48 protein-coding genes and 1 pseudogene (1 of these 49 running past the window's edge) are annotated in these 57,671 nt (G+C 69.0%); 21 read left to right on the top strand and 28 right to left on the bottom strand.

From position 1 onward, the window contains the following. Positions 1 to 240, bottom strand: the 5' end (the start) of a protein-coding gene (locus tag ACWDR4_RS39220) for an AAA family ATPase (RefSeq protein WP_450415631.1). Its footprint begins 3,057 nt before the window's first position; only the first 240 of its 3,297 coding nucleotides appear in the window; the start codon lies at positions 238 to 240; the stop codon falls past the left edge of the window. Between the two features lie 496 nt (positions 241 to 736). Here ACWDR4_RS39220 and ACWDR4_RS39215 point away from each other — a divergent pair, with 496 nt between their 5' ends. From ACWDR4_RS39215 to ACWDR4_RS39195, 5 genes are all read left to right on the top strand, one after another. Continuing rightward, entirely contained in the window at positions 737 to 2,056 is a 1,320-nt protein-coding gene (locus ACWDR4_RS39215; protein ID WP_450415629.1) for a helix-turn-helix domain-containing protein, read from the top strand. A 516-nt stretch (positions 2,057 to 2,572) separates the two neighbouring features. After that, on the top strand, positions 2,573 to 3,088 hold the full coding sequence (locus ACWDR4_RS39210; protein ID WP_450415628.1) for a hypothetical protein: 516 nt from the start codon (positions 2,573 to 2,575) through the stop codon (positions 3,086 to 3,088). A 112-nt stretch (positions 3,089 to 3,200) separates the two neighbouring features. Then, a complete protein-coding gene (locus ACWDR4_RS39205) occupies positions 3,201 to 4,634 on the top strand; it encodes a flotillin family protein (protein WP_450415626.1) in 1,434 nt (477 codons plus the stop codon). A gap of 138 nt (positions 4,635 to 4,772) precedes the next feature. Next, complete coding sequence (locus ACWDR4_RS39200; protein ID WP_450415624.1) at positions 4,773 to 5,126, top strand: hypothetical protein; 354 nt, start codon at positions 4,773 to 4,775, stop codon at positions 5,124 to 5,126. A 152-nt stretch (positions 5,127 to 5,278) separates the two neighbouring features. Next, entirely contained in the window at positions 5,279 to 5,755 is a 477-nt protein-coding gene (locus tag ACWDR4_RS39195) for a CBS domain-containing protein (RefSeq protein ID WP_450415622.1), read from the top strand. Between the two features lie 22 nt (positions 5,756 to 5,777). On the opposite strand, the gene ACWDR4_RS39190 is transcribed toward ACWDR4_RS39195, so the two are convergent. The 4 genes from ACWDR4_RS39190 to ACWDR4_RS39175 form a co-directional block, all read right to left on the bottom strand. Then, a complete protein-coding gene (locus ACWDR4_RS39190; RefSeq protein WP_450415621.1) occupies positions 5,778 to 6,383 on the bottom strand; it encodes a hypothetical protein in 606 nt (201 codons plus the stop codon). Between the two features lies 1 nt (position 6,384). Next, positions 6,385 to 11,283, bottom strand: coding sequence for a DNA repair ATPase (locus tag ACWDR4_RS39185; RefSeq protein ID WP_450415619.1), 4,899 nt, complete (start codon positions 11,281 to 11,283; stop codon positions 6,385 to 6,387). A gap of 76 nt (positions 11,284 to 11,359) precedes the next feature. Beyond that, entirely contained in the window at positions 11,360 to 13,405 is a 2,046-nt protein-coding gene (locus ACWDR4_RS39180) for a flotillin family protein (RefSeq protein WP_450415617.1), read from the bottom strand. Between the two features lie 155 nt (positions 13,406 to 13,560). Next, positions 13,561 to 13,995, bottom strand: coding sequence for a hypothetical protein (locus ACWDR4_RS39175; protein ID WP_450415616.1), 435 nt, complete (start codon positions 13,993 to 13,995; stop codon positions 13,561 to 13,563). Between the two features lie 732 nt (positions 13,996 to 14,727). Between ACWDR4_RS39175 and ACWDR4_RS39170 the strand changes: the two genes are divergently transcribed. Then, a complete protein-coding gene (locus ACWDR4_RS39170) occupies positions 14,728 to 15,789 on the top strand; it encodes a PucR family transcriptional regulator (RefSeq protein WP_450415614.1) in 1,062 nt (353 codons plus the stop codon). A gap of 630 nt (positions 15,790 to 16,419) precedes the next feature. On the opposite strand, the gene ACWDR4_RS39165 is transcribed toward ACWDR4_RS39170, so the two are convergent. The 3 genes from ACWDR4_RS39165 to ACWDR4_RS39155 are packed head-to-tail and all read right to left on the bottom strand — an operon-like array spanning position 16,420 to position 19,398. Next, entirely contained in the window at positions 16,420 to 17,721 is a 1,302-nt protein-coding gene (locus ACWDR4_RS39165) for an SLC13 family permease (RefSeq protein WP_450415613.1), read from the bottom strand. Then, positions 17,718 to 18,173 carry a CBS domain-containing protein gene (locus ACWDR4_RS39160; RefSeq protein ID WP_450415611.1) on the bottom strand — a complete coding sequence of 152 codons (456 nt, stop codon included), beginning with the start codon at positions 18,171 to 18,173 and terminating at the stop codon, positions 17,718 to 17,720. The genes ACWDR4_RS39165 and ACWDR4_RS39160 overlap by 4 nt, the downstream gene beginning before the upstream one ends. Further along, positions 18,157 to 19,398, bottom strand: coding sequence for a cation:proton antiporter (locus ACWDR4_RS39155; protein WP_450415609.1), 1,242 nt, complete (start codon positions 19,396 to 19,398; stop codon positions 18,157 to 18,159). The genes ACWDR4_RS39160 and ACWDR4_RS39155 overlap by 17 nt, the downstream gene beginning before the upstream one ends. Positions 19,399 to 20,178: 780 nt before the next feature. Between ACWDR4_RS39155 and ACWDR4_RS39150 the strand changes: the two genes are divergently transcribed. Next, complete coding sequence (locus ACWDR4_RS39150; protein ID WP_450415607.1) at positions 20,179 to 20,568, top strand: hypothetical protein; 390 nt, start codon at positions 20,179 to 20,181, stop codon at positions 20,566 to 20,568. A 632-nt stretch (positions 20,569 to 21,200) separates the two neighbouring features. On the opposite strand, the gene ACWDR4_RS39145 is transcribed toward ACWDR4_RS39150, so the two are convergent. The 3 genes from ACWDR4_RS39145 to ACWDR4_RS39135 all read right to left on the bottom strand — a co-directional run bounded on the left by ACWDR4_RS39145 (position 21,201) and on the right by ACWDR4_RS39135 (position 25,766). Beyond that, positions 21,201 to 23,096, bottom strand: coding sequence for a phospholipase C (locus ACWDR4_RS39145; protein ID WP_450415605.1), 1,896 nt, complete (start codon positions 23,094 to 23,096; stop codon positions 21,201 to 21,203). A gap of 196 nt (positions 23,097 to 23,292) precedes the next feature. Next, the gene (gene efeB / locus ACWDR4_RS39140) at positions 23,293 to 24,507 is read right to left on the bottom strand and encodes an iron uptake transporter deferrochelatase/peroxidase subunit (protein ID WP_450415604.1); all 1,215 of its coding nucleotides are present in this window, start codon (positions 24,505 to 24,507) and stop codon (positions 23,293 to 23,295) included. Further along, positions 24,504 to 25,766: an EfeM/EfeO family lipoprotein gene (locus ACWDR4_RS39135; protein ID WP_450415602.1), complete on the bottom strand. Its 1,263-nt coding sequence runs from the start codon at positions 25,764 to 25,766 to the stop codon at positions 24,504 to 24,506. The genes efeB and ACWDR4_RS39135 overlap by 4 nt, the downstream gene beginning before the upstream one ends. A gap of 332 nt (positions 25,767 to 26,098) precedes the next feature. On the opposite strand from ACWDR4_RS39135, the gene ACWDR4_RS39130 reads away from it, so the two are divergent. Next, positions 26,099 to 26,845 carry a hypothetical protein gene (locus ACWDR4_RS39130; protein WP_450415601.1) on the top strand — a complete coding sequence of 249 codons (747 nt, stop codon included), beginning with the start codon at positions 26,099 to 26,101 and terminating at the stop codon, positions 26,843 to 26,845. A gap of 107 nt (positions 26,846 to 26,952) precedes the next feature. Here ACWDR4_RS39130 and ACWDR4_RS39125 read toward each other — a convergent pair whose 3' ends face one another. Further along, positions 26,953 to 27,348 (bottom strand): ATP-binding protein, encoded by a 396-nt coding sequence (locus ACWDR4_RS39125; protein WP_450415637.1) that lies wholly within the window; start codon positions 27,346 to 27,348, stop codon positions 26,953 to 26,955. A gap of 157 nt (positions 27,349 to 27,505) precedes the next feature. On the opposite strand from ACWDR4_RS39125, the gene istA reads away from it, so the two are divergent. Further along, positions 27,506 to 28,981: an IS21 family transposase gene (istA, locus tag ACWDR4_RS39120; RefSeq protein ID WP_450415635.1), complete on the top strand. Its 1,476-nt coding sequence runs from the start codon at positions 27,506 to 27,508 to the stop codon at positions 28,979 to 28,981. 37 nt (positions 28,982 to 29,018) lie between these two features. On the opposite strand, the gene ACWDR4_RS39115 is transcribed toward istA, so the two are convergent. Next, positions 29,019 to 29,300, bottom strand: a complete 282-nt coding sequence (locus tag ACWDR4_RS39115) for a hypothetical protein (protein ID WP_450415634.1) — start codon at positions 29,298 to 29,300, stop codon at positions 29,019 to 29,021. A 58-nt stretch (positions 29,301 to 29,358) separates the two neighbouring features. Here ACWDR4_RS39115 and istB point away from each other — a divergent pair, with 58 nt between their 5' ends. Then, on the top strand, positions 29,359 to 30,132 hold the full coding sequence (gene istB, locus ACWDR4_RS39110; protein ID WP_450415599.1) for an IS21-like element helper ATPase IstB: 774 nt from the start codon (positions 29,359 to 29,361) through the stop codon (positions 30,130 to 30,132). 753 nt (positions 30,133 to 30,885) lie between these two features. Here the strand turns inward: istB and ACWDR4_RS39105 are convergent. After that, complete coding sequence (locus ACWDR4_RS39105; protein ID WP_450415597.1) at positions 30,886 to 31,464, bottom strand: GIY-YIG nuclease family protein; 579 nt, start codon at positions 31,462 to 31,464, stop codon at positions 30,886 to 30,888. Between the two features lie 56 nt (positions 31,465 to 31,520). Continuing rightward, on the bottom strand, positions 31,521 to 31,727 hold the full coding sequence (locus ACWDR4_RS39100; RefSeq protein WP_328690142.1) for a three-helix bundle dimerization domain-containing protein: 207 nt from the start codon (positions 31,725 to 31,727) through the stop codon (positions 31,521 to 31,523). Between the two features lie 435 nt (positions 31,728 to 32,162). Here ACWDR4_RS39100 and ACWDR4_RS39095 point away from each other — a divergent pair, with 435 nt between their 5' ends. Beyond that, positions 32,163 to 32,606, top strand: coding sequence for a hypothetical protein (locus ACWDR4_RS39095; RefSeq protein WP_450415595.1), 444 nt, complete (start codon positions 32,163 to 32,165; stop codon positions 32,604 to 32,606). 109 nt (positions 32,607 to 32,715) lie between these two features. Here the strand turns inward: ACWDR4_RS39095 and lgt are convergent, their stop codons facing one another. Next, positions 32,716 to 33,597: a prolipoprotein diacylglyceryl transferase gene (lgt, locus tag ACWDR4_RS39090; RefSeq protein WP_450415594.1), complete on the bottom strand. Its 882-nt coding sequence runs from the start codon at positions 33,595 to 33,597 to the stop codon at positions 32,716 to 32,718. Between the two features lie 143 nt (positions 33,598 to 33,740). Here lgt and ACWDR4_RS39085 point away from each other — a divergent pair, with 143 nt between their 5' ends. Continuing rightward, positions 33,741 to 34,250: a MarR family winged helix-turn-helix transcriptional regulator gene (locus ACWDR4_RS39085; RefSeq protein WP_450415592.1), complete on the top strand. Its 510-nt coding sequence runs from the start codon at positions 33,741 to 33,743 to the stop codon at positions 34,248 to 34,250. Between the two features lie 434 nt (positions 34,251 to 34,684). After that, a complete protein-coding gene (locus ACWDR4_RS39080) occupies positions 34,685 to 35,254 on the top strand; it encodes an SMI1/KNR4 family protein (RefSeq protein WP_450415590.1) in 570 nt (189 codons plus the stop codon). Between the two features lie 66 nt (positions 35,255 to 35,320). On the opposite strand, the gene ACWDR4_RS39075 is transcribed toward ACWDR4_RS39080, so the two are convergent. Both ACWDR4_RS39075 and ACWDR4_RS39070 read right to left on the bottom strand, forming a co-directional pair. Then, positions 35,321 to 36,013, bottom strand: coding sequence for a transposase family protein (locus ACWDR4_RS39075; protein WP_450415589.1), 693 nt, complete (start codon positions 36,011 to 36,013; stop codon positions 35,321 to 35,323). 253 nt (positions 36,014 to 36,266) lie between these two features. After that, positions 36,267 to 36,911, bottom strand: a complete 645-nt coding sequence (locus ACWDR4_RS39070) for a uracil-DNA glycosylase (protein ID WP_450415588.1) — start codon at positions 36,909 to 36,911, stop codon at positions 36,267 to 36,269. Positions 36,912 to 37,751: 840 nt separating this feature from the next. Here ACWDR4_RS39070 and ACWDR4_RS39065 point away from each other — a divergent pair. After that, on the top strand, positions 37,752 to 38,018 hold the full coding sequence (locus tag ACWDR4_RS39065) for an alpha/beta fold hydrolase (RefSeq protein WP_371658288.1): 267 nt from the start codon (positions 37,752 to 37,754) through the stop codon (positions 38,016 to 38,018). A 366-nt stretch (positions 38,019 to 38,384) separates the two neighbouring features. On the opposite strand, the gene ACWDR4_RS39060 is transcribed toward ACWDR4_RS39065, so the two are convergent. The 5 genes and pseudogenes from ACWDR4_RS39060 to ACWDR4_RS39040 all read right to left on the bottom strand — a co-directional run bounded on the left by ACWDR4_RS39060 (position 38,385) and on the right by ACWDR4_RS39040 (position 45,629). Next, positions 38,385 to 39,896: a DUF1996 domain-containing protein gene (locus tag ACWDR4_RS39060; RefSeq protein WP_450415587.1), complete on the bottom strand. Its 1,512-nt coding sequence runs from the start codon at positions 39,894 to 39,896 to the stop codon at positions 38,385 to 38,387. A 532-nt stretch (positions 39,897 to 40,428) separates the two neighbouring features. Next, a pseudogene (locus tag ACWDR4_RS39055) lies at positions 40,429 to 41,612 on the bottom strand (IS110 family transposase). Positions 41,613 to 42,125: 513 nt separating this feature from the next. Continuing rightward, the gene (locus ACWDR4_RS39050; RefSeq protein WP_450415585.1) at positions 42,126 to 43,238 is read right to left on the bottom strand and encodes a sensor histidine kinase; all 1,113 of its coding nucleotides are present in this window, start codon (positions 43,236 to 43,238) and stop codon (positions 42,126 to 42,128) included. Positions 43,239 to 43,240: 2 nt separating this feature from the next. Then, positions 43,241 to 43,990, bottom strand: a complete 750-nt coding sequence (locus ACWDR4_RS39045; protein ID WP_371658294.1) for a response regulator transcription factor — start codon at positions 43,988 to 43,990, stop codon at positions 43,241 to 43,243. 292 nt (positions 43,991 to 44,282) lie between these two features. After that, the gene (locus ACWDR4_RS39040) at positions 44,283 to 45,629 is read right to left on the bottom strand and encodes a hypothetical protein (RefSeq protein ID WP_450415582.1); all 1,347 of its coding nucleotides are present in this window, start codon (positions 45,627 to 45,629) and stop codon (positions 44,283 to 44,285) included. 113 nt (positions 45,630 to 45,742) lie between these two features. On the opposite strand from ACWDR4_RS39040, the gene ACWDR4_RS39035 reads away from it, so the two are divergent. Continuing rightward, entirely contained in the window at positions 45,743 to 46,975 is a 1,233-nt protein-coding gene (locus ACWDR4_RS39035) for a molybdopterin-dependent oxidoreductase (RefSeq protein ID WP_450415581.1), read from the top strand. Between the two features lie 337 nt (positions 46,976 to 47,312). Here the strand turns inward: ACWDR4_RS39035 and ACWDR4_RS39030 are convergent, their stop codons facing one another. The 4 genes from ACWDR4_RS39030 to ACWDR4_RS39015 all read right to left on the bottom strand — a co-directional run bounded on the left by ACWDR4_RS39030 (position 47,313) and on the right by ACWDR4_RS39015 (position 50,840). After that, on the bottom strand, positions 47,313 to 48,146 hold the full coding sequence (locus ACWDR4_RS39030; protein WP_450415579.1) for a class I SAM-dependent methyltransferase: 834 nt from the start codon (positions 48,144 to 48,146) through the stop codon (positions 47,313 to 47,315). Then, entirely contained in the window at positions 48,143 to 48,760 is a 618-nt protein-coding gene (locus tag ACWDR4_RS39025) for a TIGR04282 family arsenosugar biosynthesis glycosyltransferase (protein ID WP_450415577.1), read from the bottom strand. Before ACWDR4_RS39025 ends, ACWDR4_RS39030 begins: the two co-directional genes overlap by 4 nt. After that, a complete protein-coding gene (locus ACWDR4_RS39020) occupies positions 48,757 to 49,527 on the bottom strand; it encodes a glycosyltransferase family 2 protein (RefSeq protein ID WP_450415575.1) in 771 nt (256 codons plus the stop codon). Before ACWDR4_RS39020 ends, ACWDR4_RS39025 begins: the two co-directional genes overlap by 4 nt. Positions 49,528 to 49,844: 317 nt before the next feature. Continuing rightward, on the bottom strand, positions 49,845 to 50,840 hold the full coding sequence (locus ACWDR4_RS39015; protein ID WP_450415573.1) for an NAD-dependent epimerase/dehydratase family protein: 996 nt from the start codon (positions 50,838 to 50,840) through the stop codon (positions 49,845 to 49,847). 417 nt (positions 50,841 to 51,257) lie between these two features. On the opposite strand from ACWDR4_RS39015, the gene ACWDR4_RS39010 reads away from it, so the two are divergent. The 3 genes from ACWDR4_RS39010 to ACWDR4_RS39000 all read left to right on the top strand — a co-directional run bounded on the left by ACWDR4_RS39010 (position 51,258) and on the right by ACWDR4_RS39000 (position 55,095). Next, positions 51,258 to 52,484: a lactonase family protein gene (locus ACWDR4_RS39010; RefSeq protein WP_450415572.1), complete on the top strand. Its 1,227-nt coding sequence runs from the start codon at positions 51,258 to 51,260 to the stop codon at positions 52,482 to 52,484. Between the two features lie 378 nt (positions 52,485 to 52,862). Next, the gene (locus ACWDR4_RS39005; RefSeq protein ID WP_450415570.1) at positions 52,863 to 54,308 is read left to right on the top strand and encodes a DUF1996 domain-containing protein; all 1,446 of its coding nucleotides are present in this window, start codon (positions 52,863 to 52,865) and stop codon (positions 54,306 to 54,308) included. A gap of 178 nt (positions 54,309 to 54,486) precedes the next feature. Then, the gene (locus tag ACWDR4_RS39000) at positions 54,487 to 55,095 is read left to right on the top strand and encodes a hypothetical protein (RefSeq protein WP_450415568.1); all 609 of its coding nucleotides are present in this window, start codon (positions 54,487 to 54,489) and stop codon (positions 55,093 to 55,095) included. Between the two features lie 378 nt (positions 55,096 to 55,473). On the opposite strand, the gene ACWDR4_RS38995 is transcribed toward ACWDR4_RS39000, so the two are convergent. Beyond that, on the bottom strand, positions 55,474 to 55,662 hold the full coding sequence (locus ACWDR4_RS38995) for an integrase (RefSeq protein WP_450415567.1): 189 nt from the start codon (positions 55,660 to 55,662) through the stop codon (positions 55,474 to 55,476). A 28-nt stretch (positions 55,663 to 55,690) separates the two neighbouring features. Between ACWDR4_RS38995 and ACWDR4_RS38990 the strand changes: the two genes are divergently transcribed. From ACWDR4_RS38990 to ACWDR4_RS38980, 3 genes are all read left to right on the top strand, one after another. Next, complete coding sequence (locus tag ACWDR4_RS38990) at positions 55,691 to 56,065, top strand: hypothetical protein (RefSeq protein WP_450415566.1); 375 nt, start codon at positions 55,691 to 55,693, stop codon at positions 56,063 to 56,065. Positions 56,066 to 56,204: 139 nt separating this feature from the next. After that, a complete protein-coding gene (locus ACWDR4_RS38985) occupies positions 56,205 to 57,473 on the top strand; it encodes a hypothetical protein (protein ID WP_450415564.1) in 1,269 nt (422 codons plus the stop codon). A 14-nt stretch (positions 57,474 to 57,487) separates the two neighbouring features. Further along, positions 57,488 to 57,671 (top strand): hypothetical protein (locus tag ACWDR4_RS38980; protein ID WP_450415563.1); only part of this gene is annotated, 184 nt, incomplete at its 3' end.

Raw genomic sequence — 57,671 nt, 5'->3', positions numbered from 1 at the left:
CGCCCCGTCCTGGAGGGTCGTGTTGAGCCGCCACAGGGTCTGGCGCAGGTACTTGCGGGCGGTACCGGGGTCGGTGTCCGGCCACAGCAGCTCGGAGATCACTTCACGTGTGTGTACGCGGCCACGGTGGATCAGTAGGTAGCAGAGCAGTTCGAGGGCCTTGCCCGGCGGGGCGGTCAGGGGTCGGCCACTCCGCCGGAGCGCGACCTCACCGAACAGCCTCACCTGTATGCCGTGCACCACGTATCTCCCTCGAGCCACACGCCCTGGCCGGCACTTGGACGACACCCGCGCAGCGACGCCGAAACGAGCCGATTGCCGACAACTCCCTTTGTAATCAAGGGAGTTGAGAGTGTCCCATGAAACGTGCAAGTCCTTCACGCCTTCCACACGGCGCGCCGCTCACCGGAAGCCAGCGGCCGTCGTTCGCCGCTGCCAAGTCGTCGTCCGCGTGGCAGGGCCGGAGACGTCGCCCGTCGGCTGACGACCATCGGACAGGTCGTGGGCTTGTCCCTCGGCTGTGTCCAGAACGACAACCTCCTGCCACACAGGCGCTTGCAGCCGCGTGATGACTTCAGTCACAATTCGCGGGTCACCACCATGACTGTAAGACAGAGCAAGAGTCAACCCTCCGAATCCTGGAGGCCGGGCGGGGAACGCGCGTGCCGGAGCTGTCATGGAAGGCTGTGAGGTAACCGCGCCCGTGCGGAGCCGCATGTCTCAGTGAGGAGCCCTCTTGCCCACGCAGCCCGAGTTCGGAAGAAGAATGCGAGAACTCAGGCGCCGCGCGGGCATGTCCCAGGCCGAGCTCGCCGGGCCGGAGCTGTCCGCCAGCTACGTCTCGCTGCTGGAGAGCGGCAGACGCGTGCCGAGCCCGGAGGTCGTCACCGCACTCGCGGAGCGGCTGGGGGTGACTCCACGGTCCCTTCTGGGAGAGGGCACCGGGCTCCCGGAGGGAACCGAAGGCGAGGACGAGGTCGCCGGCGGCAGGATCACGGACGATCCCGGGCGGTTCGACCTCGTGGGGCTGCTACTCAAGGCCCGCAAGGCGGAGGAGGAAGGTGCCTCGGTCACGGCCGCCGAGCAACTCACCGCGATCCTGGACACGTACGGGGACGACCCCCATCGGGACGTGCTCTGGGAGGTCCGCTGGTCACTGGCCCGTCTCCACGGCACGAACGGCCGCGTCGACGAGAGCCGAACCCTGCTGCTGCACCTCTTCGACGACGAGTACACCCGCTCCTCGGCGGAGAGGCTGGAACGGGTCGCCCGGCATCTCGCCGAGCTCGGTCTGGGCAACGGCAGCCTTCCCGACGGCCTGCGGTTCGCCCATGTCGCGTGGACGCTCGCCGAGCCCCTCCAGGAAGCCTCCGCCGCCGTACGGGCGGGCACCGTGCTGGTGAACGCCTGCGCCTGGGGCGGCCACCAACAGTGGGGGCGCGAGGTGGCTGACGCGCTCGTCGCGAGGATCTCGGACGAGATCCCCTGGCCGCAGCGCAGTGCGGCGTACCGGGAGTCGGCCCGGCTGTGCCTGCTGAACGACGACTACGCACAGGCTCGGACCTGGTTCGAGCGCGCCCTGGAACAGACCGACCCGCAGCAGGACGTCAACGCCTGGGCGGAGGCCCAGTATTACCTGGCGATCGCCGAGTTCCTCCTCGACGAGGGCCTCGACGAACAGGCGGTCGAACGGGTGGACAGGGCCCGGCCGGTGATCGAGGTGCTCGGCCACACCAGCATGCTGGTCCACCTGGCCGTGTTCGAAGGGCACCTGGCCCTGAGACGGGGCGAGCCCGACCGGGCCCGACTGATGGCCGACGCCTCGGTGGAGGCCGGGTCCTGGCCCGCCGTGCACGAGGTCGGAGTGAACCTGCTGTGGACGGCGAGGATCTACCGCGCGCTGGGCGACACGTCCACCGCCGCCGCGGTGTACCGGCGAGCGGCCGAACTGTGCGAACAGGGCGGAGCGATGCACTTCTGCGCGTACGCATGGCGGGAACTCGCCGAACTGCCCACCCCGCAGTCCCTCATGGACGGAGCGGAAGGGGCACAGTGATCTGCCCGGATTCCGGCATCCCGACTCTCTGACGCCCTGCCTGTGGCTGCGGGCAGGGCGTCAGAGAGTCACCCTTCATGACAAGCGTGACTCATGTAGTCACATACATTGACTCGACTACTCTTGTCACAGTCGCCGCCCGCATCTCGAGTGACGGACCAGGACGCCCTGTCAGCGCCAAGCCGTTCCCGGTTGCACCCGGGCCGACAAGCCGAGGACCTCCGACTCCATCTCGGCCCCGACGTCCGCCGACGCCCCACCTTCGTGAAACGCCAGTCGGCCGCACCGACTGGCAGCCCTGCGCCAGCCACCCCACAACACAGGCGCCGCCCGCGAGGCGCACCCGGGGCCAACACCATGACATCTATCCTCCCGGCTCGATCCAGAGCCGTCCACGCAGAGTCCGGCATCAAAAACACGTAAAGATTGCCGGTAGCAGGCAATGCCAGGACCTGCTCGCGCATGTGAGCATTCGGCAACAGCGCGGTGGGACGGGGAAAGAGGCGGTGAGGGCGGATGGGCTGGTTTCTGGGTCTCGGCATCGCGGGCGTCGTGCTCCTGCTGCTGGCGCTCGCCTTCGACGGCGTCCTCGAAGGACTCTTTGAGAGCGTCGGCGTGCTGGACGGTCTCTTCGACGGGCTGCTGTCGCTGCCGGTCATCGCCGGATTCGTGTCCATGCTCGGTTTCTCCGGTGCGATCGCCATGGGCACCACGGGCGTGGGCGCGATCGGTGCGACCGCGATCGGCACGCCGGCCGGACTCGCCACGGGCTGGCTCGCGTACCGCCTCAGCCAGGTGCTGCTACTCGACCGCTCCGGTGCGGCTCCGCGCCACGACGATCTGATCGGCACCTCCGCATCCGTGGTCACGGCGATTCCGGCCGATGGCTTCGGTGAGGTGCTGGTCCATCGGGCCGGGCAACCCGTGAAACTCTCCGCGAAGAGTGCGGCGCCCGTGGCCCGGGGGGTCGAGGTCTGGGTGGAGGGAACGCTGTCTCGGACAGCGGTGTCCGTACGTCCCGTGGAGCGCTGACCGAACCCCACCCCGGCCGCCGCTGTCACACCGGCCCACGCGCCGGTGCCTGTTTCTTCACACGAACCCGTATCGATCCGCCGTCCCCTGGGAGGGCTGAGGGGGAATCATCATGAGTCCAGTCGTCTTCGCCGTAGTAGGGGTCGTCGTACTCCTCGTCCTACTCGCTCTGGTCGTCGTCACCCGTTACAAGGTGGCGGGTCCGAGTCAGGCGTTCATCGTCACCGGGCGGCGCGGCAAGCAGGCCACCGATCCGGAGACCGGTCGGGTCTTCACCGACAACAGCGGGCAGAAGGTCGTGGTCGGCGGTGGCGTGTTCGTCGTGCCGTTCGTGCAGCAGAAGTTCACCCTCGACCTGTCCTCGCGGCACATCCCGGTCGCGGTGCGCGGCGCGGTCACCCTCCGGGGCGTGAAGGCGCACCTGGAGGGCGTGGCCATCGTCAAGGTGGGTGGCACCGAGGACTCGATACGGGCCGCCGCGCAGCGGTTTTTGATGCAGCAGGACGGCATCGTCGGCTTCACCCAGGAGGTGCTCTCCGGCGCGCTGCGTGCCATCGTCGGCCGGATGTCGGTGGAGGACATCATCCGCGACCGGGCCGTGTTCGCCGGGCAGGTCGCCGAGGAGGCCGAGGCGAGCCTGTCCGGGCAGGGCCTGGTGCTGGACGCCTTCCAGATCCAGGACATCACCACCGAGGGCTCCTACCTGGAGGACCTCGGCCGACCCGAGGCCGCCCGCGCCAGGCAGGAGGCCGACATCGCCGAGGCCGTCGCCCGTCGTGCCGCCGAGCAGGCCCGGCTGAAGGCCGAGGAGGAGATCGCCGTCGCACAGCGGACGTTCGCGCTGAAGCAGGCCGAGATCAAGGCCGAGACCGACGAGGCCGCGGCCCGTGCGGCGGCAGCCGGTCCGCTCGCCGAGGCGGACCGGCAACAGCAGGTGCTGGCCGAGCAGGAGAAGGTCGCCGAGCGCCAGGCGGCACTGACCGACCGAGAGTTGGACACCAAGGTCCGCAAGCCCGCCGACGCCGCCCGCTACCAGGCCGAACAGGAGGCCGAGGCCCGCCGCATCGCCCAGGTCAAGGAGGCGGAGGCGGACGCTCAGCGCGCCAGGCTCACCGGTGAGGGCGAGAAGGCACACCGCGCCGCGCTCGCCGACGCCGTACGCATCGAGGGGGAGGCGGAGGCCGCCGCGATCGGCGCCAAGGGTGCGGCCGAGGCCGAGGCCATGCGGAAGAAGGCCGACGCCTTCGCGCAGTACGGCGACGCGGCCGTGCTGCAGATGCTCGTCGAGGTGCTGCCGCAGGTCGTCGCCAAGGCGTCCGAACCGCTCAGCGCCATCGACAAGATGACGGTCATCTCCACCGACGGCGCCAGTCAGCTCTCCCGCACGGTCGCCGACAACGTCGCCCAGGGCGTCGAGCTGCTGAGCTCCACCACCGGAGTCGACTTCGCCGAGCTGCTGAAGAACATCACCCAGCGCAACGGCGGTGCCAAGCCCGAGACCGCGGCGTCCGCCGAAGCCAACGGCAAGATCGAGATCGCCGGCTGACGTCGGGACAGACAGTGGTGGGAGCCCGGACGGTTGCAAACCGTCCGGGCTCCTCGGGGTCGGACGCCGGTGTGTGCCGGTCCCGGGCCAACGGCTGCGGGACGGCCCTCCGTTGCTGCGCCGACGCGAAGAGGGAGTGTGGACGTGTTCCTGTGGCTGTGGCTGGCCGGCTGGTCTGCCTTCGTACTGCCCTTGTCGGTTGCCTCGTTGCGGGGCTGGGCGCCCAAGCGGGTCCGCAGTCGTACGACCCCCTGGGGCATCCGGGTCCGGGGCGTCGCCCTGCTCGTGATGTGGGTGGGCGGATTGGTCGTCCCCCTGGGACGATGGGGCGGGCTGGTCGAGGAGGACGCGATGTTCCTCCTGCCCGTCGCGGAGGCGGGCCTGTTGCTGTTCGCGGCGGGGCTCATCGCCGGGTCACACCTCAGCGACCGGTTCCGGCGGGGTGCCGCGCGTTCCCAAGCAGCGGACCAAGGCATCGGCGAGCGGTCCTGAGGACGTCACCCCGGCGGGGCCGTGGTCTGTTCTCCCCCGCACCGTGGTTCTACCGGTGCCGCCGCGTATGTTTCGCGTCAATGGCCTGGCCCGCTCGCCGATGACGTAGGACGGTGGGTACAGGAATCTTTCCAGCAGATGAGGAGCCCGCCGTGCGCGCTCGTGACCTGGCGGTCGACTACGAAACCGTGAGCGTCGACAGCGATGCCATGGACGCGGCCCGGCTGATGGCCGACCACAAGCTGCCGGGCCTGCTGGTACTCGACGAGCACGGTGAACCGATGGCGATCCTGCCCGCCTCCCAGATGATCAAGATCCTGGTGCCCGCCTACGTCATCGAGGACCCGACGCTCGCCGCCGTCGTCGACGAGAAGCACGCCGACCGGCTCTGCCAGGCGCTGGCGGGCCGCCGGGTCGGCGACTGCCTCTCCGGCAAGGCCGACCCGCCGCCGATCGCCGATCCCGACGACACGGCGCTGGAGGTGGCCGCGCTGATGGCGCGGGTGCGCAGCCCGCTGGTGGCGGTGGCGACGAAGGACAAGGCCGGGACGCACCTGCTCGGCGTGATCACGGCCTCGCACCTGCTGCACGAGCTGCTCGGCGCCGAGGGGATGTCGAGCCCCATGTGACCGGGGTGTCGTGCGGACGCGGTCAGCCGGGCCCGCCGCCCATCTCCACCAGCGCGATGGCATACAGACAGGTGCCGACCGACAAGGCAAGGAACACGAGCACGGTGTGGGCGGCGAGCTGTCCGGCCCGGTCTCCGTGGAGGTGGGCGCGTGCGGCCCGGCTCACCCGCGGTCGCGGCAGCGTCGTGTCCTTCGGCTGCCTTCCCAGCGCCCTGCGCACCGCCCTCAGCCCGGCGGTGGTGGTGATGCCGAGCCACACCCCGTCGGCGTCGCGGACGAGGAGGGTGTGATGGACGGAACCGTACGAGAAGAACGTCAGCAGGCGGACGTCGGTAAGACGGGTCAGGTCGACGGCGCGCATACCCGTCAGCGTCCGCGCGGTGATCCTCGTAGTCGAGTGACGGGCCGGCGTGGATTCCTCGCACAGCCCGAACCACACCAAGGTGGCGAGCACGACGGTCACCATTCCCAGCACCGCGCCCACCCCGCGGGCCCCGGGCAGGGCGCCGACGGCGAAGGGCAGCACCAGCAGCGCCATGAGAAGACACGTGCCCGTACGCGCCCGACGGCGGGCCGTACCCGCGTCGGGCGGCTCCGGGCGCAACGGTGCGGGACGGGGCCGCTCCACGTCACGCCTTCCCGTCACCCGGGGCCGGCCGGGCGGCGTGCCGGGCCGTGGGGCTGGCCGGCGGACGGCGTGGGTCCACGACTCGGTTGATCGCCGTCTCGACGGCCGCCATCCGGTCGGCGAGCAGCCCAAGGGCGGCGATCGCCCTGGTGAGCGGGTCGCTGTCCGGCCCGCCCAGGGTCTGCACGCGGACGTACGCCGCCTTCAGCCCGGCCCAGCGCGCGGCCTGTCCGTCGGTGAGCGTGCCGCGCAGTTCGGCCAGTTTCAGCAGGTTGGCCTCAGCGCCGGTGGTGAGGGTCTGGGCCTCTGTCGTGTAGTGGTCGTCGATCAACGCGGATAGTTCGGCGTCGTTCATGACCGGCTGGATGCGTTGGGCGATCTTGTTCATGTTGCGGTAGGAGCCCTGGAGTTGGAAGGGCGGCTCGGTGCGGGTGGCGTCGGTCTGGGCGGCCGAGGCGATGTACGCGGCGTTCACCGCCATGACCGTCGCGCGGACCGTGAGCAGATGGCGCAGCACGGCCAGGATCCGCTTCAGCTCGGCGGGCGCGCATGCGTGGGTGAGCCGGTCTGCGCGGGCCGTGGTGTCGCCGTGCGCGAGGCGGATGAGCAGGGCGAGGTCTCCGCGGTCGCAGCCGGCGAGCGGGGCGAGGACCGGGTTGGCGGTGAGGGCGTTCTCGATGAAGCTGAGCGCGAAGGCGTCCTGCTTGCCGGTCAGGACGTCGCCGAGGTTCCAGACGTCGGCGCGGTTGGCCAGCATGTCGGGCACCCTGAAGCGCGCGCCGGACTCCGTGTAGGGGTTGCCGGCCATGCAGACGGCGAAGCGTTTGCCTCGCAGGTCTTGGGTGCGCGGCTCCCCGTCCAGTACGCCCTCCATGCGGCGGGTGGAGTCGCACAGCGGGATGAACTTCTGCAGGAGCTCGGGCGAGGTGTGCTGGATGTCGTCCAGGTAGAGGAGGGTGTTGTTGCCCGTCTCCAACGCGAAGTTGATCTTCTCGACCTCTCGGCGGGCCGTCGCGTTCGGGGCCTCGGCCGGATCGAGGGAGGTGACCGTGTGCCCGAGGGCGGGGCCGTTGACCTTGACGAGGATCAGGCCGAGGCGGTCGGCGACGTACTCCATGAGGGTCGTCTTGCCGTAGCCCGGCGGAGAGATGAGCAGCAGCAGGCCGCCGGTGTCGGTGCGTTTCGTGTCGCCCGTGGTGCCGAGTTGTTTGGCGAGGCTGTCGCCGATCAGCGGGAGGTAGACCTCGTCGATGAGCCTGCTGCGTACGAACGCGGACATGATCCGGGGCCGGTACTCGTCCAGGCGGAGCCGGCCGTGTTCGCCGGCCACCAGTTCAGTTCGGCGGCGCTGGTAGGCGCGGTGCGCCGGGACGTCGTACGAGCGGAACGCGTGGGTGCGGGCGATGAACTCGTCGACGCGGAGGGGCAGGGAACGGCCGGTGATGCGGGGGTGGACGCCGAGCAGCCCCTTCACCGTCCCGGTCAGTGGCGCGTCGGAGTCGTAGCGGGCCAGGTCGGGGCAGAGTTCGGCTGCCACCGCCTCGGCCAGGTCACCAGGGGTGGGGTCCGTACCGGTCGAGGCTACGTACGAGAGCAGCCACGCCTCGACGAGCTGCTTGCGCGCGGCCAGGTCGCCGACTGTGGCGAGGTCGTCGTCATAGGCCGACGTGCCCACCGTACGGCGGAACTTGTCGATCAGAGTGCGGGTGCCGGCGCTGATGACGAAGCCGTCGGGGCCGCTCGTCAGCTCCTCGAAGAGGTAGGCGGCCGCCGCCTGTGTGCCGATCGCCTCGGCCAGTTCGGCCCGCAGTTCGGCAATCGCCGGCGCGGGTCCGAACGTGTCCCGGGCGCGCGCCAGCGATACCGCCCGCCGGTTCCAGCTCTCACGTTCCCCGGGTGTCGTGCCGTGCGCCCAGAACAGATGGGCGGTGGCGCGTACGGCGGGCTCGTGGCGGAGCGGACCGGCGCCCCCGTACAGACGCAGAAGTGCGGCGAGGATCGCGGTCGCATCGTGGTCGTGGACGCCGCGCTCGTACCCCTCGTCATATGCCGCCTCCGCCGCCTGCCTCACGAGGTCGGACAGGTCTGCCGCCTCCAGTGCCGCCGGACCGTGCTCGTCCAGCAGCCGGGCGGCGAGGTGTTCGGCGCGGTAGACCTCCGGCGACTCCGACGGCAGGGCCCGGTCCCAGAAGGGGCGGGTGGCGGCGAAGTCGGGGGCGGTGACCGGGGAGCGGTAGTCGGTGCCGGTCAGGGCAAAGGCCAGTCCCTCGCCGTGCGGGACGAGGGTGAGGTCGAGGGGCTGGGTGTTGACCGCGAAGCGGTGGGCGCCGAGGCGGAGGGTGCGGCCGTCGTCGGTGTAGAGGTCGGTCCGGTCGCGCAGGGACCGGCGGGCCTCCTGGCGGGCGGCCTTGAGGCGGCCGTCGAGTTCCTCCGCCCTGACCTGGTCGCCGAGTTCGCGCAGTTCGTCGGCGACGCGGCGGACCTTGGCGACCATGGGCTCCGAGGTGAAGTACGTGGTGACGGCGTCCGGGTCGGCGAGCATGGTGGCGCGACGGGTGATGGTCCGCAGTACCCGGGTCGCCGAGTCGGAGAGGAGTTCGGCGCGGCGGGCACGGGCGTCGGCGAGGGTCTGCTTTCGGGCGGAGAACGCGTTGTGGACCTCGTCGCGCTTGTCCGCGAGGTCGCCGAGGAAGTCGTCGAACTCCGCGAACCGGGACTCCAGGTTCTCCAACTGGACGAGGAGGAGGGCGAGTTGCTCGTCGCATGCCTCGGGGCTGTCCGCGACGGCGAGCGCGCCGGTGACCGCCTGCCCGAGCAGGGCGAACTCGGCGGCGAAGCCGGCGCGCCCTTCACGGTCGAGGAGTGCGCGGCGGCGCCCGTCGAGGAGGGCACGGACCCGGTTGACGCCGCCGAGGATCTCGGCGATCCGTCCCAGGACGGACGTACGGACGGTGGCGTCGCCGATGTCGAGGCCCGCGACGACCTCGGTCACGGTCCGCAGCCCGTCGGCGAGTTCGTCGAGGCGGGCGGCGACGGGCGCGGCCCCGGCGACGGTGGCGATCGCCTCGGCGTCGGTGACGAGTTGCTCGATGGCGGCCCGGTGGTCGGTGAAGGCGTCCTCGCGCGCGAGGTGGGTGACGGCCCGCTGTCCGAAGGTGGCGAGGTCGGCCTCGGCGACGGCGGCGAGTTCGTCGATGCGCGGGGCGTCGGCGTACCGCAGGTCCTTGAGGGTGAGTAGCTGGCCTTGGGCGTGGCGCAGTTCGGTCAGGCCGGTCATCCAGGCGGCGGCGCTGCGCGGGGCCTCACCGCGCAGACGCCGTACGACGGCGGCAACCCGCTCTCCGGCTTCCGTGAGCGCCTCCGATGCCTGCCGGGTGAGTGCCTGAACGGTCTCGAACTCGGCCAGGACCTGCTCAGCGGTGGCCTGCACGTGCGTGAGGGGCTCGTGCAGGGCGCCGAGTTCGGGCTCGCCCAGCCAGTGGTAGGAGTCCGCCGCCCGGACGCAGGCTGCCGCCAGTTCCTCGTACACCTCGCTCGTCGGGGCCGTCTCGGTGACCGCTCGGGCGATGGACAGGCAGTCGGAGACGCCTCGCACGAGGTCGGCGTTTCCGACACGGGCGAGCGGGCCGGTGCCGGCCGGCTGGGCGGCGGCGTGGGTGTCGGAGACGAAGGGCGAGCTCCAGAGCTGAACAGGGTGGACGCGCTGCGGTTCGTCGTTGATTCCCGCAGGGTCCCCGCGAAGCACGACGAGCGCGCCATCGTCGTAGAGTGCCCAGCCGTGGCAGGCCAGCGGGGTCGCGACCTCCTTGCGGATCACGTTGTACGGCAGCAGCAGGCTGCGGCCTTCCACGCGCGCGTGGAAGGCGAACAGGACGTCCTCGCCGTTGGGCGAGCGGACCACTCGCTCGAATTCCAGGGCTGCCGTGTCCAGCGGGGCGGCGACGCCGTCGAAGGTCTTGTACGTGCCCGTGGCCAGGCAGTACCCGCCGGGGAAGACGATGCCCTGCTCCTCGGGCAGCCGACGGCACGCCCGCCCGATGCCGTCCAGGCGGACGACCGTCCTGGTGAGCGTGTTGAACACCAGGTGGCGGTCGGTGTCCTCCTTGTAGGGACGCACGCGGATCAGGATCAGGGCGCCCACGCGCGCGTACGTGATGTCGGCGTCGGCAAGGGACTGCAACGGCTCGTCGACCGGCTCCGCGTAAACGCCCTCGCCGGACTCCGTGTTGTTCTCGACCTTGACGGTGAGGGTGCCGCCGACGGTCGCGACGAAGACCTCGCCCTCGATGGAGACGTGCGGATGGCGGCCGAGGACGTGGTCCTCCCGGGTGGTGACGGTCCACTCGAAGTCGTGGGCGGGCGGGAAGACGTGGTCACGGTCCCCGCGCGAGTCCAGGAAGGACACCTGGCCGTCGTCGGTCACGGCCCAGCGCAGGACGCGGATGTCCCCCGTCTTCTCCCCGGTCTGGAAGACGGCCAGCAACCTGCCCTCGACGCGGCGAAGCTGGAGCAGGTGGGCCTGCCGGTAGTAGCGGTAGAGCGCGTCGAACTCACGGACGAACGCCGGGTCGTCCAGCAGGCCGGGTACGGCGTCGTCGGGGAGCCGGTTCAGGTCTCGGTCGTGCAGCGCGAAGACGTCGCCGACGGTCGTCTCGGGCCCCCGGCCGAGGAAGACGTTGTGGCCGAAGAGCAGAACCTCGCCGACGGAGACGATGTCGCGGGGCACGCAGTTGTGCTCGGTGCGCAGCCGCTGGGTGCTCCTCAGTTCCAGCCGGGTGGAGCCGAACTCCTCGGTCCGGCGGGCGTTGAGTGCCTCGGCTCGGCGGGCGAGTTCGGCGGCCTGCGCGGTGAGACGGTCGCGCAGCACCTCGTAGGTGCCGGTGTCCAGACCGGTGGTCATCGGGTCCCTCTCAGAAAGTCGGAAAAAGCGGTCCGGAGCTGCCGTCCCCTGTGCGGCAGTTCCGGACCGCGGCCTGTCAGACCCTGGCGCTGCCGTTCAGGGCCGCGAGCGAGGCGTCGGCGACACCCAGTTCGCCGGCCTTGCTGAGCAGCTGTTGCAGGGCGCCGGAATCGGCTCCGCCCGTCTTCATCAGCTTCATCAGCAGCGCGGAGACGGTCAGGTTCTGCACGTCCGCCGTGGAGACCGAGCCGAGGACACGGCCGAGGTCGTCGGTGAAGCTCGACGAGCCGTCCAGCCACGGCCCCGCGAGGGCCTGTGCCGTCTCGGAGTGCTGGACGAACCCGTCGACGCTCTTGCCGAGCGCGATCGAGTTGACGAGCCGGTCGAAGAAGACCGACTCCCCGCCGACGATGCTGATGTCGGCGTTCTCCAGTCCGGTGGCGAGGATCGTGGCCTGCGCCTCGGCGACGTGCTTGTGCATGTCGAGTCCGGCGAGCCGGATCTCCTTCTCCGCCTGCAGCCGCAGCCGGTACTCCTCGTGGCCGCGGGACGCCTCGTCGAGCGCGGCCATCGCCGCCGCCTTCTCGGTCAGACCGGCCGCCTCCGCCTTCAACTTCTCGCCGATGCCTTCGGCCTCCGCGAGCGCCTGCGCCCGGGCGCCCTCCGCCTCCGCCCGCATCCGAGCCCCTGCCGCCTCCGCCTCCGCACGGCCGGCCTTCTCGATGACCTCGGCCTCCTTGTCCCGCACCTCGACGGCCGCGAGCCCCTCGGCGGCGACCTCCGCCTGGACTCCCTCGGCAAGGCGCAGCTTGGCCTGCGCGTCGAGGTCAGCCGTCTTCAACCGGGCCTCGGCCAGGGTGATTTCCTCGGCGGCGCGGTGTACGGCGGCCTGCTCGGCGGCCTCGGCCGCCTTGATGTCCTTGACCAGGCTCTCCTGCGCCTCGGCCTCGGCTGCGATGATCACGGTCTGCCGACCGCGCTCGGCCTCCTCCACGGCCCGCAGCTTCTTGATGGCCTCCTCCTGCTCGGCGACCGTCCGGTCCACCGCGATCCGCTCACGGATGACCTCGGCGATCTCCCGCTTCTCGGCCTCGACCTCCTTCGAGGCGGCGATCTGCGTCAGCTGCGTCTCCCGCTCCCGCGCGATGACCTCCAGCTGCCGGTCCTTCTCGATGCGCTCGTTCTCGATGGCGATGACCCGCTCGCGGTTCTTCGCCGCGACGGCGACCTCACGAGCCTGGTTCTCCCGCTGCACGCCGAGCTGCTCCTCGGTCCTGAGGAACGCGCCCTGGGCACGCAGCCGCTCCTCCTCCATCACCCGAGCCGTCTCGGCCTCCTCCCGGGCCCGTACGGTGTCGATCTCCCGCCTCTGCTTGATCTCCGCGTCGGCCTGCCGGCGCTCCAGCTCCAGGATGGCCTCGCGGGCGTCGACGTTCTGCCGGGTGATCTCCTTCTCCTCGGTGCGCTGCGCCTCGTTGGTGCGTACGTGTTCGATGGCCGTCAGTTCGGTGATCTTCCGGATGCCCTGGGCGTCGAGGACGTTGGCCGGGTCGAGCTGGGTCAGCGGCGTCTGCTCCAGGTAGTCGATCGCCGCGTCCTCCAGGTGGTAGCCGTTGAGGTCGATGCCGATCAACTCGATGATCTTGTAGCGGAGTTCCTCGCGCTTGGTGTAGAGGTCGGTGAAGTCCATCTGCTTGCCGACGGTCTTCAGCGCCTCGGAGAACTTCGCGTGGAACAGCTCCTGCAGGGTGTCCCGGTCGCTCGCCCGCACCGTACCGACGGCCTGGGCGACCTTGATGACGTCCTCGACGGTTTTGTTGACCTTCACGAAGAACGAGATCCGGATGTCCGCGCGGATGTTGTCCTGGCAGATCAGCCCCTCCTTGCCGGCCCGCATGATCTCGATGGTCTTCACCGAGATGTCCATCACCTCGGCCTTGTGGAGCACCGGAAGCACGACCTGCCCGGTGAAGGTCACGTCGACCTTGCGCACTTTGGAGACGATGAGCGCCTTGCCCTGCTCCACCTTGCGGAACAGCCGGGAGACGACGAACAGCACAGCGGTCGCGACGAGCAGGCAGGCGGCGATGAGCACGCCGACGCCCACGGTGAAGGCATCCATACGAGATCCTTGAAGTCTGCGAGGAGTTGGCGCCTCGACGGCGAAGCTGGTTGGCCCGCTCGACTGCGGGCAGATGTGTCGGGTGTGCGTACGACGTGCGTCACGCGTGCAGCAGGCGCGCCAGAGCGATGCGACTGTGAGGCCCCGTGGCCGGCTCAGCCGTGCGCGTGGGGGCTGCCGGGGTCATACGGAGCACTGCTCGCAGCAGCGCCTCGGTACGGCCCGGAGCGCTCTGGGAACAGCCTGGCGAGAAGGACCGCTGACCTTCGTGTCACCGGCCACGCGACGAGGGTGGACGCAGCGAGCAACGTGACCCGGGCCGCGGCGCCGCCAGGACCGGTCAGGCGTGCCAGGTCCATCAGGACCGTTCCGGTGAGGCTGACCAGCCAGGCGCTCACGACCACGACGGAGGCTGCGGCAGCGGCCGGGATTCCGGCAAGAGAACTGGTCAGCCAGGGGGCGTCGGCATCGAAGGCGCGTGCGTCTGCCCGGCCCAGCAGGACCAGCAGCCAGAAGCCGAGAGCGACGAGCAGGGCCGAGGTGAGGAAGACGGTGGGAAACCGCACGGCGGCGTTCACGATGTGCCCCATGTCCCCACCCCCCTGAGCCCGGCTCCCGATTCCTGTGTTGCTGCCGCCACCATCTTGAACTGGGCATGCCCTGCGGCGCATTGCCGTGCTCCGGCAGTCTTGACGTCTCCTTGATGCCAGGGGCCGACACAGTGCTGTGGGCACCGGTCTATGTGCCGTTGGTCCGCGGCCGGACAGGGTCGGGGAGTCCACCTCCGGCAGTGGCGGCGCCGGCAGACCAAGTAGATCCAGGGGCGGCTCACTCCCAAGAAGACGTGTCACTGGCGCCTGGAGAAGGCGGCCGGGGAAGCCCTCTCCGGTGAGCAGACCGCCCTGAAGACTCTCCTCGCCGACAACGAACCCACTACAACCCGGCTGCCACGGGAGAGGACTGTGCGATACGCGCCCGCGGTCGGCCAAACACCGATCGGCCCGCCGACATGTCCGGGTGGCCGCCTACTCCTCGATCGGCGGCGCGTACGGCGCTGGGACGCGGGTTGGCAGCGGACCGACCATCGGTGCGGAGGGAACACCTTCTGAGCCTGGCGCCAGGACCGCGCGGTCAGAATTGACTGCCGGGAAGCACAGGGGCGGGGGCGCGCTCCCGGCCACAGGAGCCGCCATCGCCTCGGCAGCACCGGAAAATCGTGAGCGTCCTTGATGCCGACCTCCTCCCCCGGCCCCTGATCTGCCAGTCTTGTTCACCATGTGTCAAGAATGCGTAGGCAAGGCGTCAGGAAATCAGGAGGGCGTGTGACAGGGCGGAAGGTCCCCGACGAGTATCTGGAGGGGTATGTCCAGATACTGACCGACGTGTGCGCGACCGGTCGCCGCTTCACCAGGGACGAGTTGGAATCCCTGCGGACCCAGGGGGAACGCGCAGCGGAGGCTGGCTTCGGCGTGCGGGCCGTCGTTCGTCGACATCTGGCCGTGGCCCGTGAGAACTGGCCCGTCCTGTACGCCTCGGCCGGTGAAGCCGCGCTCGCCGCCGTCGAGCAGGCGATCGACGCCTTCGCTGAGGGGCACGAACGGGCACAGCAGCTCGCCGTTCGGCAGGAAGAGGCGGTGCGGCGGGAGTTCATCGATGACCTGCTCTACGGCCGCAGCGACCTGGGCCGCCTGTCCGAGCGGGCCGAACGCTTCGGTCTGCTCCTCTCCCGCGCCCACGCCGTCGCCGTCGCGCAGGGCGGCAAGCCCGTCGAGGAGACCGATCCGGCCACCCGGCAGGTGGAGAGGGCCGTGGTCAGCCGGTTCGGCGAGCGGCGCATTCTGCTCACCACCAAGGACGGCCGACTGGTCTGCATCGCGCCCGGGGACCAGGACGACGTCCTGACGTTCTTCGCCAAGCAGGCGTACGCGGTCACCGAGGGCGGCCGGGTCGCCATCGGACGTCCCCACCCCGGTGCCGGCGGCGTCGTGCACTCCTACGAAGAGGCACTCAACGCCCTCGACCTGGCGGACCGGCTGCAGATCAACGAGCCCGTACTGCGCGCGGCCGATCTCCTCGTCTACCCGGTACTGACCCGCGACCGGCAGGCCATGGCCGACCTCGTCGACAACACCCTCGGTCCCCTGCTGAGTGCACGAGGCGGTGCACGACCCCTCGTCGAAACGTTGACGGCGTACTTCGACTCCGGCTGCGTCGCCGCCGAGGCGGCCCGGCGCCTGAGCCTGAGCGTGCGGGCCTTCACCTACCGCCTGGAGCGCATCCACAAGCTCACCGGTGCCGACCCCGGCGACCCCGTCCACCGTTACACCCTGCAGACCGCGGTGATCGGTGCCCGGCTCCTCGGGTGGCCCGACGACGACGTGTGACGTCCGACGAGTCACCACGAGTGCGGTTCGCGCGCTGTCGATCACGGCTCCCCAGCAGCGGCCGTCTGATCGTTTGCGGCAGGCCCGGCGGCCGGGCGGCATGGTCTGATCATGGGACGGGCCGGTGAGTCGGCGCGGTCTCTGGACAGAGGTAGGTGCGCACGTCCTGGTTGCTGATCGGTATCGGCTGCGATCAGTCGTCAGCCGGGGCGGTATGGGAGAAGTGTGGCCGGCGACCGACGAGGTGCTCGGCCGCCCGGTGGCAGTGAAGTCGCTGCTGGCACAGCGGACCGACCGGTCCGCCCGCACGTTTTCGGCTGAAGGCGCAGACCTCCACGACGTAGGCGCCGAGAGCCCCGCCGGGCACGGCCCACGCCATCGCGGCAAAGCCTGCGGCTTGCCAGCCGACGACGGAGACAAGCACGGCCGCTGCCGCCCCTGCCGCACTTGACCACCGACCCTGCAAGGCACGACCACTGACGACGCGCACTGCCTGGACCTCGGATCTCCGGCAACCCGGCTCTGATCACCAGCACAGCGATGACGGCCACCGGCGCCACAAGGGAGGAATCCACGTCCGCCGCTCACCGATCCGATGTGAGGGACAGGGGTCCGGCCCGCTTCGACGCGTCAGCCGATCACGAAGTAGCGCAGCCACACGTAGGCGAGCGCAAGGGTCACGGTCACGCCGGTGACGACCAGGCCGTACTTGGTGAACTGCCAGAAGGAGATGGGCTGACGGTTGCGTTCGGCGATGCCGAGGACGACGACATTGGCGCTGGCGCCGATGGCGGTGGCGTTGCCGCCCAGGTCGGCGCCGAGGGCGAGGGCCCACCACATGACATGGTCGCCGCCGCCACCACCCATGTGCTGGACGAGGTCGCTGGTGATGGGCGCCATCGTGGCAACGTACGGAATGTTGTCGACGATGCCGGACAGGACCGCGGAGGCGCCGAGCAGGGTCAAGGATCCGCCGAGTTCGTTGTCACCGATCGCGTCGGCCAGGGCCTTGGAGATCTCGCCGATCACACCGGTCTCGATCAGGCCGCCGATCATGATGAAGAGGCCGGCGAAGAAGGCCAGGGTGGGCCACTCCACTTCTTGGAGTACTTCCCGGGTCTCCGCCGTGGAGATGGCGATGAGCACTCCCGCGCCGAGCAGGGCGACGACGCTGGGCTCGTAGTGCAGCACCGGGTGCAGGACGAAGCCCGCGACCACGAGCGCAAGAACCACCAGCCCCTGAACGAGCAGCGTCCGGTCCTTGATGGCCTCGCGCTCCTCCAGAGCCATGATCTCGGCGGCGCGATCCCCGTCGTAGACGAAGGACTTGCGGAACATCACCCGGCACAGCACAAGGAGCGCGACGACCAGGACGACCACGATCGGTGCCAGGTGGACCAGGAAGTCGTTGAAGGTCAGCCCGGCCCGGCTGGCGATGATGATGTTGGGCGGATCGCCGACCAGGGTCGACGTGCCACCGATGTTCGACGCCATGACCTCGGCGATCAGGAACGGGACGGCCGGCAGGGCGAGACGCTCGCAGACGAGCAGTGTCACCGGCGCGATCAGCAGCACCGTGGTGACGTTGTCCAGCAGGGCCGAGGCCACCGCCGTGATCACGACCAGCATGGCCATCACCCGGAAGGGCTTCGCCCTGGCCCTCTTCACCGACCAGATCGCCAGGTACTCGAACATGCCAGTCTTCTTCAGCACACCGACGATCATCATCATGCCCATGAGCAGGAAGATGACGTTCCAGTCGATACCGCTGTGCTCGGAGTAGAACGCCGACTTGTCGTCGGTCGCCCCGATCGCCAACATCAGCCCGGCACCGCCGAGGGCGACGGCGACACGGTGGATCTTCTCGCTGATGATCAGGGCGTACGCGCCGACGAAGACGACAACCGCCGCCCAGCTCTGCCAGTCGTTCACGGTCCTCCGATGAAGTGCTCCAACAGGACGTCCGCCGTGATCGCGCCGAGCAGCGTGACTGTCCCGTCGTCGCGCTCGATCACCGCGACGACGGGACAGTCCTTGCGTGTCATGAGGGCAGCGACCTCCAACGGCGACTCCTCCGGACCCACCAGGCCCGGTGTGACGCGGCGCCGGGGCAGCCAGTCGGCCACGGGCCGTCCGGACAGTGCCCCTCGGACGTCGTCGAAGCGATCACCGATCATGGCCGGCAGCAGGTCCTGACGATCGCATTCGGGCACCAGTGCGGTGAGCAGCTCGGCGGCGGGGACCATCGCGTAGGGGCACTCCACCTGGTCGAGAACCAGCAGGGCGGGCAGCCGTTCGCGTACCAGCAGCCGCGCCGCCTCCTGGGCGTCGTCGTCGACTCGCACCGTCGGATAGGGGCGGGCCAGGTCACGCGCGAGCGTCAAGGCGACCCTCCGCCGGCGGGACGGTGCCGGGCTGGTCCTTGTCCGGGATGCCGACGAGGTCGTCGACGTCGAAGGCGCGGGCGATCGGGACGTCCGTCGAGCTGTGGGCGATGATCGAGAAGGCGATGCAGACCGCGATGAGTGTGAACGCCTCCTCGGCCTGCGGGATGCCGGACTGCAGCACCAGCAGGCCGTAGACGACCGAGGCGAAGCCCTTGGGCCCGAACCAGGCCGCAACCAGCCTCTCCTTGCGGGAGATCGTCGTACCCAGCAGCGAGATGAGCAGCGAGGCCGGGCGGATCAGCACGATTGCCAGAACCACCGCCACGTAACCGCCGAAAGAGAGGTCGCCGAACAGCTGTGGAGTCAGCAGCGCACCGAACACCAGGAGCGCCGCGAACTTCGCCAGCTCCGCCAGCGCCTCGCCGAGCGGCTCGAAGGACGCCTTCGCCTCCGGCGACACATGCACCAGAGTCGCGCCCGCCGAGAAGGCGGCGAGGTAGGGGTTGGCGTGGGTCAGGTGGCAGGTCGCGTACAGGATGATCCCGGTGGCCAGCGGCAGCAGCGGCTGCAGCTTCGGCTCCGCGCCCAGCAGCCGGAAGCGTACAAGCCCGTTGACCAGTAGGGGCAGGACGACGCCGAAGACCAGGCCGAGCAGCAGTTCCACCGCGATGGCGGAGCCGGAGGCTTCCGCGCTGTCCGCCATCGGGCCGGCGGCCGCGATCAGCATCAGGACCACGGGCAGGGCGAGCCCGTCGTTGATACCGCTCTCCACGTTCAGCAACTGCCGCAACTTGGCCGGGACTTCCGCGCGCCCGACGATCGCCGACGCGAACACCGGGTCGGTCGGTGCCAGAACGGCTCCGACCAGGAACGACGTCGTCCAGTCCAGCCCCACCAGGTAGTGGGTCACCAGGGCCATGAAGACGAACGCGAGCGGCATCCCCAGGCCCAGAGCGCGCGCCGGGTTCTTCCAATTGGCACGCAGCTTGGGCAGCGACACATGCATGCCGTCGGTGAACAGCACCGCGAACAGCGCCAGATCGGCCGTCACGGACACGATCTCGCTGTCCGGCGTGATGTGGATCAGCCCGAGGAATCCGTCACTGACCAGCGCTCCGCCGACAAGGAACAGAAAAGACGTGGAAAGCACCGTCCGCGCCGCCAGGCCCGACAACAACACCGCCACCAACAGCGCGGCACCGAACACCACCACGAGCACCACGACGGCCACCCCCGATCGGAAGAGAGACTTGTCCCCTACTCGCCGACCAGACTTCCCGGCACACCAACGGGAACGTTACTCTCCCTTGATGCGTCTTTGACAGATCTTTGATGGGCACCAAGGAGTCGCGGGTGTTGCCGGAACCCGGCAACACGAGGCAGCCGTCAGGTGATTGAGCGTGGCCTTGGCGTCCGCGGCGTGGGCAAGGAGCGCGTCTTCGCCCCTCCCACTGTTACGGCGCCCACCGCCCGGCATAAGAAGGGAGGCGCCTGGGCGAACCAGGAACAAGACGACGAGTTGTTCGACCTCATCGGCGCGATAGGCGCCGGGATCAGCGTCGCCAAGGACGAAGAGCCTCCCCCAGCCGCTCGTCAGGTCGGCACGTACGTTGCCGAGGACTCCGCAGCCAAACTCGCGGACATCAAGCGCCGGGGACAGATACAGGCCCGAACGCCTGACCCTCACAGACCCCCGCCGACAGGCAGCAGTCCGCATACCTCCCAACGCCTACCGACTGGCTCTGTCGGTGAGTCGCGATGCGCAAGGCCCGGCAACTCCGCATCCGGTCCATCAAGGAGCATACGAAGCCAGAAACGTCGATCAGCCGTCCTGGACATCAGAAAGCAGTCGCGCAGGCCGTCTACCGTGCCTGGTGGTTGAGGGGCCGCGTCTGGGCAGTCATCATGATGAACTGGGAGGGGCGGATGATCGGGAGCAAAGTGGCGACGGCGCCATGAACGTATCCATTGTGGTCGTGGGCCTGAGACGGGAGTGTCAGTAGTGAACCGGTCCACTTCCTGGGGTGAGGCGGCGCTCGTGGCTGCGGTCTGCTGGTTGGTCAGCGGTCTGGGATACGGAGTGATCGCTGCCCTCGACGAGCCGCAACTGTCTGTTGCTCCTTTCATCGGGCTGGGGCTTGTCCAGTGGTTCCGGGCGCGCCACCGCTCCTGGTTGACCGCGGTCGCGGCAGGTCTCGCGGGGGCTGTCGTGCTCTTCGGGCTCGTCGACATCCTGCGGCCGGAGCTGGGCCGGTATGTCGCGGACGCACTGTCCACGGGGGCCGCAGCGACCGTCTTCGTGACCGTGCTCACGCTGGTGGGGCGCGGAAGGGGACGCCGTAATGACGCGGCCATCGTGAACGGGAAAGGGACATCTGGAATGCAAACCTAAAACTGCGCGTAGGCCCGCATTCAGAATGCCCTACCGGGTGACTTCGACCGGGAAGTCATGCGGCTCTGGCTTTGGGAAGCAGGGTTCAGTCGCCAGCCGGGCGGGCGGGCCCGATGCCGCCGTGGGTGAATGGCCTCACTGATCCGGCCCAACGCGGCATCTGGATCTGGCTGTTCGCTGTTCAGCCGTCCGATGACGGCCTCGATTCGTGAACATGGGGCGGGAGCGCGGCGAGGTTGCCTTGGGCGACTTCGGCCGAAGCTGTCGATGAGGTCGCGGAACTTCGGCTGTCGGCGACGGGTGACGGGTGACGGAACAGCAGCCGGAAAGTGTCGGGGTCGGCCGTCGTGGCACGGATCATGGGCGGGAACCGAGTTCTCGTCGAAATTATCGCTGCCCACGTCTTCCGCGAGACGGACGCAGGCTCGGTCCAGGACCGCCCGGTACATGTCGGCCTTGGACTCGAAGTGCTGGTAGGGCGTCACCTGGGTGTTGCCCGCCTCAGCAGCGACGTCATCAAGGCCCGTCAACGGAGCCGAGGCGTACCGGCCGGACAAGACCCAGCCAGGAGTGCCGTGCCCGGTCACTCACGCCGACTGGGCACGGCACCACCCACGGGTACAGGCAGCCGCTTACCTCGCCGCGGTCAGGTTTCCGGCACGTGCCTTGCGGCGGTGCAGGGCGAATGCGCCGGTCACCGCGCCCGCGGTGACGACGCCGGCGCCGATGGTGATCGGCAGGGCCCGGGAGGAGGGGCTGCTGGCAGCGACGTTCTGGGCCTTGAGATCCTGGACGTAGGGCGGGTATGCGGCGTGGGTAGCGGCGGACGTGGCCGTCTGGGTGTAGTGCGGGATGTGCTTCACCGACTTGACGGAGCCGTCCGAGTTCAGCAGCACCTGCTTGTTGTTGGGGTGGCGGAAGTCGAACATGCCGGTCAGGCTGCCTGCTCGCTGGTCGAAGGAGGCGTCGCCGATGCGGCCGGTGTGCCAGTTGTTCTCGATGAACTTCGTGATCGACGCCTGCTCGGTGGCGGTGTGGTCGACCTTGTTGACCTTGCTGTAGGGGGAGATGACCAGCAGCGGCTGCCGGGTGCCCGGGCCACAGCGGTCTGCGTAGCCGCCCTTGGCGGTCGGGCCGGACTGGCAGGCGGCGCTGTCCAGGGCCTTGCCGTTGGAGCCGACGGTGGAGTCCTTGGAGCCGTTGAGCACCTTGGAGGTGACGTGGTCGTACCAGCCGTCGGAGTCGTCGTAGGCGACCACGACCGCGGTGGACTTCCACTGAGGGGACTGCTGGAGCGCGTTGATCTCCTTGACCAGGAAGTGCTGCTCGTCGAGCGGGTCCGAGTAGCCGGCATGGCCGTCCTGGTACTCGGCGGCCTTCAGGAAGCTCACCGCGGGCAGGTTCCCGGCCTTCAGGACGGCGTCGAAGTCGGTCAGGTCGTAGTTGTGGTTGGCCCGGCCGCCGTGCCCGATCTCGGCGATGTTCTTCGGGGCGAGGTGGTGCGGGTTGGCCGTCGACTTGTAGTAGGCGAACGGGTTGTGGTGGGGGCTGTAGTCCTCCACCGCGGCGCCGCCGACGTTGGTGTGGGTGGTGCCTGCGCACTTGGCGTAGTCACCGCTCGTGCCGTTCCAGGCGGTGGAGGGGCGGAGGCCGCCCTGGAACCAGCCCCAGCTCACGCTCTTGGAGTTGAGGAGGTCGCCGATGTTCTTGCCCTGCATGGACGCGAGCGCGCTGGTGGCGGTGTGGTCCTTGTCGGCGCAGTCGTCAAAGGCCGGGTCGGGGTCGTTGATGACCGTCCCGACGCCCTTGGCATTGGGGGAGATGACGGCGTACGAGTCGGGCGTGGAGGTCTGCTTCGGGTTCTCGGTGCCGGAGGCCGGGTCGACGGAGACCACACCGTGGGTCTGACCGGAGACCAGGTTCAGCGCGCCGGGCGTGGAGGGGCCGTAGACCGAGCTGAACGACTTGTCGTTGAGGGCGTACTGCTGGGCGTAGTTCCACAGGCCGGTGACGGTGTTGCCGTCGTAGTAGTCCATCACCAGGCCGGGCTCGCCGAACAGCCCTGTGCACTTGCTGACTTCGGTGTTCTCGACGTACTTGTCGGCCCTGCCGTTGTCGGCCGCGTACTGCTCGGGGCCGTAGGAGTGGTTCTGGTCGCAGGTCATGGCCTGCGACCTGGCCAGTCGCTTGGGTGCGTACAAGTTCGGGTTCTTGGTCAGCAACCCGGAGTTGAGCAGGTTGTTCACCTTCGGGCTGTGCGCCGCGGCCTTGAACGTCGTGCCGTCGGTGTTCGCGGCCTTGGGGTAGGTGGCGAAGTAGTGGTCGAACGAGACGTTCTCGTCATAGATCACCACCACGTGCTTGATCGGCGTCGCGGTGTGCGTGGCCGAGTGGCCGTGGCCGCCATGCGCCGAGGCGGCGAAGGCGGGGACGGTGCCGCCCGCGGTCGCCAGGGCGGCGGCGCCGAGCAGGGCGCCCACGCGGGCCAGCCGGCCTCGCGCGCCTGGGGTTGTACCTGTGCCGATCATGCTGTCTCGCCTTCCGGGGAGCTCAGAGTTGTCGCTGGGGTGGCATCCACGGCCGTGCAGGAGACGACAGGATCCCCGGCCATGCTGGGCGCCGGGCAAGACGGGTGAGCGAACGCCAGGTCAGGAAAGACCCATGGTCTTTCAGGAAACTCCCATGGACTTTTAACCGGTTCTTGACCGGTATTGGCGGGCTGTATCAGGCCAGCAAGGTGCGTCCCAGCCAGTCGGAGGCATCCCGCGCTCCCGGCAGGGCGAAGAAGTAGCCGCCGCCGAACGGGGTGATGTAGTCGACCAGCGGCTCGCCTGCCAGTCGCTTCTGCACGGTCTCGAACTGCCGGGCCAGATCCTGCTGGTAGCAGCAGAACACCAGGCCCATGTCGAGGTTCCCGTTGGAGTCCAGGCCCCGGTCGTAGTTGTAGCCGCGGCGCAGGATCCGCTGGTCGTCGGTCGTGGCGGTGCGCGGGTTGGCCAGCCGGATGTGGCTGTCCAGCGGGATGATGTCGCCCTTGGGGTCCTGGGCGTACTGGGGGGTGTCCTTCTCGTGGCGTCCGTCCAGGGGCGCCCCGGTATCGCGGGCCCGGCCGAACATCCGCTCCTGCTCGGTGAGGGAGACCCGGTCCCAGAACTCCACCAGTATCCGGATCAGCCGTACGACCTGATAGCTGCCACCGGTCACCCAGTCCGGCTCGCCGCTGCCCGGACCCACCCACACCAGGCGGTCCATCGCGCGGGCGTCACGCACGCTCGGGTTGGCGGTGCCGTCCTTGAAGCCCAGGTGGTTGCGCGGGGTGCCGGAGGGGCGCGGCGGGCTGACGAAGCCGTCCATCCGCCAGCGCGCCTGCATTCCGCCGCGGGTGTGCCGGGTGATGTCCCGCAGGGCGTGCAGCACGGTGTCGGGGCTGTCGGCGCAGAACTGCACGCTCAGGTCGCCGTGGCACCAGGCGTCGTCCAGGTCGTCGTCGGGGAAGGTGGGCATCGCGGTGAGGCGGTGGGGCTTTCGGCTAGTGAGGCCGTAGCGGTCGTCGAAGAGGGAGGCACCGACTCCGACGGTGACGGTCAGCCGGTCGGCAGGGATGCTCGTGCCCAGGGTGCCGGAGTCTGAGGGCGGGGCGGTGATGCCGAGCGCCTCCGGGCTGCCGCCGGTGGTCAGGAAGCGGGCCCGGTCGGTGAGCGTGCGCAGCAGGTCGACCAGTTCGCCGCGGTTGTCGGCGGTGGTGTCGAAGGACACGAACGCGGTGGCGCGCTGGGCCGGGGTGGTGATGCCGGCCTGGTGGCGGCCGTGGAAGGGGACACTCGCGCTCTCCCCGGACTGTTCGGCGGCGGTGGCGGCGCCGTGGTCGGCGGCGACGAGTCCGGTGCCGGCCACGGCCGCCGCGCCCGCCAGGAAGCCTCTGCGGCCTACGGTGCTCACGCGGTCCTCCGTACGTCGGTGAGGGCGGCCACGTCCGCCAGCCGCTCGGCCAGTTCGCTCAGGTCCGCGTTGACCTTCTCCCGCTGGATGCGGGTGAGGCCGGCCGGCGGGGTCCAGCGGCCGTCACGGTCGAAGGCGTCGAGGGTGTGCTGGGCGCGGTCCATCCAGGAGTCGAGCCCTGGAAGGCCGGTGTCGCGGGTCTTCAGCAGCGGGCGCAGAAAGCCGAGCAGGACACGGGTGCCGTCGAGGTTGGCACGGGCGGTGGCCAGGCTGGTGCCGCTGCCGTAATCGGTGCGGGCGGTCAGCTCGAACTGCACGGTGTTCTCCACGATTTCGTGCGCGCGCAGGCCGACGTCGGCCGGGTCCATCCGCTGCTCGGGCCAGCTGTCGCGCAACGTCTCCACGGCTTTGGCGAGCCGGCCGGCCGGTCCGCGCAGGCTGCTCGCCGACTCGCCGTGCCACAGGCCGAACTCCAAGCGGTGGAAGCCGGCGAAGTCCTTGTCGTGCACCTCGCCGGGCAGCCCGGCCGTGGTCCCGTTGATTGCCGCGTCAGCGTCACCGAACGTGCCGTAGGCCGCGCCCATCCGCTCGTACACCAGGTGTGCGGGCAGCCAGGCGGCACGGGCGGCGGCGAGATCACCGCGGTCGACGGCGGCACGCAGCACGTCGGTCTTGTTCGCCAGCTCGATGGTGCGGTTCTGGATCCACTTCTGGTAGGCCAGCGTGGGCGGGATGAGGTCCTGCTGGGAGACGGGGACGGCGGCCGGGCCGCTCTTCACCGTGCCGCCTCCGGTGATCCGCACGGTGGGGCCGGTGACGGCGTCCGCGTCGTCGGGCAGGCACTTGAAGGCGTACGAGCCGTTGCCGAGGGTCACCGGCATCGGGCGGACGGTGCCCGGGGCGAGCCCTTCAACCTCGCCGTAGACCACGCCGGTCCTAGGGTCGGTCAGATACACCTCGGCCGCCGCGCTGGAGGTGTTGGTGAGGTCGAACACCTGCTGCCCGGGCTCCGGGTCGGTCCAGCCGCGCCCGCAGCCCGAGGGAGTGGCCTCGACGGTGGTGTGCCGCAGACCGTCGGCCGTTGTCGACGCGTGCCCGCTCGTCCCGGAGCACCCGGCCGCCAGAGCGCCCGCCGTCACCGCCCCAGCGGCCACCAGCGCACCGCCCGCGACCATGACGGTGCGCCGCCGGGCGGCGCTGCGGGGCGCGGGCGGTGTGGGGCCGGACGCGGGTTGGGCGTCGAGGGCGGCTTCGGGCATGCCGGGCCTCCTGGGAGTCGTACGAATGAGGCGGCGTTGCCGAGCCTAAGCAGGCCGGAGGGGCCCCAACCGCGTTCCTGACCAGGTCCTGACCAGAGGAAAAGCCAGAATTCGTCCGCAGTTCATCCAGTCATCCGCCACGACAACGACCGGTGTGGGCGGTCGGTCGTCGGGCCCCTTCAGGCGGGGTGGCGGTGTACCTGATCGTCCTGCCGCCGACCCCATAAGCGATAACCATAGGGGTCCAGGGGTTCAGAGTATCGACCGAGTGTGGCAGGGTGTGGATAGTTGAAGGGCAAGGCGCCCGGTCTATCGATCTATCGGGGGGATTCATGATCCACATCACGCTCGGGGCGATGCGCTACGTCAGTCCGAAGGAGGACCAACTGGGCCGTGACCATGTCGGCTGGGACCCGAACATGGACGACGAGGCCCTGTTCCGCGCCAACCGGGGATGCTGGGTCCTTGGCGAACGCGCCGACCGGGAACAGTACGCCCTGCTGTCCGCGCAGGGCGTCGTGCGCCAGGCGATCGAGATCGACCGCCTGGTCGCGGTGTCCGGCGGTCGCCGGGCGATCGAGGGCCGGTTCCTTGAGGCCGGGCACCCGGTCCACGACGCGTACGTAGGCAAACCTCAACCCATCGAGCCGGTCCGCAACCCGGTGACGTACTTCGAGTCTCCGCACGCGGCCCGGACGTGCGGCTGCGGCTGCGGCGCGCCGGTCACCCTCGGCTGGTTCCTGACCGGGCACGACCAGAAGGCCCTGCACGACCGCGTCGCAAAGATCGGCACGGTCCACCAGTTCATCGACTGGTTCGACCGCGTGTACGCCGAGGATGCCCGGACCATGTCGTCCATGATCACCTCCATCACCGCGCACACGAACGGCAAGACCGCGTGCAGCGCGCACGGCACCGCGGCGAAGTGCGCACCCCTGATCGCCGACGTGGTGCTCAGCGACGCGGGCAGTGACCGCGTGGAATGGGCCGTCTGCGCCCGCTGGCTCCGGGAGAACCCCGACGCGACAGCCTGGCTGGAAAGCCATCCGGAAGCCGCAGCACTCTTGGACGCCTCCTGACCCCCTTCAGGGCCGCTTTTGCGAACGCCTCATCCAGCACCTGCCGCCTGGGCCGCGATCACCGCGACGGCATGCCGTCTCGCCCGTCGGCGGCCAGGTCAGCCCGGTCACATCAGGCGGCCGACCGGATTCCCGCCCGGATCGTCGACCAGCACGATCGCGGCCTTCACGCGTTTACCCACCGGTTCGCGCCGTACCTCGAAGCTGCGGCAGACCGCCATCGCGATCTCCAGGCCGTGCTGTCCGACGCGCCCCGGATCGGCCGGGCAGGCCGCCGGCAGCGTCGGGTCGCTGTCCCACACGCTGATCTCCACGGCACCGTCGACAACCTCCAGGTCCAGCAGGCACGGTCCGGGCGCGTACTTATAGGCGTTGGTCACGAGCTCGTTGACCACCAGCTCGACCATGCCCATCGCACGCTCCGACACAGGGAGCCCGTGAACGGCCTGCACCTCGTGACGGCGGCCGTGGCAAAGTCCAGATGTGCGGCCAGCCGAGTCCAGGCTGACGGCCACCGGAATTCCAGGTGGATGGCCGTCTGACCAGTGGTGTTCCTGATCACTTCCATAACTGGAGGAGACCCCTCCGCCCGTTTGCTGGTGTTTCCACGCATCAGCTACCGGCCGGAGAGGTCCTGTGACGAAGTCTGACACGGAGATTATGGAAATCCTTGAGGCGTACGACCTGACCGGGACGGTCTGGTCCGCGGCGACCTTGACGGGGCACGACCCGAAGACGGTCAAGCGGTATGTCGAGGCCCGCAACGGCGGGCGCAATCCCTATGAGCGAGAGCCGCGGCCGAAGATGATCGACGCGTTCCTGGAAAAGGTCGAGGAGTGGGTCGAGCAGTCGAAGGCGACGATCCGCGCCGATGTGGTCCACGACAAGCTCGTGAAGATGGGCTACCGGGGCAGCGAACGCTCGACGAGACGGGCGGTGAACACGGCAAAGACCGCGTGGAAGGCGGGCAAGCGCCGAACGTACCGCCCGTGGATTCCCGAGCCGGGCCGGTGGCTGCAGTTCGACTGGGGCGAGGGTCCCCGCATCGCGGGGCGTCGGACCTGGCTGTTCTGTGCGTGGCTGTCCTGGTCGCGGTTCCGGGTGGTGATCCCGGTCTGGGACTGCACGCTGGGCACTTTGGTGGCCTGCCTGGACACCACGCTCAGGCGGATCGGCGGTGCACCGACGTATGTGCTGACCGACAACGCGAAGACGGTCACCGTCGAGCACATCGCCGGGATCCCGGTACGTCATCCGCAGATGGTCGCCGCGGGCCGGCATTACGGCTGCCAGGTGGTCAGTTGCGTGCCCTACGATCCCGAATCGAAAGGCGGAGCGGAGGCCACAGTCCGCATCGCGAAGGCCGACCTGGTGCCCACAGATGCGAACCTGCTGGCCGCCTACGACACCTTCGCCGATCTCGCCGATGCCTGCCTGACCTGGTGCGATGCGGTGAACTCCCGCCGTCACCGGGCGACGGGGCAGATACCCGCCGACCGCCTCGACATCGAACGCACCACGCTGCATATCCTGCCCATCGAGCCGCTCGCGCTCGCCCTGGGCGAGGAGAGACTGGTCGGCTCGGACCGCACCATCAGCTTCAACTCGGTGCGCTACTCGACCCCGCCGGGCTATACCGGCGCCAAGGTGTGGTGCCGGGTGGTCGGCGAGGAACTATCCATCACCGCCCGCACCAACTCCGGTGACCTGTCGGAGATTTGGCGCCACCATCTCTCCACCCCGGGTGTTCCACAGATCATCGACGAGCACTACCCCGACCACCCCGACGGCCGCAGTATCCATCAGCCGAGGCTGCAGCCCCGCTCGGAAGCGGAGATCGCGTTCATGGGCATCGGCCCCGGAGCCGGGCGCTGGCTCAAGGAAGCCGGCCCCGCCGGCGCCACCCGCATCCGCGCCAAGATGGCCCGCGCGGTCGAACTCGCCACCGTCCTGGGCAAAGACAAAGTCGACCAGGCCCTCGGTCTGGCGGCCACGGCCGGGCGCTTCGCCGACGACGACCTGCTCTCGATCCTGGGACACATTGCGGACAGCAAGCCCGTCGGCGAGGTCGTCCGCGCGGACGAGGCCCACTCCGTCCAGAACGGAACCATCGGCTGGCAAGCCCTGGGCCAGTAGGCAACGACTTCAAGGAAGTTGACGCACGACTCTGCGGTCAGTCGCCGACAAACCACAGATAACGGTGTGACCCCTGCTCGACTACCTGGCACAACTCGCGAGCCTGCCCGACCCAGTCACCGCCGCAAGCGGCCGGGAGCCGGTCGAGTTCCGCCAGCAGCAGCGACACCTGCCGATGGTTGAAGACCGCATCCCCATAGGGAATCAGGCCCCAGAGCATCGGGAACAGCCCCGCATTCAGATCACCGAAAGCGGAAGTCCACTCCACCCCGCCCTCGGCCCGGGCTATGACGTCGCCGCTGTCACCGCGCACCTGCATATCGATCACCCGGCGAGCCTATCGGCGCCCATCCTGACCGACGAAGGAATTAACGACCATGACGTTTCCCCAGGCCCCGGCCCTGCCCGAGGAGCTCGACAAGCTCATGCGCCGCATGCGCCTGCCCTACATGCGCAAAGCGGCCCCGGACGTCCTGGCCACCGCCCGAGCCCAACGCTGGGACCCCGCCGAGGTGTTGCGGCTGCTGATATCCGAGGAGGTCACCGGCCGCGACGCCGCCACCCGGCGTCTTCGTCGCCACTCGGCGAACTTCCCCACCGGCAAGACCCTGGGCTCCTGGCGGGCCGAGGACTCCACCATCCCCGAACCCACCCAAAACTCCCTGATCACCCTGGAGTGGATCGGCCGCGCCGAGAATCTGGTGATCGCCGGCCCGTCGGGGACGGGCAAGAGCCACTTCACCGAGGGCCTGGCCCAGACCGCGATCGAGAAGGACCTGCGGGTGTCCTGGTTCACCCTGGAGACGCTGAGCGCCGCGATCGGCAAATCGAAGGTCGACGGGTCCACTGCACGGACCGTCGCCCGGATCTGCCGCGCGGACCTCATCGTCATCGACGACATCGGCCTGCTGCCCGTCGGGGAAGACGCCGCCGAGGCGTTCTACCGCATCATCGACGCCGCCTACGAACGCCGGTCCATCGCGGTGACCAGCAACATCCACCCCTCAGGCTTCGACACGATCATGCCGAAGACTCTCGCGGGCGCGAGCACCGATCGCCTCATGCATCACGCTCACCTCGTGACCACCACCGGCGACTCGCATCGCCTCGCCGAGGCCCTCGCCGGGAAGGGAGTGGTCCCCTTGAACTGACCTCCACCCCGGGAACACCACTGGCCACACGCCTGGCTTTCTGATGGCCACCAGCCTGGGCCTCCAACGGCCACCCACCTGGGCATCTCAATGACCGTTGACACCTCGGTCATGAAACGACGGGCAGCGTGCCGGGCGGCAGCAATTGGTTCGTTGCCGTCCAAAGCCACAGCGGACAAGATCGGGCGGTCCGCCAACAGCTGAAACTCGTCTCCATGCATGCCTGAGTCACACCGCCACCCTTGTCCTGTGCAACAACGACGCCCTAATGCCCCCGAATCAACGCCACATGCGACTCGGCACGGGCGATGCGAGTGTGCGCGTACATCCTGGAACAGCCCCTTCACCCGCGGAGGGCACCACCATGCGCCCCCGGTTGTCCGGATGTGGCCCGCCCGCTGAGTGGATTCTCCGTGCCTGGCCGCAGGGCAGCGGCGAGAAGTCTCATCGCCGCGCCGCAGCGCGACAGCCAGCCGAACCGGCACACCTCGCAGGGCACCGCCGCACTCCGGTCCTCCGTCCGGGATCAACATTCCCAGGCCGGCTTCGGCCCCGCCGTCACCAGCACGATCTGCTCCGGCGGAAAGGGGCGCACCGTCAGCTTGGCCCAGCCAGCGCCCGGCCACGAGTCGGGGTCACTCGCGTTCTCCGACGGCCGGCCCCACGCTCCAGGTGCGTGGTTCTCGATGCCTTCGGCACGGCTGCGGCCGACACGGCCGAGCCGCCAGGAGTGCGGCTTGCCGTGCTCCCGCCTCAGGAAGACTGCCGCTCGCCGGTGGGGGACGGTTGATCCGGGCGGGGTCCGGCGCTGGCGTAGTAGAGAGTCCTGGCCTGTTTGACGCGGTCCAGGCTGGTGCCGTGCTCGGCTCCATCGACGTTCAACGGCGGGCGGAGCCGGGAGATCAGTACCGTCTCCAGCGGGACAGGATCGGCATGCTCGCTCCAGGTGAGGGCGAGGTGCTGGTGCATCCAGTCGGTGAGGCGCTGTTCGTCCTCGCCGACCAGGACGACCCGGTCGGTCCAGGTGGTGCGGTAACCCTCGCTAGGCATCAGGAGTCCGGCCAGTGTGCGGCGCAGGGTGGAGCGGCCGGAGTCCCTCAGGTGGTTCGAGACGATGCGGGACCGTAGCCGCTTGGCCTTGCCCAGGTACAGAAGCCGCAGGTGAGCATCACCGGAGTTGGCGGGACCGTGGAAGGACACGAGTGCGTCTGCCGGCGCCCACCAGGCATACAGGCCCGCCGTGATGGGCAGGCCGGCGACCGCCGCGTCCAGGGTGCGCGGTGCGGAGAGCAGGTCGGTTTCGGCCTGCCGCACGCTGAAGTCGTCGAGCATGGAAACACCCTAGGACGGGCCGGGCGGACCGTCAGGGCTTCCGGTGCCGCCGGCGTTCAGTGGTCGCGTTCGCTCAGGATGTGCTGGGCCCTGCGTTCCACGAGAACGGGCACGTAGCTGCGAACGGGCATGTCTTTCAGGGACGCACAGGCCGTGGCGACCGCGGCTTCAATCTCGTCAGGTGTGTGGGTGTCGCCATGGGAGGTCTTAAGGTGCTCGGTGACGTGCTGGATGGCGACGTCCTCGTCCAGTTCGATCAGCATGGCTCCCCCTCGTGGGGCAAGGACTCCTGAAGTTCTTTGCGGGCAGGGCCCGCGACAGCACCGTTTGGACACTCCTCAGCCGCCCGGTTGGCGGCGTCGCCGCTGCTGCCGACGAGCCCCAATATGGGACGGTAACAGAATAGTTCTGTAGCCGATGCAATGCGTAGGTCATGGCTCCGCAAATGGATACCCGCCGGTCACGGCCCGCCGACCTGTAGCGGCGTTCGGGAACGGTCCGCGCACTGCCTGCACCCGTGCAAGTCGTGGCACGCTTGCGCCCAGAGCGATGACGTACCAGCCGGGAGAGACATGGACAGCACACACGACGTGTACGTCCCCGAAGGCACCTTCGGTGTCCTCGACGCTGGAGAAATCCCTGTTCAGACTGCGGACTGGGGTAACGGACTTGCTGTCCCCATGTCACAGGGGGCTCTCGTGGTCACGGGAATCCACACCGGCACGGTCCGGGCCACGGCGACCGCTCTGGCCGGGCCACCAGTCGCGTCGGTGCATGCCTCCTGGGAAGAAATCGTGGAAGTCGGCCTGCGCGTCACCACGGGCCCCCTCCGGGTCGAGTCCCTCGAACACGGCCCGGTCGACGGACTTACTCCCCTCAGTCCTGCGGGACCGGGCTGGTACCGGCTCCGCGTCCACGCGCGAGGTCGCAACATCCTCCCGGACAAGGTCAGCACCGAGCCCGTGGAGGACTATCTCCTGGTGACATGGCCGGCAACCCCGTCCGACGCAGACATCATCCGCAGCAGCGACCGCATCGACCAGGCTCTCGCTCACGCATCCGACATGCCCGAGCCGCAGCCGCCCGCCCCTACACGGGGCGCAGAGCAGGAAGCCCTCCGTCGACGGTTGCTACGGGGGTAGACCGATTTTCGTCTCAACGGGACCGTCACTGCGTGGCCTCGCCGGTCGGCAACCGCAGCGAACGGCCCTTCGTTGGCGGGCCGTGATGCCTCCGCGTCTGGGACGGCCGTCACGACCGATTCCCGCCGGACACCTCGGCCGGCACCTTGTCCTCCCCCGCGGTACCCGGCGGATACGGCGCATCGTCGTCCGGCCGCGGACGGCGGGTGACAACCAGGAACACCAGCGCGCCGGTGAACAGCACCAGCGACACCCAGTCGTTCAGCCGCAGGCCCAGGAAATGGTTGGCGTGATCGATGCGCAGCGCCTCGATCCACGCCCGCCCGGCGGTGTAGGCGAGGACGTAGCAGGCGAACAGCCGCCCCCTGCGCAGCCGTTGGTGATGGCGGCGGTCGAGGAACAACAGCAGCGCCATCACACCCAGGTTCCACAACGACTCGTACAGGAAGGTGGGGTGGTATAAGGCGACGTCCGGGCTGCCGGCGGGCCGGTTCGCGGGGTCGATGTGCAGCGCCCACGGCAGGCCGGTGGGACGGCCGTACAGCTCCTGATTGAAATAGTTGCCCCACCGCCCGATCCCCTGCGCCAGCACCAGGCCGGGCGCGACGGCATCGGCGAAGTCGGCCAGCCTGATGCCACGGCGGCGGCAGCCCAGCCACGCCCCCACCGCACCCAGCGCCACCGCGCCGGGGATACCCAGGCCGCCGTCCCAGATGTACAGGGCGCGGATGGGCTGCTTGCCAGCGGTGAAGTACAGCTCCGGGTCGGTGATCACGTGGTAGAGACGCCCGCCGAGCACGCCGAACGGCACCGCCCAGACCGCGATGTCCGCGATGTCCTCACGGCGCCCGCCCCGCGCCTCCCAGCGGCGGCCGGTGAGCCACACGGCGGTGAAGATGCCGGCCAGGATGCACAGCGCGTACGCGCGGATCGGCACCGGTCCGAGGTGCCACACCCCCTGGGACGGGCTGGGCAGGTACGCCAGGTTCATGAAGTCGACCGTTCTGCATGTGCGAGGCCCGGCCACGGGCCGGGGAAGACCCGCCCGACGATACATCGGACACCGAAGCATCTTGTGGTCGGAGCCCTGCACGAAGGGCAGGCACACGCAGGCGGCCCCGTTACTCTTGCCGCATGTCCGCGCAGCCCTGCTCCGAAGCGTCATCAACGTCCCGCCCCACCACTGAGGTGTCGGACGCCCGGCTGCTCACCGAGGCCGTGACCCGGCTGCGCCGCGCGCTACGCGCTTCGATCCGCACCGACTACCCGTGGGAGACCCTGCCCATGGCCCAGGTCGAGCTGCTACAGGTGCTCGGCGAGCACTCGCCCGCCCGGATCAGCGACCTGGCCACCCGCCAGCGCCTCGCCCCCAGCACCGTCAGCGGACTGATCGGCCAGATGATCAACGCCGGACTCGTCGTCCGCGAGATCGACCCCGCCGACCGACGCGCCTCCGTCGTCACTCTCACCGACACCGGCCGCGAACAGCTCGCCGCGTGGACCGCCGCCCACGAACGCCGCCTGGACGCCGCCCTCACCGCCCTCGACGACACCGAGCGCGCCGCCGTCGCCGACGCCCTGCCCGCCCTGTTCCGGCTCGCCGAGCACCTGGGCGAACCAGGGAACGGCCCAGGTGCGCACTGATCCATGGGAGGTGACCCTCCTGGTGCCTGCTCCACGGTGATGCGATCCCATCAGGATGCCGCTGACGCCGCCCGCAGACCACCGCCGCCGACGGACCGGCCGGGCACGGGACAAGTCAGCTGCGCCCCGCCCAGGAGCACTTCCGGTACGCGCCCACTGAGCGTTCATTCAGCTTCGCCATTCCAGGGTGACGCCGTGGCCCTCGCTTGAGTCCTGGAAGCTCCTCGGCCGGGAACAGTGGGTTGTCTGTGAAAAGTCGCGGGCGGTCACTTCGCTGAGGGGCCGACCCTGCGCTTCGGGGCGGAAGATGATCGTGGGGAGGGGTGGAACACACGCTCGAAGTACCATCTCTGCAAGGGTCTCCGGCCGATACTTCCCAACCTCCACAGTGGCGTAGTCGGACGGAGACATCCCTGTAGAGAGGGCAGAGGGCGATGAGTGTGACTGAGAGTTGGTCGCGTGTGATGAGGCTTCTTCGGGAGCACGCGCCGGCCGATCACGCAGATCTTCCAGGGCCCGCTACGGAGCAGATGCTCGCGGCAGCCGAGGAACGGATGGGGATCTCCCTGCATGGGGACCTGCGGACGTGGCTGTTGCAGAACAATCTGGATCTGCCAGAGGAAGACGTCGACGACGAAGTGGCATGCTGCGGCTTCGACGGGTTCCCCGACGAGGGAAGCTTCTTTCTGGGCATCCGGGCGTTGGAGAGGCTCTACGCGAACCGCTCCACGTCCTGCGGATTCGACCCTCCGGACCAGCCGGACTACCCGTTCTGGCGTAACGAGTGGATCCCGTTCCTGTCGGACCAGGACGGCTGGATGGGAAAGTTCATCGATGTGCGGGACGGGCGCGTCGGCAGATGGTTCGTGGGTGACCCCACGGTCACAGGCGAGTACGAATCGATGGCCCAGTATTTCGACTCCTTGGCGGAGACGCTGACGAAGATCGCCGATGGAAGCTCCCCGGTCTGTCGGTTCACCGAAGGTCGACTTGCCTGGTCGTGAGACGGCTCCCAACTGGATGACGGCCATTGCCAATCCGCCCTCACCCTGGAACGGCAATGAGATTCATCAGCGTTGACGCTCCAGGGTGAGGACGGCTGCGGCGATGACGGTCATCCGGTTGGGGCTGCAGCGGGCCCGGCGGAGGATCTGCCAGGACTTGAGTCGCGCGATGCTTCGTTCGACCGGTGCTCGTGCCGCTGACAGGGCTCGGTTGATCGCCCGCTGGGTTGTGGTGAGGTCCTGGCCGGGAAGCCGTCTGATGGGCGTGGTCACCCAGGGGCCGGCCCCGATGTAGGCGCGGTCGGCGAGCACGGGGACGCCCTGGCGTTCGCAGATCCGGATGATGCGGTGGGTGCGGGCCGCGGTCAGGTCGTGGGTGCAGCCGGACAGCGCGGGTGAGATCCACAGCAGCTTGCCGGTGGGATCTGCCACGACCTGCACGTTCACGCCGTGACGGCGGTGCTTCTGGGAGAAGTCGGCCCGGCTGTCGCCGACCCGGTCGCACTCGGCGAGCGTCCCGTCGAGCAGGACGTGATCAGGATCCGTCTCGCGCAGGACCCGCAGCAGACCGGGTGCCCGGCGGGACAGGTGATTGACGACGGCCGTGACGTAGGCGCGGGCGGTCCCGACGGATATACCGAAGCCGGCGGCGATCTGCGTGAGCGTGTCGTGTCGGCGCAGGTAGACCATGCCGACGAGGGCGCGCTGGTGGGGCGGGAGCTTGCAGCGTCGGTCACCCTCACGGGTGACGATGAGCATCGATACCCACTCGACCAGAGCGTGAGGCAGGACGGGGAACCAACGAGGCTCCTGTATTGATGAGTTGAGACATCGAGCACCTCTCTCAACGGCACGGGAGCCTCGTGAGTTGCGGAACGCTGGCCCGTCACCGATCAGTGGCCACTCTGAAAGAGCTGACTGGCGATCGAGCAATCACTGAGCCCCAGCATGCCGTAGCCATACGAGAACAGGGCCGCACCCGCGGCCTGGGCTGCGTCGGCGCCGTTGAATTCTACGACTGCCTGGTCCTCTCGCGGAGCGCGGCACCGACTTTCTGGTAAGAGTCGATTCGGTGCTGTGCGCGGCGGGCACGTTCCTCCGGGTCTCGCACGAAGAGAGCCTGCTGCCCGGGGTGGTAGGTGCTCACGACCTCCAGAAGCCGGTCACGGACAGCATCAGGGTGCGCCTTGAGCAGACGACGCCACACATCCTGGGCTTCATTGCCCTGGAGGAGCACGACTTCTGCCTTTGGCATCACCGCCAGCAACTGTTTCAGAACTTCGGCACCAGCCTGGAGCTCAGCCGCCTTCGGCGGGCGGTTGATGTACCAGGGATACGCATTCCAGGGAGTGACGTCATGCGGCGCCATCCCGGCCCGCTCGAAGATCTGGGCCTGAAGCTCCGCAGTCGGATCATCGTTCTCCACGCACAGGGATCCCGAGCCGGTGCCATCCAGCGTCTTGGGGCCCGGGTCTCGCAGAACGGACAAGACGCGAGCCCCCGCTCCCCCGTGCCAGGGCGCGACATACGGCATCCAGCCGCGCCCTTCCGGCTGGCGCAAGGCATCGACCATCTCGTTGATCGGACGGACATGAGGTGCGTAGCGCCCCTGCTCCTGCTCCGCCCGGAACGCCGCTTCACGCATCCGTCTGGCCATACTTCCTCGAACACCGGCGGGCACGATTGCAGGGACCCTAGCGGGGACGGCTGACACTGTTTGATCGGACCTGCCACCGGCATGCGACGACGCGTCCGGAACGGTCATTGCCACGGGATGGCTGTGACGGAGAAAAGGTGACACGGCCAGACGGCGGCTGACGATCTACGGCAAGCGTGTGGGCACCGCGTACAACCTGTTCGATGGGCTGGATCTCCTGCACCGGGCGGGCCTGCCCGCCGGGGACACCACCGTCGGCCCAAGCCGATCGAGTGGCGCGGCTACGGACCGTGCGACTGGAACAACATGGCCTGCTCGCGGCCTCAGCCGAGGCCGAACAGTGGGCCCACCAAGGTCAGCCCAGATCGCTACCCACGCGCACGACAAGCGCGAACAGCATCAGCGACGTGCCAGCCATCTGGCTGTGCAGATGAATAGGGGCCCACCGAATGCTGCACGAACCGGCAGAGGAACGCTGCTACTTGAAGTGAACGAAGCCCACACGGAGGACCCTGGCCCTCGTCGGGGTCCTCCGCTGGTCAAGCGACAGGCATCGCGCATCCCGGAGCAGCCCTCGCCGGCTTCGTCGCTCTCCAGCAGTGCAAGAACAACCCCGAGCAGTTCCTCGGCACACGCCAGCCGCGGGCTCAACATCTCACCCCTGTCCGCCCCGGGGGCCCCGCCGGCCACCGCCGCGGCGTAAGACCCAGCGACGCCGCAGCCAGCCTCCGGTCTCTCCGATCACGACCAGAACGGCCGCGGATGCGGCGCACCCGCCGAGACGCGCCGGCTGCCCGGCGAACGTGCCGCCGCGAGCCGGTGTGGTCCGTACGAGCGTCGATGACCCCCGCCTGGGTCCGTGAGATCCGCGCCGTGGACGCCTTCGGCGACGACCTGGAGCAGTTCTCGGTCCTGGAAACCCCGACACTTCTGGTGGTCGGGCAGTTCAGGCCGCCGTGGCTCACCGACATGTCCCGGCGCCTCCAGCAGGCCCCGCCGAACGGACGCCTCGTGGAGATCCCCGGCCACGCGCACGACGCGTATCTCACCGATCCCGGCGCGATGGCTGATGCCATTCTTCCCTTCGCCCTCGACCCCGCTGCATAGGCCGAGGCTGGACGCTGTAGCGCGACCAACTGTGCCGCCTCGCTGATCCAGAGCCTGAGGCAGCTGACGGTCTGCCTCCACAAACAGCACTCGCCGTATCGACGCCCACGCGCAGGCTGCCACGGGCGAATTGGGTTCCGTAGGGCGTTCGGGCCCTACTGTGCCGGGCCGTCCGTCTCACACCCTTACCGCTGCGAACTCGACCACGCCTCCGGCAGAGGGACATGACCCCGGCCAGGAGCATCTGACTGAAGCAACTTGCCGGCCGACGGATTGCGTACGCCTGTCGCCGACACGTCTCGGTCTCAGCCGTGGGCGCTTGCCGGCAGTCAACGAGGGCCCGGCCAGGGCTTCAAGGCGGTGACATCACTGGCACTGGCGGCCGATGTTGATGCACTGGACCATCTCGTTCATCAACTGCTCGTCAAAAACGTTGACGAAGTCACCGTGGTCCGTGATCGGCTTGTGCATCTGCTCCGGGAAGCCGTCCACCGCGTAGAACGGGCTTGACTGACCGTTGTCGTTCAGGCTGGGCGGGTCCACGGCGTAGACCAGACGCTGTACGAGCTGCGGAATGGCCTTGAAGCCACTCGGACAGGCGCCCGTATTCGAATCGGCGAAGGCGACGTGGGCACGGTGATTGGCGCTGTCGATGTTCTGACCGTCCCAGCAGCTCTGGAACTTGGACGTCCGGACCAGGCTGCTGCCCTGGGGACAGACCGGGTACTTGTCCGTCAACTGGCGGTCCTCGAAGCCGGTGCAGCTCCACGCCGCGTTGGCGTTCGCGGTGCCGTTGGTGAACGCCTTGGCATCACCGGTGATGATCCGCAGGAACTTGGGCATGGCCACGACCTCGCCGCTCACGTTGCCCACGTACTCCAGGGTCACCTCGGATGCGGTGAGGATCTTGCCGGCATTGCCCTCGGCACCGCCGCCCTGTTGCCCGGCATCGAATTCCTCGGTGCCGTCCTGCAGCCGCAAGACCGGCCAGTAGTAGGACGACTTGTCACTCTGGTTCTGGCATGTCGTCTCGCCGTTGGCGAAGTCGTCGTTGTCCGCGAACGCGTCGTTCGCCTGGTTGCCGACATAGTCATGCGTGTGATGAGCGCCATTGTCCACACCGGGCGCCACGATGACGTTGGCGCTGTTGTACAGCTTGTTCTCGTTCACACCGCACTGAGTGGTGAAGGTCCCCGTGGAGGCCTCCTGTGACACGCGGGGTGCTGTCACGTTGGGTTGGACCGTGGTGATGTCGACGAAGTCAGCGGCGACAGGCCCGTTACCTGCCTGTCCGCCACCGGCAGGCTGCCCCTGCCCGTTGCCCTGTTCTTCTCCCTGATCGTTCTCCTGGCCGCCGTTCTGATTGCCGCCGGTGTCGCCCTGGTTGCCGGAAGCGCGCAGCGTACAGGCGGCCAGCGCCTCAAGGCCCTGCGGCCTGTCCCCCACCCTGCCTATGGCAATGGCGATCCGGTCGATCGTCGCGACCCGCTTGTCCTTCAGGGGACCCACGATCGCGTTGCTGGCGAAGTTGCTGTCCTGCTGTATGGCCTGGGCCGAACTCTGCAGCCTCTGATATGCCTCGGAAATCTGGCTGTCCAGCAGAGCAAGCTGCTTGTCGACCTCTGCCCTGGCCTGGTCCGGCACCTGCTGCAACCGGCTGCCGACGTCGGGGCAGTCGATGGTGGAGGCTTCCGAGGCCGCGGCTTCGCCGGTCACACCTTGAGATGACCGTTTGACGGTGTTGCCGCCCGATGTCTCGTGGGCGGAGGCATACACATTCACGACCACCAGCCCGCCCGCTCCGAGGGTGAGCGCCGCAGCGGCGGCAATGACCTTGCCGCCCGTGGTCTTCGATCGTTTGCGCGCGTTGCGCCCCATGGAATTCCTCCGAACTCTCCTGGGTGGACCACCAGTTCACGAAGTGAGTCGCACCAGAAGGAAGCGTTGTCCTGCCTGTCGGCCCCCTGCGGGGCCCCTTGCCGACCAAGGGCCAGTCGGTCGCCGTGCGAGGCCGCGAGTCCAGGATGCGTCCCTTCGCTCACAGCTCCTCCGGCTCTCGACGCATCCGTCGAACGGTGTGTTCAGGGACCAGAGTTACCCGTGGGACTGCCCCAACGGAGGAATTGGGTCGCCACGTCAGGTTCTCGTAAGAACTCGCCGCACCGGCTGAGGACTTCGCGAGCGATGGTGAACGTCACCCGCGAAGCGCGAAGGCACCTCACGACGGCGTGCGACGGCGTGCGGCTGCAACAGCTTTCTCGTAGTACGACGCTCACGCCGGCAGGCTCTCGCAGCGACGACACTGCCAGAGCAGCCAGGTGCACGACGCCCGTGCCGTCGAGGCCGGCCCTGACGCTGCGCTTGCCGAATACCTCCCCCATGCCGGTCAGACACCCCATGTCGTTTGGTGTCAAGCGGCATGGGGTTGGGCGTGGTGCGACCAAGCGGTCGCTTCGTCGCAGTGGGCGCGGGTTTTGAGGCAGCCGTGGAGGATGCCGCCGAGGCGGTTGCCGAGCTGGCGGAGGGCGGGGTTGTAGCCGGCCTCGCGTGCTCGTTGCTTGTCGTAGTCGCGGCGGGCACCAGGTGAAGCGCGCAGAGCGGCGAACGCCTGGCGCTGGAGGGCGTCGGCGAGGCGGTTGTAGCGGACGTAGCGGGCCTGGACGGTGTGACTCTTGCCCGAGGCGCGGGTGACGGGACTGGTGCCGGCGTAGTTCTTGCGGGCTTTCACTCTGGCGTAGCGGGTGGGGTCGTCTCCGAACTCGGCGAGCACCCGGGCGCCGGTGATCTCCGCGATGCCGGGCATCGAGAGGCAGATCTCAGCGTCCGGGTGCTTCAGAAAATGGGCTTTCACCTGCACTTCCATCGCGGCTATCTACTCGTTCAGGGCGATGATCAGGCGCGCGTGGGCGGTGACGGTGACCGCGTAGGCGGAGGTGACCGGCTCGGGCAGGCCGAGCTGCTTCTCGCGCAGGGCGCTCTGGACGGTAGTCGCCTTGGCGTCGCGATGGTGGCGGCGGTGACGGGCCAGGACCGCGGTGATCTGAGTGCGCGTCAGCTTCGCTCCGGCCGCGGGGTGGGTGCCTTGATCAGCAGTTCCAGAGCGTCGGTGCTGGTCAACTCAAGGTCTGCGTAGGCGGACAGAGCGGCGGCGTAGTACTCGCGCAGCGTGGTCCGCAGCCGCTGGAAGGTGCGGGTGCGTTCCCAGATCAGAGTCTGGTGGGCGCGTGCGACGACCTTCACGGCCTGCACCTGCTCGCTGTCCCCGGCGACCGGCCGTAGCCGGTCGCGGTCGATGCGGACCATGTCGGCCAGCACGTGCGCGTCGCCCTTGTCACTCTTGGCACCGGACGTGCCGTACCGCTCCTTGAACCAGGCCGCCTGCTTGGGATTGACCGCGTAGACCCGGTAGCCGGCCACGATGAGAGCCTGGACCCACGGGCCACGGTCGGTCTCGATCCCCACCACCACCTGCGTGGGCTCCAGCTCCTCGCTGCCATGCCGAGCGACCAGGGCGTGCAGCTTGGCGATGCCCTCCACGCCCTCGGGCAGCCGGGCCGCGGACAGCTTGCGGCCTGTCTCGTCGACCAGCGCCACGTCGTGGTGGGGTCGGCGCGGAGCGCGATACTGGGGTTCCTCCCAGCCCGTTTCTCCGCGCCGCCCTCCCGAACCGGACGTGCGAGTTGGCCCCGCATCCGGCTCTCCACAAGCCGCGTTGAGCCGCTGCTTTCCTCAGGTCGTGCTGGGCCAGGGCGACGGAATGGTCGTCCCTCTGGGCCGGTATCGCATGGTTGCTACCGAGCCCGGGTTGAACGGGACGACGTCGCCGTCGTGTGGCCACCATCCGCCGTCGCAGTAGCGGCGGCGGAGTTCCTTCCATCCGATTCAGGGTCCACACCCGGTTGTGGGTCTGTCAAACGAGCGGCTCTGTCCCGTAGTCGGCTCGTGGAGTGGCACCGCCTGGGCGACGGCCGGGCCGACTACTCCGCCAGCACCGCCTGAATGGCGTGAACGTGCAGTTGCTGACCGGTCCGGAGAGCCGACTGCTGGGGATCTCAGCCCGGATGGCTTTCCCGTGTCGGCGGATTCGCTTGGCTCAGGAGCCCCCGATCACGCCTCGGCCAGGGGAAGCGTCACTTCGAAGCGGCAGCCGCCGGGGACGTTGTGCACGGCGGCCTGCCCGCGGTGAGCCTCCACGATGCCCCGGACGATGGCCAGGCCAAGGCCCGCACCGGCGGGAGGAGTACGGGCATGAGTACCGCGCCAACCGGTGTCGAAGACACGCGGCAGGTCCTCCTCGGGAATGCCACCGCATCCGTCGGTGACGGACAGAACGACTCCGTCGGAGAAGCGCTCGGCGGCGACCGCGACCGTACCGTCGGAGGGTGTCCGGCGGATCGCGTTGACCAGCAGATTGCCCAGTACTCGGCTCATCTCCTTGCCGTCCACCTCGACCGGCAACGGCTCGACGCAGTCGCCGACCAGCCACACCCCGTACTCGCGGGCGAGGGCGTCCGCTCCCGCAAGGGCGTCGCCCACCAGGTCGTACACCGACATGCGGGAAGGGGAAAGGGCGAGCGCCCCGGCGTGGATGCGCGAGAGCTCGAAGAGGTCCCCCACCATGCCGTTGAGACGTTCGACCTCCGTGCGCATCTGACGAAGGTAACGCTGGGGGTCGGCGGCCACGCCGTCCTCCAGGGCCTCGGACATGGCACGCAGACCGGCGAGGGGAGTGCGCAGGTCGTGCGAGATCCACGCGACCAGCTCGCGTCTCGATGCCTCCAGGGCACGTTCACGATCGCGGGACTCGGCCAGCTTCGCACTCGTAGCGGCCAACTCCTGGCTGAGCGCGTCGAGTTCGGCGGTCGCATGGCCCTTCGGCGCCGAGAAATGGCCGCCGTCACCGAAAGAACGGGCGGCGTCGGTGAGCGCCCGGCTGCTGGCGACGACCCATCGGCCCAGCAGCAGCGCGGTGGCCAGGGAGACGACCGCCGCCATCGCGACAACCATAGTGACAACCGTCAGGTCGTGCGGGGAAAGGAACATCGCCTGGGCCACAGCCAGCGTTCCCGCGAGCATGGCGGTCACGGCCACGGCGGCGACCACGGCGAGGGACTCGGTCAGCGAGCGTCGCCGGATCAGCCACAGCACACCCGCACCGAGCAGCCCGGCCGCGACGGCGCCGAGGAAGGCGAAGAGGGCGATGAGGAGGGCGTCGTTCATGGTCAGACCGCCTCCTCGGAGGGCGTGGCATCGAAGCGGTAGCCCACTCCCCACACCGTCTGGATCAGCCGGGGCCGGGCCGGGTCGTCCTCCACCTTGCCCCGCAACCGGCGGACGTGGACAGTGACGGTGGACAGGTCGCCGAAGTCCCATCCCCACACCTCACGCATCAGCTCTTCGCGGCTGTAGGCGCGGCCGTGGTTGCGCAGGAGGAAGGCGAGGAGGTCGAACTCGCGGAGGGTGAGGCTGAGTTCGGTGCCGTTCTTGGTGGCGCGGCGGGCTGTCGGGTCGACGGTGACGCCTGCCGCGTGCACCGGGTGAGCCGCGACGGCGGGCCGGGACCGGCGCAGTACCGACTCGACCCGCAGCACCAGCTCACGGGGGCTGAAGGGCTTGGTGACGTAGTCGTCAGCGCCCACTTCCAGGCCCAGGATCCGGTCGCCCTCGTCGCCGCGGGCGGTGAGCATGATGACGGGCACGGGCCCGCGGGCCCGTATCCGTCGGCACACCTCCAGGCCGTCCATGCCGGGCAGCATCAGGTCGAGCACCACCAGGTCCGGCCATTGCGCGGCGGCCCGCGCGAGCGCGGTGTGCCCATCCCCGGCTACGTCCACCTGGTACCCAGCGCGGTCCAGATAGCCGTAGACGACCTCGGCGACCGTGGGGTCGTCGTCCACGACCAGGACGCGGCTCGTACCTCCGTGCCCACGTGGAGCATGTCCGGAGTCCGGGGATTCGTGCGGCTGCTGCATGCCCCCAGCATTGCACTGACCTCCTTGCCGTGTGGCAGGGCCGCCCCGCCGTCCGCGTTTCGTAAGACCTTGACGCCCGTTCCGCTCCTGCGGACCTGGCCGTTCTCGCGACCGTCGCTCCCGTCGTACGGCGTTGCCGTAGGGCGAGTCCCCTCGGTCGGTGACGTGTTCCGCCGTGCCACTTGTCAGGGCCACAGCACCCTGATCCCGCGGGTTCTGAGACATTCGTCTGTCCGGTTCCGGCCCGGGTGACCACGCCGATTTCGCCCCACTGTTGAGCCCGATCTCATGGTCACCACCCCGTCAGCAGCAAGTGGTTGAGAAGCAGGGCGAGGGTGGCCTGCGCGGTGAGCCAGGCGCGGGGCCGGGTCAGAAACGCGCAGGCCGGGAGCAGCCACATCGCGAACGGCAGCCAGATGCGCTCTGTCTCCGCCTTGCTCATGCCGGAGAGGTCGGCGGTGAGGAGCGCGAGCAGGGCGGCGAGGACGAGCAGGGCAAGGCGGGGTTCGGGGGTGGAACGGCGCAGGGACATGCGAACGCCCTGGCGGATGGGGGTCGCGCCGACTCGTCGCAGCCCGGCCACCGTCGCCGGGCCCACGACGAGTGCCGTGCATGCGAGGTTGGCCCACACCCAGTAGGCGTAAGGGCGGATGCCGCCGGCCCCTTGGTAGTAGCGGGTGACCAGCAGGTGGTACGCCTCCCACCAGTTGAAGCCCGCGAACGTGAACGCGGCCGGGACGACGACGAATCCGGCGAGGACGTAGGGCAGGGGGCGCAGGCGTCGGGAGCCCAGCAGCAGGGCGCCGCCGGCGATCACCGCGAACAGTGTCAGCCCGTACGAGAGATACATGGTGAGGCCGAAGAGGAGCCCGGAGGCGAGACCTGTCGACCGTGGCCGGTGTCCCGTGACGGCGAGGGCGAGGAACGCGACGGCCCAGGCGGCGACCGCCGCGAAGTACCCGTCCGCGGAGGTGCCCATCCACACAGCGGCCGGGGCCAGGACCAGGAAGGGCGCGGCACGGCGGGCGAGCGACTCACCAGCCAGGACTCGTACGGTGACGAGGACCGCCACCGCCGCTGTCGCCCCGACGGTGATGCACCAGACGCCGGCCCAGGCCCCGCCGCCCAGTCCGATCCGGTCGAGGAGGACGAAGGTGAGGGTGGCCGCGGGGGGATGTCCAGCGATGTGTGCGGGCCAGGCGTCGGGTGAGTGGTACAGGATGTGGTTGGTGAAATCCCGCAGGGCGGCGGGGATGTCGTGGAAGCGGTTGACGGGGTCGATGACCTGGAGGTACTCGTACTTGGTTGTCAGGCGCCGCGCGATTCCATGCTGCCATCCGTCGACCAGGGCGAGCGAGAACGTCCATGCCATGGCGGTGCCCCAGGCGGTGCACAGCAACGCGCGCCAGGGCAGCCGGGCGGCGAGGAGCGGCCCGTACGCGATCACGCCGAGAGCCACCATGATCGCGGCGGGGGTGCCGGGGCCGACGTGCGGCTCCCAATGGCCGTACAACGGCGGCCAACTGACATGAAGGTTTCCGTAACGGTGTTCCAGGAAGGTGCCGATCACAGCCGCCGTCGTGACGAGCAGCGCTGCGACAAGGGCCGCGGACAGGTCGCGGAGAAGATCGCGGTTCACACCGGCACGGTAGGCCGGGGAGGACCGGATGAGGCTCCGGTGAGCGAGGACGTCAGCATTTCGTCATGAGTTGAGGGCCCCGTTCTCGGCCCGTCCCGGCCTACGGTCGGGACATGCGCGACCATCAACTCCCCACCTCCCCCGGTTTCTGGCGCAGCCCGCTGCGCGGCCCCTGGTTCACCTCCGTGCTCGGTATCGTGCTGCTCGGCGGGATCACCGTGCTCTTCGTCACGGGCCTTGTGTCGTACGCCGCCTACAACCCCGGCCTGTCACCGGTGAACGACAAGACCCCCGACAAGGGCCTGCTCGGCTTCTACCTCTTCGCCTGGCCCACCGACCCGCCCTGGCTCTACCGACTCACCCAGGGCGTCCACGTCACCCTGGGCATCGCGCTGATCCCCGTACTGCTGGCAAAACTGTGGTCGGTCCTGCCGCGGCTGTTCACCCTGCCGCCCGTGCGATCCCTCGCGCACGCGCTGGAGCGGATCTCGCTGCTTCTGCTGGTCGGGGGCGCGCTGTTCGAGTTCACCACCGGCGTGCTGAACGTCCAGCTCGACTACCTCTTCCCCGGCTCCTTCTATCCCCTGCACTTCTACGGGGCCTGGGTGTTCTTCGCGGCCTTCCTGGCCCACGCGCTGCTGAAGACACCCACCGCCCTGCGCAATCTGCGGCACCTGCGCGACGAGGAGAGCGAACTCGTCTCCCCGAACCCCGCCCCGCCCACCGTCTCGCGCCGCGGCGCCCTCGCCTTCGTGGGCGGCGGCTCCCTGCTCCTGCTGGCCACGACGGCGGGCCGGAGCTTCGACGGACCGCTGCGGGCGACGGCCGTGCTCGCGCCGCACGGCGGCCCCGAACCGGGTCCGGGTCCCGGCGGCTTCCAGATCAACAAGACGGCCGCGTCGCGCGGGATCAGCATGACGGAGACGAGTGACGAGGCGTGGCGTCTGGTCATCGAGGGGCCCGGACGGACGGTCCGGCTGAGCCGGGCAGAGCTGCTGCAACTCCCCCTGCACAGCGCCGTGTTGCCCATCGCTTGCGTGGAGGGCTGGTCGACCTCCGACCAGTCGTGGCGGGGCGTACGCCTGCGGGATCTGGCAGCGCTCGTCGGGTACGAGACCGGGGCTGCGCCCGACGTGATGGTGGAGTCGCTCCAGCGGCACGGGTCGTTCCGCCGGGCCGCCCTGCGCGACAACCAGGTGCGCGACCCGCGTTCCCTGCTCGCCCTGTTCGTCAACGGCGAGCCCCTCACCCCGGACCACGGCTACCCGGCGCGGATCATCGTCCCCGCGGCGCCTGGCGTGCTCAACACCAAATGGGTGGCACGGATGACCTTCGGAGAGCTGTGATGCGAGGACATGTGATGCGACGGCTTGTGGTGCGCCCGCATGTGGGCAGCCCGCTTCAACTCCTGCTTCTCGCCTGTTCGTTCACGTTGGCGGGGTATGCGGGTGTGCGGCTGCTCGCGGACGACTGGCTCTCTGTTGTGCTGTGGTTCGTGGGCGCGGCGCTGGTGCACGACCTGGTGCTGCTGCCGCTGTACGCGGGCGCGGACCGGCTCGTCGCACGGGGGCTGGGCGTGGTCGGCCGCCGGGAGTGGACGGTCTTCGTGCGCGTCCCGGCGGCGCTCTCCGGCCTTCTGCTGCTGATCTGGTTTCCGCTGATCAGCGGGCAGGTGGCGGACCACTACAGCTCGGCCACCACCCTGTCCGGCGATGAATTCCTGTCCCGCTGGCTTTTGATCACCGCGGTGCTGTTCGGCGGCTCGGCGGTGATGCTCCTGTCGCGGTCCTTGCGGTTGCGTAGGGCGACGAAGGAGCGGCCGCCGGTCTCCCACTGACGCTCCGGGCGCCAGCCGGCGCGGGTCGCGAGCCGGAGCAGGGCCGATGTGCCGAGGCGGGCCCAGGGGAAGGGCGGACCGGCCGTGCCGTGAGCGTCGGCGGTGATGCTCACGACCTGGACGGTGACGCGTTCGTCGACCTCACTGTCCGGGACCGTCTCGGCGATCAACAGGCCGTTCTGGGCGAGGAGTTGGGACGTCCGCCGCAGAAGGGCGGTCGGGTCGCCGCCGATACCGATGTTGCCGTCGATGAGGAGGACGGTGTCCCAGCGTCCTTCGGCGGGGAGCGGTTCGAAGACGGAGCGTCGCAGAGCCTGGCCGCCGAGCCGCACGGTGCGGGCGACGGCGGCTTCGCTCACGTCGACGCCGAGCGCCGGCCGACCCCGGGCCGCGAGTTCGGCGACGAGCCGCCCCGGACCGCACCCCACATCGAGTACAGCGCCTTCACAGTGTTCCAGGACATCCATGTCCGCCGCGTCGGCCCTGGCACACCAGCGTTCCACCTCCAGCGGCAGCAGCCAGCCGTCGGCGCGGCGGAGGAAGAGCGGCCCCCGGCCGGTGACCACTGCCTCGGAGTAGGGGTCGGCGGCCCAGGGGCGCGGGGTGCCCATCGGCGCGACAGGCGCGAGACGATCCAGGGCGATCGCCCTCGGCGACGTGATCTCATGTGCGGTGCTCATCGACCGACAGCCGCCCCGAGACGCTCCAGTGCGGCGGCGAAGCGGGTTCCCGGCGCAGCCGCGGCGACCGCCTCCGCGTCGCCCGCGGTGTCCACGTCCCGCAGGCGGGGCAGCTCGCGTACGCGTAGGCCCGCGGAGACGAGCCGTTCGCGCTGCGCGGCACCCGTCGTGGGCGTGGACATCGGCACGCCCCGCAACAGCTCGGGGTCCGGGTGGGCGAGACCCAACGCCCAGAAACCGCCGTCCTCGGCCGGCCCGAAGTACGCGTCACAGTCGGCGAAGTCCACGGTGAGCAGTGCGGGCGTCACCTGGGGGGTGTCCATGCCGATGAGCAGGGCGGGGCCGTCGCAGCCGGCGAAGGCGGCGGCCAGCCGCTCGTCCAGACCTCCCGCGCACTGCGGGACGACGTCGAAACCGGGCGGCAACCAGGGGCCCGGAGCGCCGTCGAGCACCAGCACGCGGCGCCGAGCGGGCGTGGCCGCCACCGTTCGCAGGGTGTCCACGAGCGCCGCCTCGGCGAGCGCTGCCGCTTCCCGGGGCGTGAACGGCGGGGTGAGCCGGGTCTTGACCCGGCCCGGCCGCGGTTCCTTGGCGATGACGAGGAGAGTGGTCACTGAGCGGTTCCTCCTGGAAGTACGGCGAACGAGTCGGCGCCTGCCCCGTCCCGGGGCACCGGTGGTTCGGCCAGGACGCGGCCCATGTCCCGTACCGCCTGCCAGGTGCCGCGCCAGGTACCGGTGACCTTGGAGGCGCCGGTGCGCGGCAGATAGGGCACGTCGTGCTCGACAACACGCCAGCCGGCGTCGGCCGCGCGCACGACCATCTGCAGCGGGTAACCGCTGCGGCGGTCCGTGAGCGCCAGGTCGAGCAGCTGTTCGCGACGCCCGGCACGGAGCGGGCCGAGATCGTGCAGACGCAGCCCGGTGCGGCGCCGCAGCATCCGTGCCAGTGCGAGGTTGCCCATCCGGGCGTGTGCGGGCCAGGCGCCTCGGCCCTGCGGCCGGCGCCGACCGAGCACCAGGTCGGCCTCACCGTCGTACACCTCGCGTACGAAGGGCACGAGCAGGGACGGGTCGAGGGAGGCGTCGCAGTCGCAGAAGCACACGAGGTCCGCGGTGGCTGCGGTCAGCCCGGCATGGCAGGCGGCGCCGAAGCCGCGACGCGTCTCACGTACGACGGTCGCGCCGAGGTCGCGGGCCAGTTCGGGCGAGCCGTCCGTGGATCCGTTGTCCACCACCAGCGCGCGCCAGGTGGGCGGGATGCGTGCGAGCACCCAGGGCAGGGCCTCGGCCTCGTTCAGACAGGGGAGCACCACGTCGACGGTCGCCGCGGTCGTCTCCGCTTCCGATTGCGTTGCAGAAGAAGTCGTCACGGCTTTCACCCTACGAAGATAAAAGGTACGTAAGGGGCTTCGACTCCTTACGAAACGCGGACGTCGAGGGAGGGAGGGAGCACGGAAGTGCCGTCGGGAGGAGTCCGGTTGCGTGCGTGAGCGGCACGTACCTCCGGTGCTCAGCCGCCGCTGCCGCACGGATGGTCAACGGGATACCGGACATGGGGACCTGACGTGCGAACGCTGCTCGTCTCCTCGTCTCCCTCGTTCGTCGGCTCCCTCCCCGGCGACCGCGCTGCCGCCGACCGCCGGTCCGTCGGCCGAGCGCCGTCCGCCGCCTCCGCCGCGATGGGCGCGGTCGAGCACTACTCCCCGCGCAGCCCCGCGGTCGCGAATTCCCGCATGCCCTCCTCGAAGCCGACCTCGGCCTTCCAGCCCAGTTCGGCCCGCAACCGCGAGGAGTCGGCCGTGATGTGCCGTACGTCCCCCAGGCGGTACTCCCCCGTCACCACGGGCTCGGGTCCGCCGTACGCGGACGCCAGCGCCCGCGCCATCTCGCCGACCGTGTGGGGCTCCCCGCTGCCGGTGTTGTACGCCGTCAGCGCGCCGGCCGGGGACTCGGCCTCGAGCGCCGCCACATTGGCCGCCGCCACGTCACGTACGTGCACGAAGTCCCGACGCTGCCCGCCGTCCTCGAAGACGCACGGCGCCTCCCCCCGGGCGAGCGCAGACCGGAAGAAGGACGCGACCCCCGCGTACGGAGTGTCGCGCGGCATGCCCGGCCCGTACACGTTGTGGTAGCGCAGCGAAACCGCGGCGCCGCCCGTCGACCGGGCCCACGCCGCCGCCAGATGCTCCTGGGCCAGCTTGGTCGTCGCGTACACGTTCCGGGGATCGACCGGAGCGTCCTCGCCGACCAGCCCCGGCGTCAGCGCCTCCTCGCACTGCGGGCACCGGGGCTCGAAACGCCCTGCGGCCAGATCCGCCTCGGCCCGGGGGCCTGGTCGTACCGCCCCGTGCCGCTCACACCCGTACGAGCCCTCGCCGTACACGACCATCGACCCGGCCAGCACGAGCCGCCCCACCCTCGCGTCGGCCATGGCGGAAAGCAGCACCGCGGTACCGAGGTCGTTGCGCGACACGTACTCGACCGCGTCGCCGAACCCCTTCCCGAGCCCCACCATCGCCGCCTGATGGCACACGGCGTCGACGCCCGCCAGAGCGGCCGCGACCGCCTCCGCATCGCGTACGTCCAGGCCGTCGCGCAGGTCGAACACGACCGCCTCGTGCCCCCGTGCGGTCAGTGCTTCGACGACATGACTCCCGATGAACCCGGCTCCGCCGGTGACCAGTACTCGCATACGCGAACGCTAGAAGCATGAGCGCCCCGCAGGGCAGCACCGCGCCCATCACGTCACCGGTCCGTAAGACCTCGCCGGATGCGGCAGCCCATGGCACATCACCGATGCGGTCAAGACCGTGACGTGGTCAGAGCGCCACCCCAGCCTGACGGCAAGACCCTCAGCTGGCCCAAGGACACCACCGGTTTCGTCGCCGTCCCCCGCGCTGGACACCATTGACCGGCAAGCAACCCTCCGACACCGCATCGGTCGCTCAACGGCCTTCGACGGACCTACAGATCAGAATCAACCGCGTACGAGAAATTCTTACGAGAAGCTGACGCGGGACCGAAACATCTTCATCCCGCCCGCCCTACAGGCAACTCTGGCTCCACACGTCACCGACCGGCGGCGTCATCAAGGTACGAGGAGTCAGGCGTGAACAGGCATACCAGGCGCAGGTCGAAGTCACAGGTCCGAATGACCATCGCCGGGGCAGGCGTCCTCGCGTCGGCGGCGGTCGCGACCACGGTGGCCATCGCCTCGGCGGGCGAAGTCTCCCGCGCGCACGAAGGCGTGACGACGAAGAGTGCCAAGGCGGGAGCCGACCACGCTGTCTTCGTACAGGGCAACGAGCTCGCCGGAAACACCATCCGCGTCTTCAAGCGCGGCGAGGACGGAAAGCTCACTGCCGCAGGCGCCTACGCCACCGGCGGCAAGGGCGGGGACCAGGTCGACGCACCCACCGACTCCCTCGCCTCCCAGGGCTCACTCGTCTACGACCGCGGCTCGCATCTGCTGCTGGCGGTCAACGCGGGCAGCGGCACCGTGACCTCGTTCCGGGTCGAGGGACAGAAACTGACGGACCGGCGGGTGGTGCGTTCGGGCGGGGACTTCCCCTCGTCCATCGCGGTGTCCGGCAACCTCGCCTACGTCATGAACGCGGGAGGCGCGGGCAGCGTCCAGGGCTTCAAGATCACACCCAACGGACTCAAGCCGCTGGGCGGTTCCTACCGTTCCCTGGGGCTGAAGAACGACAAGGTGCCGTTGTTCAGTAGCTCGCCCGGCCAGGTCGCGTTCACGCCGGGCGGCCGTGCGCTGGTGGTCACCACGAAGTCGGCCAACACCGTCGAGGTCTTCGTGATGCGACACGACGGACGGCCCGCGCACCGGCCGGTGGTCAACGACTCGGCCGGTGGCGTGCCGTTCGCGATCACCTTCGACAAGGCCGGCCGGATGCTGGTGGCCGAGGCCGAGAAGTCGACGGTCAGTACGTACAAGGTGCGCGCCGACGGCCGCCTCAAGGTCGTCCAGAAGCCCCTGGCCAACGGCCAGAACACGCTGTGCTGGCTGGAGCGCGCCGGCGACTTCTTCTACGGCGGCAACACCGGCAACTCCACCGTCACCGGTTACCGCACCGACCGGCACGGCAAGCTCGCGCTCACCAACGACATCGGCATCGCCACCCCGCCCTCGGCCATGTCCCAGGGCGTCATCGACCTGGCGGTGACCCAGGACGAGAAGTTCCTGTACGTGCAGAACGGGACCTCCGGCACCGTCGACGGCTTCCGCATCGGCAAGAACGGCTCCCTCACCAAGGTCACCACCGCCACAGGACTGCCCCCCTTCGCCGAATCCGGCATGGAGGGCATAGCCGCCGTGTAAGGAAGCGGCCACCGCGGCCCAGCGCCCTGGAGACTCTCTCCGGGGCGTCGAACCCGTTCCGATGTGGCAGGAGTGCTCGACGACGGCCACCAACTCCCGCAGCCGACAAGACATGCGGGCCGGCCGCGTCCAGCCTGCCGGGGTTACCGGCTGGGACTGGACCGGTGAGCCCGGCCGGGACAATTCCGCGAAGTCCTGTGTTCGGGCGCGATTCGGTTCTCGCGATCGGTTCTCGCGATTCATTTCTTACATGTCCATGACGCGCCACGTGAACGGCAGCCAAGCGCCGGCCTCTCAGCTGAGGCTGGGGGCATCCGGGCGACGAGCGATGCGTATCGCCGATGGCTCAGGAACCACGTTGTGAAATCGGGAGTTCTCATGCGAGCAGATCACAGGCGCGGCCGTAGCCGCCGCAACGCCATCATGGCGGTCACGGCGCTCCTGGCAGGGGGCGGTGGCCTCGTAGCCGTGAACTACGCCGCCAACGCGTCCGACGTCACCGCCACCGCTCCTACGACGCGGTCGGCCCAGACGATCAGCTGTCCGGACGTGAAGGGCAGGCTGCCGGCCGTCCCCCAGCAGGCACAGGCCGAGGTGGACCGGAACCTGCGGTTGCTGGACCAGCAGACCGCGGAGGCCAACCAGCGGCTGGTCGACACCCGTGGCCAAGGAGGCCCGAACTTTGTGCGGAACGCGATCCTCGACCCTCTGACGGACAAGAGGAAGTCGACCATCGACCGGATCGCCATCGCCATCGGGCGGTCCGCCACCAGGCCCACAGGGCTGGACGCTCTCGCCGCCTGCAACCTCGGCCTCGACACATCCGGGACCCAGGCATCCGGGGCCGCGAGCCAGAACCCCGGCGGGCCCCAGGGCGCGGGAGGCAACACCGGACAGCCCGGACAGCAAGGAAACGGCTCCGGTGCCACGGGGCAGAGCAACGACGGGCCCACCGCGGCCGACTTCGTGGACATCACGAAGGTGACTCCGAACGTGCGCAAGGTGCGCCGCCAGGCCAGCGCCTCGACCGGAGCCTTCACCTCCCGATGCGGAGTCAACAAGCGGGGACAGCACAACTCGGACAACGACATCGTGGCGCCCGGTGTCAGCAACGGCGCCCACCACGTCCACGACTACGTGGGCAACCGGAGGGTGGACTTCAAATCCACCAACCAGTCCCTGAGCGCCCAGGGCACCTCATGCACCAACGGCGACCAGTCCGCGTACTACTGGCCCGTCCTGCGGGACACCACCCGCCAGGGTCCCGACGCCAACGCCCTCGGCGGCGGAGCCGAGGGCAACAAGGGAGCCATCCTGGTGCCCAGGGCCGTCACGATCACCTACCTGGGCAGCCCCACCGGCCGGGTCGTGGCGATGCCACGCTTCCTGCGGATCATCACCGGTGATGCCAAGGCGTTCACCAACGGCACCAAGAACGCCAACGCCCACTGGAGCTGCACCGGCTTCGAGAACAGGGTCCAGCTCACCGACAAGTACCCGATCTGCCCCCGGGGCAGCAAGGTGGTGCGCAGCTTCGCCTTCCAGAGCTGCTGGGACGGCAGGAACGTCGACAGCGCCGACCACCGCAGCCACGTCGCCTTCGCCGGCGCCGATGGCAACTGCGCAAGGGGCTTCAAGGCCATCCCGCAGCTGACGATGCGGCTCATCTACAAGACCCCCGCGGCACCGAACTTCGCCGTCGACGGCTTCCAGGGACAGCAGCACAACGCCATCACCGACCACAACGACTTCATCAACGTGATGACCGACCGGCTCATGCGCCAGGCGGTCTTCTGTATCAACTCCGGGCGCCGCTGCGGCTAACCGACCGGGCCGCCACCGGTCCTCTGCTCCGGCCTCGCCGCGAGATCGGCGGGGCCGGCGTCGCGTCGGAGGGGAGTCGCCCCCGGCGGGCGCCTTCCAGGTTGCGTGGCACCACACAAGATCTTACGAAGCCCTTACGCAGCCGTCTCAGGTGACGTAACGCGCCTACGATCGCAGCGTGTTGACCATCCGAAACATCGCCCTCGCCACTGTCGCGCCCCTTGTGCTGGCTGCGGCGGGCGCCGCGCACCCGCATGGCCTGTCCAGGGCGACAGCCGCGGACTGGACACAGCTGCACATCGCACTGCTGCCGGTCTTTCCGCTGCTCACGCTCGGCCTCCTCGTCCCTCTGTGGCACCGCCCCCGACCAGATCTCGCGGGCTTCGCCACAGTGGTGGCCTGGGCGAGTGCCTTCACATACGCGGCCTTCTACACCGGTCTCGACGCGGTGGCCGGTATCGCGGCGGGAACCGCGGTCGAGCAGGCTGCCGGGACAGCGAACATAGGGCCGATCAAGAACCCGCTCTACGACACGGGTGAGTCGCTCGGGCGGGTCGGGGCCTACGCCCTCATCGTCGCCGTAGTGGCCACAGCCGTCGCGCTCTTCCCGAAACACGGGGTGCGAGTCGTTCCCGGCACGGTGGTTCTCCTGGTGGCCGGCTGGTCCTTCACAGACAGCCACATCTTCTGGCCCGTCGGCGTATGGACAATGCTCGGCTTCGCACTGGGCTTCGCTCTGCTCGCCGCCGGGACCAGAAGGAGCCAATCCGCTCCACCCCGCGTCTGAGCGAGACGGGCCTCCTCCACCACCCTGTCGCCCTGTTCCTGTTGAGCTGCCCGGTCGCCCGCCCGATCCGGTCGCGCGCCTTACGTGGTCGTTCGATCAAAACGTGCCGACGGCCGGAGCACCCGCCCGGAGTTCCGAGACGGCCTCGCGAGCGGGCTGACAAATGCTTCACCCAAGTAGATCCTCCATCGGGGAAGCCCCAGTCGCCGCAAGATGCCTCTGGGGCGTGGGAGTTTCAGGCGATGGTCCGAGGGTTCGACCACGGTGAGCGCCTTGAATCGGAGCGGCAGGCAACCCGAAAGCTGCGCTTGCCGAATACCTCCTCCATGCTGGTCAGTCAGCATGTTGATACTCGTGGAGGGTGCCGCCGAGTCGCGCTCACCGTCGTATGTCCAGATGGGCGATCCGGTCCGGGTCCTCGATCGGAGCGGGCAGCGAGTGGAGAGGGCGGGCATTCGCAAGACCCTGGTGCGGCCGGTGCTCGTTATCAAACGTCTCGAACTCCCGCAGGGCGCGCAGGGTCCGCCTGCCGGTCCCGGCGGCCCCGTGCATCGGCATCGAGGTCATCTGGACGGATGATCGCGAGGCGAAGCTTGTGCGCGGGAATCTCGGTGTCGCGGTGGGCGTCGTAGAGGGCCCGCTGCTCGCCCCGATGGACGCCGCTGACAGTCAACCGGTCCGGTTTGTCGAAGAACGGGACCGCCTCATCATGCTGGCGCTCTCGGTACTCCACAACGAGCTTGTGCTGGGGCCAGTAGCCGTCGACGGGCACCTTGACGCGGCGCCCATCAGTGCCAGAGTCGAAGCGGTGCTGCCGCTGCGCGACCTCACCGAGATACTCGTCGCAGAGGTCGAGGACGTATGCCTCGTCACTTTCGGATCTCCCACCCATGACACAGCATCCTGCCGGGAACCACTGACAAGCCACCTCCTGCGGGTGCTCGGCCTGTCACCCGGGGTGCCGCTGTAGTACTGGGTGGGAGGTTGAGGTTCCCGTGCCCCGTTCGACGCGAGCTCAATCCCGGTATGGCGGCGATCCTCGCTATGCTCGGGGGCCATTTGAACCAACCACCTCAGCCTGTCGAAGGACGTGACTTGGCTTGATATCAATGCCTATTGAGCTGGTCGCCGTCGTCGCTATCGCAATGCTTGTCACCGCGTGGCTGCTCTGGAGACTCTCGCGAAGCACCACCACCGCCTCGGGCGGGGACACCGCACTGAGCGCCGCGGCAGAGGTCGAAGTTCGGACCGAGTTCCCACCCGAAGGGCTTCTGGTCCCCGAGGACGTTCTCCGATCCGTCGGCTCGACGTCTGGCACGATCTGGGATGCGCTCGAAGCCGCAGCGGCGCCAGTTGCTGTCGAGTACTACCCGGTCAGCGAGGCGGAGGTCGCGAAGTTCCGGACTGGGCCCGTGAACGCGACGGCTCAGCAGGCAATGGTCGGGATCGTGGAGGCCCTCAACCCGAAGAGCCCGACGTTGTTCCGGGTGGTGCTGCCAAAGAGTGCAGAGCTCGTCAAGGCCGCCGGAACTTCCGGGTTCAGAGGGTTCTCTCGCAGCGGCGGGCAGACAGCACATGCTGTTCTGAAGCCCGTCGCTGCTGGTGGAGCACTCGTGGCAGGTTGGCCGGTGCTGGCCGTCGCCGGAACCGTCCTAGCGGTAGACATGGTGGCTCAACGTGAACAGAGGGCGCACCAACGCCGAGTTGAAGCCATCCTGAGCGGCCAAGAGGAACGGGCCTACAGCAAACGGATCACAGATCAACGATCGGCCGATGCTCAGCTGTCCCGCGCGATCAGCGAGATGCTTGACGGCCTCAATCCGAATCTTGACCTCGCCCTAAAGAGTGCGGACGACGAGTTCTATACCTCTCAGCAATTCTTGGAGAAGCACCGCGGCGTCATCGACGAGCTGGTGGACGACAACGGCAAGGTCGACTACCGCCGCCTGGAGGAGACCCTTGGCGGCAAGGAGAAGGAGACTGACCACTTCATCCGAGAGCTTCACTTGGCGCGAGCGGCGATTGCGATACGACGCAAGGCACTGGTTGCCTACGCGGCGTCGCTAGCGCTCGCGGATCCCACCAATCCTTACGCCGCGCTGCGGAGGTTCGTGGAGTCGCACGTTCATCAGTTGGAGGACGCCTGTGCGGTGGCGACAGAACTGACCGAACGCCTCACCCAGGTTGAGCTCAGGGGCCGTTGGCCCGACTCCGACAAGTCAGTGGCGACGCGACAAGAGTGGCTCCGCGCCCAAGTCTCCTCGCCCGGAATCGATAGCAACACCGAGATTTGCTACCTCATGACGTCTTCCCGCGAGATCCTCCAAGTCCTTCCGCCCGACGAAAAGGAGCCCTTGCAGCTCGCGCAGGACAAGTAGCCGTCTTCCGGCCGATGCACGCCCCACTCGACTTGGCCAACTTTGTGGTCACCTTCGACGCCCTGCACCCACAAACCACCCACGCCCGCTTCCTGGAGGAGAATGAAGTTCCCCCCGCGAACTGGACAGCGGGTGTTTACGCTGCCGGGACGAGGCTCTGCCTGAGCAAGGATCTCGTTTCGAGCGGGGTGACGTACC

It is taken from the genome of Streptomyces sp. NPDC000878 (assembly GCF_053599695.1).
Note: the sequence above shows the minus strand (reverse complement) of the source record. Positions and strands in the feature narration are given on the sequence as shown.

Excerpts from the sequence above, each read along its gene's own strand:
- ACWDR4_RS39210 (WP_450415628.1), top strand. The coding sequence starts at position 2,573 with ATGGGCTGGTTTCTGGGTCTCGGCATCGCGGGCGTCGTGCTCCTGCTG.
- ACWDR4_RS39205 (WP_450415626.1), top strand. The coding sequence starts at position 3,201 with ATGAGTCCAGTCGTCTTCGCCGTAGTAGGGGTCGTCGTACTCCTCGTC.
- ACWDR4_RS39185 (WP_450415619.1), bottom strand. The coding sequence starts at position 11,283 with ATGACCACCGGTCTGGACACCGGCACCTACGAGGTGCTGCGCGACCGT.
- ACWDR4_RS39180 (WP_450415617.1), bottom strand. The coding sequence starts at position 13,405 with ATGGATGCCTTCACCGTGGGCGTCGGCGTGCTCATCGCCGCCTGCCTG.
- ACWDR4_RS39175 (WP_450415616.1), bottom strand. The coding sequence starts at position 13,995 with ATGGGGCACATCGTGAACGCCGCCGTGCGGTTTCCCACCGTCTTCCTC.
- ACWDR4_RS39145 (WP_450415605.1), bottom strand. The coding sequence starts at position 23,096 with ATGATCGGCACAGGTACAACCCCAGGCGCGCGAGGCCGGCTGGCCCGC.
- ACWDR4_RS39135 (WP_450415602.1), bottom strand. The coding sequence starts at position 25,766 with ATGCCCGAAGCCGCCCTCGACGCCCAACCCGCGTCCGGCCCCACACCG.
- ACWDR4_RS39130 (WP_450415601.1), top strand. The coding sequence starts at position 26,099 with ATGATCCACATCACGCTCGGGGCGATGCGCTACGTCAGTCCGAAGGAG.
- istA (WP_450415635.1), top strand. The coding sequence starts at position 27,506 with ATGGAAATCCTTGAGGCGTACGACCTGACCGGGACGGTCTGGTCCGCG.
- ACWDR4_RS39115 (WP_450415634.1), bottom strand. The coding sequence starts at position 29,300 with ATGCAGGTGCGCGGTGACAGCGGCGACGTCATAGCCCGGGCCGAGGGC.
- istB (WP_450415599.1), top strand. The coding sequence starts at position 29,359 with ATGACGTTTCCCCAGGCCCCGGCCCTGCCCGAGGAGCTCGACAAGCTC.
- ACWDR4_RS39105 (WP_450415597.1), bottom strand. The coding sequence starts at position 31,464 with ATGCTCGACGACTTCAGCGTGCGGCAGGCCGAAACCGACCTGCTCTCC.
- ACWDR4_RS39100 (WP_328690142.1), bottom strand. The coding sequence starts at position 31,727 with ATGCTGATCGAACTGGACGAGGACGTCGCCATCCAGCACGTCACCGAG.
- lgt (WP_450415594.1), bottom strand. The coding sequence starts at position 33,597 with ATGAACCTGGCGTACCTGCCCAGCCCGTCCCAGGGGGTGTGGCACCTC.
- ACWDR4_RS39085 (WP_450415592.1), top strand. The coding sequence starts at position 33,741 with ATGTCCGCGCAGCCCTGCTCCGAAGCGTCATCAACGTCCCGCCCCACC.
- ACWDR4_RS39080 (WP_450415590.1), top strand. The coding sequence starts at position 34,685 with ATGAGTGTGACTGAGAGTTGGTCGCGTGTGATGAGGCTTCTTCGGGAG.
- ACWDR4_RS39075 (WP_450415589.1), bottom strand. The coding sequence starts at position 36,013 with ATGCTCATCGTCACCCGTGAGGGTGACCGACGCTGCAAGCTCCCGCCC.
- ACWDR4_RS39070 (WP_450415588.1), bottom strand. The coding sequence starts at position 36,911 with ATGGCCAGACGGATGCGTGAAGCGGCGTTCCGGGCGGAGCAGGAGCAG.
- ACWDR4_RS39065 (WP_371658288.1), top strand. The coding sequence starts at position 37,752 with ATGACCCCCGCCTGGGTCCGTGAGATCCGCGCCGTGGACGCCTTCGGC.
- ACWDR4_RS39060 (WP_450415587.1), bottom strand. The coding sequence starts at position 39,896 with ATGGGGCGCAACGCGCGCAAACGATCGAAGACCACGGGCGGCAAGGTC.
- ACWDR4_RS39050 (WP_450415585.1), bottom strand. The coding sequence starts at position 43,238 with ATGAACGACGCCCTCCTCATCGCCCTCTTCGCCTTCCTCGGCGCCGTC.
- ACWDR4_RS39045 (WP_371658294.1), bottom strand. The coding sequence starts at position 43,990 with ATGCAGCAGCCGCACGAATCCCCGGACTCCGGACATGCTCCACGTGGG.
- ACWDR4_RS39035 (WP_450415581.1), top strand. The coding sequence starts at position 45,743 with ATGCGCGACCATCAACTCCCCACCTCCCCCGGTTTCTGGCGCAGCCCG.
- ACWDR4_RS39030 (WP_450415579.1), bottom strand. The coding sequence starts at position 48,146 with ATGAGCACCGCACATGAGATCACGTCGCCGAGGGCGATCGCCCTGGAT.
- ACWDR4_RS39015 (WP_450415573.1), bottom strand. The coding sequence starts at position 50,840 with ATGCGAGTACTGGTCACCGGCGGAGCCGGGTTCATCGGGAGTCATGTC.
- ACWDR4_RS39005 (WP_450415570.1), top strand. The coding sequence starts at position 52,863 with ATGCGAGCAGATCACAGGCGCGGCCGTAGCCGCCGCAACGCCATCATG.
- ACWDR4_RS38995 (WP_450415567.1), bottom strand. The coding sequence starts at position 55,662 with ATGACCTCGATGCCGATGCACGGGGCCGCCGGGACCGGCAGGCGGACC.
- ACWDR4_RS38985 (WP_450415564.1), top strand. The coding sequence starts at position 56,205 with ATGCCTATTGAGCTGGTCGCCGTCGTCGCTATCGCAATGCTTGTCACC.